Annotated in this window: 44 protein-coding genes (1 of these 44 running past the window's edge); 11 read left to right on the forward strand and 33 right to left on the reverse strand. The window is 58.7% G+C overall.

Annotated features, from left to right (window positions below; translation table 11 throughout):
* Together dnaA and P4G45_RS00010 are read left to right on the forward strand one after the other, a co-directional pair.
* Positions 1 to 1,449 carry a chromosomal replication initiator protein DnaA gene (gene dnaA, locus P4G45_RS00005; RefSeq protein ID WP_348267644.1) on the forward strand — a complete coding sequence of 483 codons (1,449 nt, stop codon included), beginning with the start codon at positions 1 to 3 and terminating at the stop codon, positions 1,447 to 1,449.
* A 201-nt stretch (positions 1,450 to 1,650) separates the two neighbouring features.
* Entirely contained in the window at positions 1,651 to 2,667 is a 1,017-nt protein-coding gene (locus P4G45_RS00010) for a methyltransferase (protein ID WP_348267645.1), read from the forward strand.
* Positions 2,668 to 2,684: 17 nt separating this feature from the next.
* On the opposite strand, the gene P4G45_RS00015 is transcribed toward P4G45_RS00010, so the two are convergent.
* Positions 2,685 to 3,323: an SDR family oxidoreductase gene (locus P4G45_RS00015; RefSeq protein ID WP_348267646.1), complete on the reverse strand. Its 639-nt coding sequence runs from the start codon at positions 3,321 to 3,323 to the stop codon at positions 2,685 to 2,687.
* 618 nt (positions 3,324 to 3,941) lie between these two features.
* On the opposite strand from P4G45_RS00015, the gene dnaN reads away from it, so the two are divergent.
* Complete coding sequence (gene dnaN, locus P4G45_RS00020) at positions 3,942 to 5,102, forward strand: DNA polymerase III subunit beta (protein ID WP_348269281.1); 1,161 nt, start codon at positions 3,942 to 3,944, stop codon at positions 5,100 to 5,102.
* Between the two features lie 51 nt (positions 5,103 to 5,153).
* Here the strand turns inward: dnaN and P4G45_RS00025 are convergent, their stop codons facing one another.
* Together P4G45_RS00025 and P4G45_RS00030 are read right to left on the reverse strand one after the other, a co-directional pair.
* Positions 5,154 to 6,593: a ThuA domain-containing protein gene (locus tag P4G45_RS00025; protein WP_348267647.1), complete on the reverse strand. Its 1,440-nt coding sequence runs from the start codon at positions 6,591 to 6,593 to the stop codon at positions 5,154 to 5,156.
* A gap of 294 nt (positions 6,594 to 6,887) precedes the next feature.
* Complete coding sequence (locus P4G45_RS00030; RefSeq protein WP_348267648.1) at positions 6,888 to 8,087, reverse strand: SGNH/GDSL hydrolase family protein; 1,200 nt, start codon at positions 8,085 to 8,087, stop codon at positions 6,888 to 6,890.
* A gap of 188 nt (positions 8,088 to 8,275) precedes the next feature.
* Between P4G45_RS00030 and P4G45_RS00035 the strand changes: the two genes are divergently transcribed.
* A complete protein-coding gene (locus tag P4G45_RS00035) occupies positions 8,276 to 9,757 on the forward strand; it encodes an acetylxylan esterase (RefSeq protein WP_348267649.1) in 1,482 nt (493 codons plus the stop codon).
* Positions 9,758 to 9,844: 87 nt separating this feature from the next.
* Here the strand turns inward: P4G45_RS00035 and P4G45_RS00040 are convergent, their stop codons facing one another.
* Positions 9,845 to 10,258 (reverse strand): metalloregulator ArsR/SmtB family transcription factor, encoded by a 414-nt coding sequence (locus P4G45_RS00040; RefSeq protein WP_348267650.1) that lies wholly within the window; start codon positions 10,256 to 10,258, stop codon positions 9,845 to 9,847.
* 75 nt (positions 10,259 to 10,333) lie between these two features.
* Between P4G45_RS00040 and arsM the strand changes: the two genes are divergently transcribed.
* From arsM to P4G45_RS00055, 3 genes are all read left to right on the forward strand, one after another.
* Positions 10,334 to 11,218, forward strand: coding sequence for an arsenite methyltransferase (gene arsM / locus P4G45_RS00045; RefSeq protein ID WP_348267651.1), 885 nt, complete (start codon positions 10,334 to 10,336; stop codon positions 11,216 to 11,218).
* Positions 11,219 to 11,226: 8 nt separating this feature from the next.
* Positions 11,227 to 11,631 carry an arsenate reductase ArsC gene (locus P4G45_RS00050; protein ID WP_348267652.1) on the forward strand — a complete coding sequence of 135 codons (405 nt, stop codon included), beginning with the start codon at positions 11,227 to 11,229 and terminating at the stop codon, positions 11,629 to 11,631.
* 168 nt (positions 11,632 to 11,799) lie between these two features.
* Entirely contained in the window at positions 11,800 to 12,876 is a 1,077-nt protein-coding gene (locus P4G45_RS00055) for a type III polyketide synthase (RefSeq protein WP_348267653.1), read from the forward strand.
* Positions 12,877 to 12,990: 114 nt separating this feature from the next.
* Here P4G45_RS00055 and P4G45_RS00060 read toward each other — a convergent pair whose 3' ends face one another.
* The 6 genes from P4G45_RS00060 to P4G45_RS00085 all read right to left on the reverse strand — a co-directional run bounded on the left by P4G45_RS00060 (position 12,991) and on the right by P4G45_RS00085 (position 21,782).
* Positions 12,991 to 13,266 carry a DUF5985 family protein gene (locus P4G45_RS00060; RefSeq protein WP_348267654.1) on the reverse strand — a complete coding sequence of 92 codons (276 nt, stop codon included), beginning with the start codon at positions 13,264 to 13,266 and terminating at the stop codon, positions 12,991 to 12,993.
* The gene (locus tag P4G45_RS00065) at positions 13,259 to 13,516 is read right to left on the reverse strand and encodes a DUF5985 family protein (protein ID WP_348267655.1); all 258 of its coding nucleotides are present in this window, start codon (positions 13,514 to 13,516) and stop codon (positions 13,259 to 13,261) included. Before P4G45_RS00065 ends, P4G45_RS00060 begins: the two co-directional genes overlap by 8 nt.
* 1 nt (position 13,517) lies before the next feature.
* The gene (locus tag P4G45_RS00070; protein ID WP_348267656.1) at positions 13,518 to 13,904 is read right to left on the reverse strand and encodes a hypothetical protein; all 387 of its coding nucleotides are present in this window, start codon (positions 13,902 to 13,904) and stop codon (positions 13,518 to 13,520) included.
* A gap of 83 nt (positions 13,905 to 13,987) precedes the next feature.
* Positions 13,988 to 14,362 carry a response regulator gene (locus P4G45_RS00075; RefSeq protein ID WP_348267657.1) on the reverse strand — a complete coding sequence of 125 codons (375 nt, stop codon included), beginning with the start codon at positions 14,360 to 14,362 and terminating at the stop codon, positions 13,988 to 13,990.
* Positions 14,352 to 15,941, reverse strand: coding sequence for an ATP-binding protein (locus tag P4G45_RS00080; RefSeq protein WP_348267658.1), 1,590 nt, complete (start codon positions 15,939 to 15,941; stop codon positions 14,352 to 14,354). Before P4G45_RS00080 ends, P4G45_RS00075 begins: the two co-directional genes overlap by 11 nt.
* 72 nt (positions 15,942 to 16,013) lie before the next feature.
* Positions 16,014 to 21,782, reverse strand: a complete 5,769-nt coding sequence (locus tag P4G45_RS00085; RefSeq protein ID WP_348267659.1) for a HAMP domain-containing protein — start codon at positions 21,780 to 21,782, stop codon at positions 16,014 to 16,016.
* Between the two features lie 490 nt (positions 21,783 to 22,272).
* Between P4G45_RS00085 and P4G45_RS00090 the strand changes: the two genes are divergently transcribed.
* The gene (locus tag P4G45_RS00090; RefSeq protein ID WP_348267660.1) at positions 22,273 to 23,181 is read left to right on the forward strand and encodes a DUF1080 domain-containing protein; all 909 of its coding nucleotides are present in this window, start codon (positions 22,273 to 22,275) and stop codon (positions 23,179 to 23,181) included.
* A gap of 66 nt (positions 23,182 to 23,247) precedes the next feature.
* On the opposite strand, the gene P4G45_RS00095 is transcribed toward P4G45_RS00090, so the two are convergent.
* From P4G45_RS00095 to P4G45_RS00110, 4 genes are read right to left on the reverse strand one after another with little or no spacing between them, the layout of a single operon-like run.
* Positions 23,248 to 26,337, reverse strand: a complete 3,090-nt coding sequence (locus tag P4G45_RS00095) for a CusA/CzcA family heavy metal efflux RND transporter (RefSeq protein WP_348267661.1) — start codon at positions 26,335 to 26,337, stop codon at positions 23,248 to 23,250.
* Positions 26,338 to 26,339: 2 nt separating this feature from the next.
* Positions 26,340 to 27,431 carry an efflux RND transporter periplasmic adaptor subunit gene (locus P4G45_RS00100; protein ID WP_348267662.1) on the reverse strand — a complete coding sequence of 364 codons (1,092 nt, stop codon included), beginning with the start codon at positions 27,429 to 27,431 and terminating at the stop codon, positions 26,340 to 26,342.
* Positions 27,428 to 28,711, reverse strand: a complete 1,284-nt coding sequence (locus P4G45_RS00105; protein ID WP_348267663.1) for a TolC family protein — start codon at positions 28,709 to 28,711, stop codon at positions 27,428 to 27,430. The genes P4G45_RS00100 and P4G45_RS00105 overlap by 4 nt, the downstream gene beginning before the upstream one ends.
* A 51-nt stretch (positions 28,712 to 28,762) precedes the next feature.
* On the reverse strand, positions 28,763 to 29,176 hold the full coding sequence (locus P4G45_RS00110; RefSeq protein ID WP_348267664.1) for a hypothetical protein: 414 nt from the start codon (positions 29,174 to 29,176) through the stop codon (positions 28,763 to 28,765).
* A gap of 236 nt (positions 29,177 to 29,412) precedes the next feature.
* Between P4G45_RS00110 and P4G45_RS00115 the strand changes: the two genes are divergently transcribed.
* Positions 29,413 to 29,610, forward strand: coding sequence for a hypothetical protein (locus tag P4G45_RS00115; protein ID WP_348267665.1), 198 nt, complete (start codon positions 29,413 to 29,415; stop codon positions 29,608 to 29,610).
* Between the two features lie 180 nt (positions 29,611 to 29,790).
* Here P4G45_RS00115 and P4G45_RS00120 read toward each other — a convergent pair whose 3' ends face one another.
* The 3 genes from P4G45_RS00120 to P4G45_RS00130 all read right to left on the reverse strand — a co-directional run bounded on the left by P4G45_RS00120 (position 29,791) and on the right by P4G45_RS00130 (position 35,001).
* Positions 29,791 to 32,283: a hypothetical protein gene (locus P4G45_RS00120; protein ID WP_348267666.1), complete on the reverse strand. Its 2,493-nt coding sequence runs from the start codon at positions 32,281 to 32,283 to the stop codon at positions 29,791 to 29,793.
* Between the two features lie 80 nt (positions 32,284 to 32,363).
* A complete protein-coding gene (locus P4G45_RS00125) occupies positions 32,364 to 33,893 on the reverse strand; it encodes a diguanylate cyclase (RefSeq protein ID WP_348267667.1) in 1,530 nt (509 codons plus the stop codon).
* 331 nt (positions 33,894 to 34,224) lie between these two features.
* Positions 34,225 to 35,001, reverse strand: coding sequence for a hypothetical protein (locus tag P4G45_RS00130; protein ID WP_348267668.1), 777 nt, complete (start codon positions 34,999 to 35,001; stop codon positions 34,225 to 34,227).
* 19 nt (positions 35,002 to 35,020) lie between these two features.
* Between P4G45_RS00130 and P4G45_RS00135 the strand changes: the two genes are divergently transcribed.
* Positions 35,021 to 35,338: a hypothetical protein gene (locus tag P4G45_RS00135; protein ID WP_348267669.1), complete on the forward strand. Its 318-nt coding sequence runs from the start codon at positions 35,021 to 35,023 to the stop codon at positions 35,336 to 35,338.
* Between the two features lie 15 nt (positions 35,339 to 35,353).
* On the opposite strand, the gene P4G45_RS00140 is transcribed toward P4G45_RS00135, so the two are convergent.
* The 3 genes from P4G45_RS00140 to P4G45_RS00150 all read right to left on the reverse strand — a co-directional run bounded on the left by P4G45_RS00140 (position 35,354) and on the right by P4G45_RS00150 (position 37,682).
* On the reverse strand, positions 35,354 to 36,199 hold the full coding sequence (locus P4G45_RS00140) for a class I SAM-dependent methyltransferase (protein WP_348267670.1): 846 nt from the start codon (positions 36,197 to 36,199) through the stop codon (positions 35,354 to 35,356).
* 10 nt (positions 36,200 to 36,209) lie between these two features.
* Complete coding sequence (gene accD, locus P4G45_RS00145) at positions 36,210 to 37,067, reverse strand: acetyl-CoA carboxylase, carboxyltransferase subunit beta (protein WP_348267671.1); 858 nt, start codon at positions 37,065 to 37,067, stop codon at positions 36,210 to 36,212.
* A gap of 159 nt (positions 37,068 to 37,226) precedes the next feature.
* A complete protein-coding gene (locus P4G45_RS00150; protein ID WP_348267672.1) occupies positions 37,227 to 37,682 on the reverse strand; it encodes a 23S rRNA (pseudouridine(1915)-N(3))-methyltransferase RlmH in 456 nt (151 codons plus the stop codon).
* Between the two features lie 284 nt (positions 37,683 to 37,966).
* On the opposite strand from P4G45_RS00150, the gene P4G45_RS00155 reads away from it, so the two are divergent.
* Positions 37,967 to 41,440, forward strand: coding sequence for a carboxypeptidase regulatory-like domain-containing protein (locus P4G45_RS00155; RefSeq protein WP_348267673.1), 3,474 nt, complete (start codon positions 37,967 to 37,969; stop codon positions 41,438 to 41,440).
* A gap of 90 nt (positions 41,441 to 41,530) precedes the next feature.
* Here P4G45_RS00155 and rsfS read toward each other — a convergent pair whose 3' ends face one another.
* The 13 genes from rsfS to P4G45_RS00220 all read right to left on the reverse strand — a co-directional run.
* On the reverse strand, positions 41,531 to 42,100 hold the full coding sequence (gene rsfS, locus P4G45_RS00160; protein ID WP_348267674.1) for a ribosome silencing factor: 570 nt from the start codon (positions 42,098 to 42,100) through the stop codon (positions 41,531 to 41,533).
* A 55-nt stretch (positions 42,101 to 42,155) separates the two neighbouring features.
* Positions 42,156 to 43,745 (reverse strand): sulfatase-like hydrolase/transferase, encoded by a 1,590-nt coding sequence (locus tag P4G45_RS00165; protein ID WP_348267675.1) that lies wholly within the window; start codon positions 43,743 to 43,745, stop codon positions 42,156 to 42,158.
* A gap of 2 nt (positions 43,746 to 43,747) precedes the next feature.
* On the reverse strand, positions 43,748 to 45,076 hold the full coding sequence (locus P4G45_RS00170) for a class I SAM-dependent methyltransferase (RefSeq protein ID WP_348267676.1): 1,329 nt from the start codon (positions 45,074 to 45,076) through the stop codon (positions 43,748 to 43,750).
* 79 nt (positions 45,077 to 45,155) lie between these two features.
* Complete coding sequence (locus P4G45_RS00175; protein ID WP_348267677.1) at positions 45,156 to 45,386, reverse strand: hypothetical protein; 231 nt, start codon at positions 45,384 to 45,386, stop codon at positions 45,156 to 45,158.
* Positions 45,387 to 45,559: 173 nt separating this feature from the next.
* A complete protein-coding gene (nadD, locus tag P4G45_RS00180; protein ID WP_348267678.1) occupies positions 45,560 to 46,174 on the reverse strand; it encodes a nicotinate-nucleotide adenylyltransferase in 615 nt (204 codons plus the stop codon).
* A 21-nt stretch (positions 46,175 to 46,195) separates the two neighbouring features.
* Positions 46,196 to 46,810, reverse strand: coding sequence for a hypothetical protein (locus tag P4G45_RS00185; protein WP_348267679.1), 615 nt, complete (start codon positions 46,808 to 46,810; stop codon positions 46,196 to 46,198).
* A 194-nt stretch (positions 46,811 to 47,004) separates the two neighbouring features.
* Positions 47,005 to 49,848: a TonB-dependent receptor gene (locus tag P4G45_RS00190; RefSeq protein WP_348267680.1), complete on the reverse strand. Its 2,844-nt coding sequence runs from the start codon at positions 49,846 to 49,848 to the stop codon at positions 47,005 to 47,007.
* A 309-nt stretch (positions 49,849 to 50,157) separates the two neighbouring features.
* Positions 50,158 to 51,615 (reverse strand): amidohydrolase family protein, encoded by a 1,458-nt coding sequence (locus tag P4G45_RS00195; protein WP_348267681.1) that lies wholly within the window; start codon positions 51,613 to 51,615, stop codon positions 50,158 to 50,160.
* Positions 51,616 to 51,638: 23 nt separating this feature from the next.
* Positions 51,639 to 53,195, reverse strand: coding sequence for a DUF6798 domain-containing protein (locus tag P4G45_RS00200; protein WP_348267682.1), 1,557 nt, complete (start codon positions 53,193 to 53,195; stop codon positions 51,639 to 51,641).
* On the reverse strand, positions 53,189 to 54,190 hold the full coding sequence (locus P4G45_RS00205) for a UbiA family prenyltransferase (protein WP_348267683.1): 1,002 nt from the start codon (positions 54,188 to 54,190) through the stop codon (positions 53,189 to 53,191). Before P4G45_RS00205 ends, P4G45_RS00200 begins: the two co-directional genes overlap by 7 nt.
* Before the next feature lie 251 nt (positions 54,191 to 54,441).
* Positions 54,442 to 55,707 carry a serine hydroxymethyltransferase gene (gene glyA, locus P4G45_RS00210; RefSeq protein WP_348267684.1) on the reverse strand — a complete coding sequence of 422 codons (1,266 nt, stop codon included), beginning with the start codon at positions 55,705 to 55,707 and terminating at the stop codon, positions 54,442 to 54,444.
* A gap of 58 nt (positions 55,708 to 55,765) precedes the next feature.
* Complete coding sequence (locus P4G45_RS00215; RefSeq protein WP_348267685.1) at positions 55,766 to 56,962, reverse strand: alpha/beta hydrolase family protein; 1,197 nt, start codon at positions 56,960 to 56,962, stop codon at positions 55,766 to 55,768.
* Positions 56,963 to 57,012: 50 nt separating this feature from the next.
* Positions 57,013 to 57,671 carry the 3' portion of a hypothetical protein gene (locus P4G45_RS00220; protein ID WP_348267686.1) on the reverse strand. 61 nt of this gene lie beyond the right edge of the window, so only the last 659 of its 720 coding nucleotides appear in the window; its start codon lies beyond the right edge, outside the window — the gene reads right to left on this strand; it ends in the stop codon at positions 57,013 to 57,015.

A 57,671-nucleotide genomic window follows, 5' to 3' on the forward strand; every position in this document is an offset into this window, starting at 1 on the left:
ATGTCATTCGTTCCGACGGCTACCGCCGTATTGAATTATTGGGTTCGCATACTCGCTGCGCTCGAGAAGAAGATCAATCGCCAATCGTATGAGACGTGGCTAAAGCCGACGCGATTTTCGCATCTCGAGGGCAAGACGCTGTTCGTGCGCATTCCCTCAGCCGACTTTCAACATGTTGGTGACCGTTACGCCGACCTGATCCAGGAGGCGATCGATAATCTTGGCCTGGATGTTGAGACGGTGACGTTTACTACTCCCGAGCAGGACCCGCGTGCGCCCAAGCTGCGCGAGGATGGCGGCTTTGCGCCGGTGCCGAGCCATAGCCCGAATGCACCGAATTCCAATTCGAGAATGGGCGGACCGCAAAATTCAACCGGCTCGGGGGCGCGGCAGGGAGCCGGGCCGGAGCAGTCGCGGTTCGACTGGAACACAGCCTCGCAACTGAACCCGCGATACCAGTTCGACGCGTTCGTGATCGGCAGCGGCAACCAGTTCGCCATGGCGGCGGCGCAGGCTGTGGCCGAGCGGCCATCGAAGGCGTACAACCCGCTGTTTCTGTATGGCGGCGTGGGCATGGGCAAGACGCATCTGATGCACGCGATCGGCCACGACGTGAAGCGTCGGCAGCCGCATGCGTCGATCTGCTATGTGAGCGCGGAGAAGTTTACCAACGAGATGATCGACTCGGTGCGCTACGACAAGATGACCAGCTTCCGCGACAAGTTCCGCAGCGTGGACGTTCTCTTGATCGACGACATTCAGTTTCTGGCGGGCAAGGAGCGGACGCAGGAGCAGTTCTTCCACACCTTCAACACGCTGCACGAGAGCATGAAGCAGATTGTGATTGCCAGCGACCGGCCGCCGAAAGAGCTTTCGGACTTTGAAGACAGGCTGCGCTCGCGTTTCGAGTGGGGTTTGATCGCCGACATTCAGCCGCCTGATCTTGAGACCAAGGTTGCGATCCTGCAGAAGAAAGCTGAGAGTGAGCAGACGCAACTGCCGACCGATGTCGCTTTGTTCATCGCGTCGAACGTGCGGACCAATGTGCGCGAGCTTGAGGGCGCGCTGGTGCGGCTGATCGCGTGGTGCTCCATGCATGGCGTGGAGATTACGCTGGCGGTGACGCAGCAGTGCCTGAAGCAGTTCATCGACACGCAGGTCAGGAAGATCACGATTGAGGCGATTCAGCGCAGCGTCGCTGAGCAGTTTGGAATGCGCGTCGCGGAGTTGAAGCAGAAGAACAACTCGCGCCAGATTGTGGTGCCGCGGCAGATTGCGATGTATCTGGCGAAGCAGTTGACCGAGGCTTCGTTGCCTGAGATCGGGCGGCAGTTCGGGGGCAAGCACCATACGACGGTGATGCACTCGATTGCGAAGATCGACGAGCAGCGACGGACGGACAAGGCTCTGAACCAGACGGTGAACAAGCTGATGGAGACGTTGAGCTAGGTGGATTGCTTAACGGCTTAGCGCCGAGCGGATTGCAGGACGAGTAACGGATAAAAAGAGCGGCCCTCGCTTCGAGCAGGGCCGCTCTTTTGCGTCTCGATTGCTCGCCGCTGCTGCGAACCGGACAAATCCGGGGAGGTGGACTAGAATTTCGCCTCGGGTTCCCTAGCCATCAAACTTCACATTCAAAAGGAGAAGAGAATGAGTACGAGCGCCTCCGCAGTTACGCCGGAACGGATCATGCAGTTTGCGTGGGGGTATGTTCCCCCCTTGGTGCTGGAGTCGGCGATACACCATCGCGTCTTCGACGTGCTGGACAGCGGCCCGATGACGGTGAAGGAGGTGTCGGTGGCGACGGGAGCTTCGGAGCGCGGCCTGCGGGCCATCATGAATGTACTGGTGGGGCTGAATTTCCTCTCGAGAGGGGAGGAGGGGCGGTACGCTCTGACGCCGGAGAGCGAAGCGTTTCTGGTCAGCACGAAGCCCGGCTTTCAAGGGGGAGTGCTCAGGCATGGCAGTGGGCAGCTCATTCCAAAGTGGCTGCACTTGAATGAAATCGTACGCACTGGTAAACCGGTGCAGGCGGTCAATCAGGAGGAAGACGGCAGCGATTTCTTTCAGCAGTTCGTCGTCGATATCTTCCCCATGAGTTATCCCTCGGCAAGGACGCTGGCGAAGGAGCTGGCGTTGGATGAGACGGGAGCGGAGGTGCGTGTGCTGGATCTGGCGGCGGGCTCAGGAGTGTGGGGCATTGCGCTGGCCGAGAGTTCAGAGCGCGTGGCGGTGACAGCGGTGGATTGGGGCGACGTGCTGCCGGTGACGCAGAAGATGGTGGAGCGCTTCGGGCTGACGGACCGGTTCAGCTTCGTCGCCGGAGACCTCATGGAGGCGGACTTCGGGCACGGCCATAACGTTGCAACGCTAGGTCACATTCTGCATAGCGAGGGCGAGGCCAGGAGTCGAGCCTTGCTGCGGAAGACGTTCGACGCGCTGGCGCCGGGCGGAACGATTGTGATCGCCGAGTTCCTTGTGAACGAGGAGCGGACTGCGCCGCTGGGCAGCCTGTTCTTCGCGGCGAACATGCTGGTGAATACGGAAAATGGCGATACGTACTCGTTCGAAGAGATTGCAGGCTGGTTGAAGGATGCGGGATTTACCAATCCGCGTCTGCTGGACGCTCCGGGACCTTCGCCGCTGGTTCTAGCGACGAAGCCGTAGGTCGGATTTCAAAGCGATTACCAGGCGATGTAGACGGCTTTCTTGATCCACTGCGGGTTGTTGATCTGCTGCATCATGAAGTCGGCCACGTCTTCGCGGGAGATGCGGCTGGCGTTGGGCGGCAGAGCGTCGGGGTCGATACGCCACTTGCCGCGGCCGCGGCTGTTGGTGAGCATCGGCGGCATCGCCATGGTCCAGTCGAGGTCGCTGGCTGAGAGCGCAGCGTACTGGGCGCGCTGCGAGGCCACGGGCCACTTCAGGAAGGTGTTGTAGACGAGGTGCTCGACGATCCAGCGGCGCCAGGCCGGCTGCTTATCGAGCGCGTCGGGCTTTGCCCCGGCGGAGCCGAGGACGATGATACGGCGAACGCCCTTCTGCTGCATGGCTGCGACGATCACTGGGACGGCGCGCTCAAGAACATCCTCTTTTTTCAGCGACTTTGCGCCGAGCGCGGAGAGGACCACGTCTGCGCCTTCGATGGTCTGGGCGACGGCTGCGGGGTCGAAGACGCTGCCGTTTACCGCGTGGACCGCTATGCGCAGAGGAAAGGTCTCGGGATGGCGCAGCAGCGCGGTGACCTCATAACCGGCATCGAAACAGCGCTTGGTGAGCAGGCGTCCGGTCGCTCCGCTGGCTCCGAAGATGGCGATCTTCATAGAAGGCTCCTTTCAGATTTTGAACGACTTATCCTCAGCGTTATTGGATGTGTGTGAAAAACATGTGTATGGCAACTACCTCATTCCGTGTTGCTTTGACGGTATTCCCACGCTGGGGACCAGTCTTCTCAGAATTGCCGGATGTTGCCTGTGGAGAAAACGGATAACGAGGCCGACTTTGTGCAACGGGTGTCCAGTCTTCCTTGAGATGCGTTTTTCGGCGGCGGGTTTTCTAAAACCGGGACCAGAGTTAAGTCGATGACCTATCGATAGATAGGAGAGATATCCACTTTTCCAGCGACAATGATTATGAGTATGAGTATTTGTACTGTTTAAGTCTTGTTTCATAACAACACTCGCGCCTTGGCAGCAGGTTTGTGCGCTGGGGGAGAGTGCACGGCGGCTCACACAACGACCCTGCTTTCCACAAAGAATCCTGTCGCCTTCGAGAGCCGTTCGCCCCTAGAATCAGGGAATCAGGAAACGGGCCGAAGCCGGGGCGCGGAAAACACGCAGGCTGCGATTCGGTGTAAAGTTTTTGCAAGCGTTCCAGACGAAATTTGACGACTGAGATTCAGGGAGAACCCGACCGTGACGATCGCTACCCAGGAGCACCCGATGGACGAGACGACCGCAGCAGCAGCCCCCACCGGCAACCTCGAAATCACCGTGTCGCGCGCCGAGTTGCTGCGCGAGCTGACGGCGGCGCAGTCGGTGGTGGAGCGCAAGACGACGATCCCGATCCTGTCGAATTTTCTGTTCGAAGCGGCTGACGACAAGCTGACGATCACGGCGACCGATCTGGACCAGAGCCTGCGGACGAGCTGCGTGGCCAAGGTGAAGAAGCCGGGCGCCTGCACGATTCCGGCGCGCAAGCTGTACGACTACATCAAGCTGCTGCCCGAGGGAGAAATCTCTCTCAAACTGATGGACAACCATTGGGTACAGATTCGCGCTGGCCGCTCGAACACGAAGATGGTGGGCATGGCGCGGGCGAACTTCCCTCAGGTGCCGGAGTTTCCGGCTTCATCGGCGGTGAAGATTTCCGTGCCTGCTTTGAAGAACATGGTTTCGAAGACGATCTTCGCGATCTCGAACGAGGAGTCGCGCTACACGCTGAACGGTGCGCTGCTGGTGCTGAAGGCAGAGTCGATGGCGATGGTGGCGACGGATGGTCATCGGCTGGCGCACATCGAAAAGCTGGGGGAGACGCTGGAGGGAATCTCGGGCGAGAAGAAGACGCTGATTCCGCGCAAGGCGCTGGCTGAGATTGCCGGATTGCTGGGAAGCACCGATGCGGAGACGCTGGAGTTCGCGGACGACGACCAGACGCTGTTCTTCAAGATCGGCGGGCGCGTGCTGACCAGCCGCAAGCTGACCGGACAGTTCCCGAACTACGAGGCTGTGCTGCCGCGCGACAACACTAAGTTTGTGATCGTGCGCTCGGAAGACCTGATGAGTTCGATCCAGCGCGTGGCGCAGTTCGCGGATGAGCGGTCGGGCGCGATCAAGATTCGGCTGGAGCAGAATGAGCTGAAGTTGTCGTCGTCTTCGACGGATGCGGGCGAGTCGGAGGACACCATTGAGACACCGTACAACTACGATCCTCTGGTGGTTGGATTCAACAGCCAGTATCTGATCGACTTCCTCAAGGCGATTGGAAATACCGGCGAGGTGCGGCTGGAGTTCAAGGACGCGCAGAGCGCTGGGCAGATGCGGCCCGAGGACGCGAATGAGGATGTGAAGTACCGGTATATTTTGATGCCGATGCGGATCTGACGATTTGCCAAGTCGCGTTTCCAGGCCGGTTGCTCCTGGAAACGTGACTGCTTATTTCACTGAGGGGCTGTCGTCCGCTTTCAGGTCGCCAAGCGCGTATTGAATCCCAGCTCGAATGTGCTCCAGCATCGGCGTCATGGCATACACCCGATCACTGTGGCCGTGCCCTTCGTAGAAAACTCGCCCCTTGCCCTCGCGGCGAATATAACTCAAGGCATAATCGGCATCGGTTCGCGGATTCACTTCTTTTGCTTTATCTGCAGCGCTCATCTTGCCGTAGTCAATACTCGTCAGTACATGCACGTTTTTCCGCGAGAACGATTCCTGCTCGAATGTGTATGTCTCATCATGGATCTCGAACTCCTTACCATGGAACATAGCCGTCAAAGGACTGTTCGGGTCATCAATCTTGACAGTAATCAGTTGCGGATCGGGCCAGTGAAATTTGAAGTAACCGCCAATGAGCTTATTGAACTCCGGCCATTGCAGTACAGGTTTCGATTCCAGATGCAGACGACGCATGTCCGGTGGGGGTAACAATGAATTGAAATGCGCCACGAAATCGGCGCGGGTGACCTTACCCGTATTGCCGGTATCCAACTTCTGGAACCAATCATCGGCAAGTGCGGCCCACTCCTGCCGACTGACGGTTTCGTCGTTATCCTTGTCGGCTGCTGTGACGAGCCGGGAAGCTAAAACCAACGCTCCTAGGTTCCGTCCGGTACTGCCGTTCTTTGCAGCAGCCTCACTTGCCAGGCAATCGGTGTGGTACGAGTCTGTCGCCGCGTGTATTGCGGCAACGCCCTTTCCACCTCTCACGAAATCCAGAAATGCCGCTCGCCGCGCGGCCGTAACGGCGGGATTCGGATCGTCAAGAAAACACGCAGTTGTGCTGTCCAGGAAAATGGCGTCGTATTTCTTGAGATTATCGGTGTTGATATCCGCGGCGTCGTAACTGACAGTAGTGGTCCATAAACCGCCTCGGTTCCCCAGTGCTTCTACCGCCTTCGCAGCCAACGGGATGGAGGCATGCACGAACCCTCCAGCGCCCGTATGGGCCAGCACCAGCACTCTGCGTTCGTGTATCGGTTTGCTACCCGGGGTAGTCGGTAAGGCTGCCATCATGGCGTCCACAGCAGCTTGCGATACCGGGATCGGCGTCGAGTTACCGGCCGGATTGAAAGTGTTGGCTTGCCCGGGCTTCACGGCGGGCGGCGCCGGCAGCAACTTGCTGATTCCGGCCAAAATCTGAGACTGGGTAAGAGTCCGGCTATTTGTGTCGTCCCAGGCTGTAAACCAGGAGTTGAAGCCAGACTCCAGTTCGGGCCGAGTCAGCGTTCCATCCTTATGGGTGTCGAGGGCAGCAAATAGCGCCTGAGCTGTTTGGCCACCGCGCGGTGCCTGCGCTCGTAGATCCGCGATACCGAATGCGAGCAGTACAGCAGCGCCAGTCGAGATACAAGTCGTTGCGATAAATCTGGTTTGTCTCATAAATTCCGTCGGAGTGAGTGTATATCGAATGGGATCTTCGAGTCGCGGCAAAAAAATTGACGGTTTTGGCGATTTGGAGAAGACGCGGGACATCAAGCAGAATTTGTTTTGAGCGATGATGCTGGATGAGTGACTCGGCCTGATATCGCCATTTCAATCGCGGTCGCTAGTCCGATATGGCGACAACTCGCAAAAGTGGATGGCAGGACCCTGCGCCCTTTTCCCTGGATCTCAATCGCATGAGCTCGCTCTGTGAGGGCTACGCCTGTTGGTAGCAAGGATGGAGCACAGGCATCATCGAGCGAAGAGATTGAGTGGAACAGCTTCGCCCATTGCTTTATATCCAGCGGGTGATGGATGCAGGTGATCTCCGGAATCGAAGGCGGGAAGCAGATGGTCGGGGTGGTGCGGATCGCGCACCACGCTGTCGAAGTCGATGACTGCGTCGAAGTGGCCCGCTGCACGAATCCACGCGTTGACCGCTTGGCGATCGGCCTCACTGAGCGGACCGGGATGGTAGTAGTCTGACCCCACATATGGTGTTATGGTCGCGCCAAATACACGCAGCCCATGGGCGTGGGCGCGGAGAACAATCTGCTCGTCGGCGGACAGGACGCGCTTCACCAGCGCGGCGTGTTCATCGGGCGTTACCTCGCCGTTGCGCGCTAGACCTCCGAGATCGTTCACGCCTTCGAACAGGATGACCCAGCGCACGCCCGCAGGTGCCAGCACGTCGCGATCGAAGCGGGCCAACGCATTGGGGCCCAGCCCATTGATTAGCAGATGATTCCCGCCGATGCCCTGGTTCGAAACGCCAACGCTTCGCGTATCCGGCGATGCCTGCAGCCGTTGCGCGAGAACGTCGGTCCAGCGATCGTTTCCATTGGTGGTCGCGGCGTGCCCGTCGGTGATGGAGTCTCCCAGCGCCACGATGGAAGCCGCACCGGAAGTCGCCAGCACGTCGATCCCGGAGACCTGGCACCAGTGGTCTGCGTGCTTTGCGCCCAGCAGATTTGGCTCGCCCACGGAATCTCCATGAACGAAGTAGGAGGTGGCGCGCGAGCCGGGATGGCCGGTCTCTGTTGCTGGAGGCGCGTCGAGATGGAAGGTCACGGAGAGGTCGGAGAGAGCGGCTACGGGGTAGTTCAATGCATCGGATACGAACTCCGCACCCGGGGGCACGGTCACTTCATTGCTCCCGGCAAAGGTCAGAGGCCGGTCGGTTGCTGGATCGATTGTGGAGGAAGAGGGCGAGATTGGCCGCGCGATGTGCACCGAGGTAAAGTGCAGCGCCTCGGTTCCGAACGCATTCGATAGATGAACGCGCAGCGCCGCTCCGCCGACAGAGAGATGGAAGATTTGACGCACCGTGGCATCGCGCAGATCGTCGGTCGGCATGGCATTCTGCGGCTCGGGAATCTGTTGCGAGGCGCCCCAAGTTGCGACCCACGTTTGCTGCCCCTGCGCGTTCGAGTGCGTCGCAGGAAACGTCATCGCCATCAGGATGGTAAAAATTGCGCGGATTTTCAGTGCGTTCTCCTCAGGTCACGATTTACCATTGTTTGCCATAACTAAATCGTTTTTTCAAAGCGCAGCAAGAATATCATTCGTGGAGGTTGGGCGTGGGTTTGTTGCTGAAGTCTGTTGCTGTTTCCCTTTCGTGTCTATGCGCAGTTGCGGCAATGGGCCAGAGCATCGAGGCTGCTTCCAGTTCACCGCGCCCGGTCCCTTTTACGTCGGAGCAAGATCATCAGAACATGATGGACCAGCTCGGCATCAAGGCGCTGCGTCCGGGGCCGAGCGGCGATGAGAAGGCACCGAACCACGCTAACTATGATGAGTCGAAGGCCAATCCATATCCTGATCTTCCCGATTCTCTGACATTGAACGATGGCGGGAAGGTCACGACTCCGCAGATGTGGTGGGAGAAGCGCCGTCCTGAGATCGTGGCGATGTATGAGAGGTATGTCTACGGCCGCATCCCTAAAGAGGTGCCCACGGTGAAGTGGAGCGTCACTGCGGTCGATCACGAGAGGATCGGCTTTACTCCCGTCATCGCCAAGGATCTGGTTGGGCAGGTCGACAACTCTTCTTATCCTGCTATCAGCGTCAAGATCCACATGACGTTGGTTACGCCGGCAAACGCGAAGGGACCTGTTCCCGTTCTCGTGATGTTTGGTCGCGCCGGTTTTCCCGCACCGCATGAGCCTTCGGGCGACGACTTTGACCGCATCAACGCGGCATGGAAGGCGCTTCTTGTGCAGCAGGACCCTTCCTTGAAAGAGGTCTTTGCAAATCATCCCGCCTGGCAGCCGGTTAAGGCTACGCCCTTTCAATTTCCGGCACTGAATGCGGACGGTGGTCTGCCCAACACCTGGCAGTTGGCCGCAGCGGGCTGGGGTTTCGCGCTGCTCGACCCGGCCAGCGTGCAGGCTGACGACGGCGCTGGAATGACGCGCGGCATCATCGGTCTGGTCAACAAGGGGCAGCCGCGCAAGCCGGAAGACTGGGGCGCGCTGCGGGCGTGGGGCTGGGGTGCGGGGCGTGCTCTCGACTACCTCGTGACCGATCCCTCGGTCGACGCAAAACATGTCGGCATCGAAGGCGTCTCGCGCTACGGCAAAGCTGCTTTGGTAACTATGGCGTTCGATCAGCGCTTCGCTATGGTTCTTGTCGGCTCCTCCGGCAAGGGTGGGGCTACGCCGCTGCGCCGTAATTATGGTGAAGCGGTCGAAAGCCTCACCGGCGGCGAGTACTACTGGATGGCTGGAGACTTCATGAAGTACGGCGCATCCGAGGCCAGCTTTGGCAGCAAGACGCCGGGAGATATTCCTGTCGATTCGAATGAACTCATCGCGTTGTGTGCGCCCCGGCTGACGTTTATCAGCTATGGGATTCCCGAGAAGGGCGACGCCCACTGGCTCGACCATGAGGGCAGCTTTATGGCGACGGTGGATGCGAGCCGGGTGTTTACGCTGCTTGGCGCCAAAGGCCTCGATGTGGAAGGGGACTATCATACGGCGAAGATGCCGCCGGTGAATCAGGGGTTCCTCTCTGGAAAGCTCGCGTGGCGACAGCATGACGGCGGGCACACCGATGCGCCGAACATGAAGTATTTCATCGAGTGGACGGACAAGTTTATCGGTCACACTCCGCCGCAATAGGAAGGCAGATGCCGAATGCTTAACCCTGAAATGACAGCTTTTTTCGGGCGGCAGGGGCACAGACACGGCCTTGAGCAACCGGAGCCATCAGCAGGTCTCGCAGGGTGCTTGAGGAATGACTGTGGGCAACGGTGCGCCTTCGAGGAGGGCGTACTTCGCCGGAGAGCAACATGCCTTCGCGAGTCGCGCCCTGTCTGCCTGCATGCCCTTGTCTTCCTGAAGCCAGTCCAGTGTCTGCCGAAGAATCTGAGATGCGCCGAGATGCGGTGGCATGACGATGCGATAGTGCATCCATCGTCCTTCCCGCCGCGCCGAGATGATTCCAGCGCTGCGCAGGTAAGCGAGGTGGCGGGAGATCTTGGGTTGGGGGCCGCCGAGAATCTCGACGAAGTAGCACACACAAATCTCCTGATCGCCCATAAGGTTCAGGAGCCGGAGGCGGGTGTTGTCCCCGAGAGCCTGGAAGAGCCGTTCTATGTTAAAAGTCCGCTTCGCTGCCATGAATCCAATATATACGCATTGACGTATTAGTTGTCCGAGAATATAGTCGCCTAAGCGAATATTTTGGAGGCGGGCATGTCGGAGCAGCTATTGGATTCGGTGAAGTCGAAGTACGGCGCGGTCGCAGAGAGCACGCTATCGAACGATCACGCAGGCGTGAAGGCGGTCGCGGAGGCCTTTGGCTACAGTGCAGAGGAACTGACTTCGATTCCCGCCGGGGCGAATATGGGACTCTCCTGCGGGAATCCCACGGCGACGGCGCACTTGAAGCCGGGTGAGGTTGTGGTCGATCTCGGCTCCGGTGGAGGTCTCGATGTGTTTCTTGCATCTCGGATGGTGGGCCCGGAGGGACGCGCTATCGGCATTGATATGACGACGGCGATGATCGAGCGTGCGCGTGAGAATGCACAGAAGGGCGGTTATACCAATGTGGAGTTCTACCAATCCACCATTGACCAGATCCCGCTCGAGGATGCTTCTGTCGATTGCATCATCTCGAATTGCGTCATCAATCTCGCACCGGATAAGCCAGCCGTCTTCCGCGAGATTGCGCGAGTCTTGAAGCCGGGTGGCCGCGTCGCCTTGAGCGACATTGCGCTGAAGCACGATCTGCCTGAAGCGGTCGCGCAGAGCATGGCGGCTTATGTCGGCTGCATTGCCGGGGCGATTTTGATTGACGACTATCGTGCCGGGCTGCTCGCAGCCGGATTTCAGCATGTGGAAATTGTGGATAGCGAAGCCGATTTGAACGCATATGCCAAGGTCGAGAATCAGGCAGGTTGTTGCTCGCCGAGCATGGAAGTTGGCAGCCCCTTCCAGGTGATCGGAGATGCTTGTTGCACACCGGCAACGAGCGAGCCTTCGTTGCACGAGGAGCTGACGACGCTTCTCTCGCAGTATGACGTGAACGAAGCGGCGGCCAGCGTGAAGGTTTACGCTATCAAACCTCGGGTCGTATAGGAGACGCGATGTACAAGGTAATCTTTGCGTGCGTCCACAACGCGGGGCGCTCACAGATGGCGGCAGCTTTCTTCAATCACCTCGCCGACCCGCAAAAAGCGGAAGCAATATCTGCCGGTACTGAGCCCGGGCTGCGGGTGCATCCCGAAGTGCTGACAGTTATGCAGGAAGTTGGCATCGACCTAAGCGGTGCCAGGCCTCAAAGGCTGACCGAGGCCTTGGCGCGGGAAGCGCAACTGCTCATTACGATGGGCTGCGGGGATCAATGCCCCTATGTTGAAGGGCTGCGCCGCGATGATTGGCCGCTGCCCGATCCTAAAGGACGGCCCCTCGATGAAGTCCGCGCTGTGCGCGACGACATTCGAAGCCGGGTTTCAGCACTGCTGAATACAGAGGGTTTAGGTAAAGCTTAGCTGTCAGATTAGCCGCACGCTTTCCAGCGTCTTCGTCGACCTCCTTTTTCCCGTCTCCCCCATATTGTTCGTGCATAGCACAAAAGTGCAGTCTCGATCACGGAAGTGGAAGTGCCAATCACTAAAGATTCCGGCACTCTATTTACAAGTAAACGAGGTCTTCGAGCCATGCGAATCGCATCTGTAGGAACTGCATTTCCGGAACATCGCTATCCCCAGGCCGTTATCACGGAAGCCCTGAAAGAACGTATGCAGGACAAACTGGTGATCCCCGCCATCATGAACCGTCTTCACAATAATTGTGGAGTCGACTTCCGCCACATTATGTTTCCCCTGGACACTTTGGGAACGCGTTCTGGATTCGGTCCGAACAACGACCTGTGGATCAAGGGCGCCCTGGATCTTGGCCAGAAGGCAATTCAGAAGGCGCTCGATCACGTCGGTCTCGCTCCGTCGGATATCTCCGCCATCTTCTTTACCTCCGTTACGGGAATAGCCTGTCCGAGCATCGACGCTCGCCTGGTCAACCTGATGGGCTTTCCCAAGGACATCAAACGTACCCCGATCTTCGGACTCGGTTGCGTCGCCGGAGCCGCGGGGATTTCCCGCGCGACGGACTACGTGCGCGCGTTTCCGAAGCAGTACGCGCTTCTGCTCTCGGTCGAGTTGTGCTCGCTCACGTGGCAGGAAAATGACCATTCCATGGCCAATCTTGTTGCCTGCGGACTCTTCGGAGACGGTGCGGCCGCGGTTGTCCTCGCAGGAGAAGAGACGCCGATTGCCCAAAAGCCGACGAGCGTTGAAGATCCGTGCCCCCGCGTCGTTGCTACTCGTTCTACGTTCTACCCCGACACGGAACACCTGATGGGATGGAACATCGATGAGAGCGGTTTCAACATTGTCCTCTCCGCGGACGTGCCGGAACTTGTCAGTACGAAACTTCGGAGCACGGTGGAAGACTTCCTCTCCGACAATGAGATGAGCCAGGGACAGATTTGCAGCTACATCATGCACAGCGGAGGACCCAAGGTGCTGAAAGCGATGGAGAGCAGCCTTAACCTGCCGCCCAATGCTTTGGCGGCTTCCTGGAACAGCCTGCGTCAGCGCGGGAATCTCTCCTCCGCCTCTGTCCTTACGGTGTTGCAGGATTCTTTGCTGAACCGCCCCGGAAGCCCAGGTTGTTACAGCATGATGGGCGCGATGGGACCGGCGTTCTGCTCGGAACTGCTTCTGCTTCAGTGGTAAGGTTGACGAATCGCAAATAATAAAAAGGGAGCCGATTGCGGCTCCCTTTTTAGCGCGAAGGGAAAGAACTCGCTACGAATTTCGAAGGTAGTCTTCTCCTGAATATTGGCGGGCCTAACGGGCAGCACCATAATTCTTTTTTAAAATTGCGATCAGGATAAGAAGAGAAGCAAGCAGACGCACAAGGTATATCCACGGGCTGCCTTCATTCGGTTTTTCGAGAAATAGCACGGAGGCGCGGCTGAGCGCCTCGATGATGAAAGCAATGGCGAATGCGAGAAATAAGAAGTCTCTTGTACGCTTCCAGAATTTCAGGAAGAAGATGCCTGCCATCAATGAACAGGTGGCGATAATACCTAACAGAAATCCTTGAATCATCGGGTCACTCACCTTCCCATATCAGTCCATAGAGCAAAAGCAGGGTGGCGACGGCAGCGGTGGCCAGCCGCCAGACGTAGAGGTCCACCTGCGGCAAGACCACTAAATCGAGAAATAAAAGTAAATTGGATATGGCGAGTCCAAAAAAACAAAGGCTGCTCCATAACAAGAGCCTCTGCTTCATACGCCAATATCCGCGCAAAAGCAGGATGGCGCAGGTCGCAAACGTCATAGAACTTAAAATGTAAACTGCTGGTCCCATATCACTCCCGGTCCTTCGTAAAGCGGAAGGCCTGGGCGAACTCCCGTATGCCAGGAGCCGCCTTTGAATGAATCATTCTGGATATCCGAATGAGATTTCTACGATAAGCGGCGTCGACAGCCTGAACCAGGCCATCCCGTTTGCCGGACTCATAACGGTACAACTCTGGAACGCCGTGCCTGGCGAGAAGCCCACGCCTCGTTAACCCTTGCAGAATATTGCGGGCGACTCCGGACGACACGTACAACGCATTTGCCATCTCTTCCACCGTCCATTGCTTCGGACGGTTGTTCCATAGCAGCAGCAAAGCCTCAAGATGAGGAACGGTATCGATTTGATCCAGAATGAACGCATCGACTTCTTTGGTATGTAGAGTCTCTTCATTCATGAAACAAGCTCGATCCTCAGTATCACGACGCAGAAATTGGTATCTCCACCCTAACTCTGCATTTTTTCATTCCGCAGGGGTGGTCAAAGGGTATGACCATAGGCCGCCAATATTTCGGCAACTGTTTTGAAGAGAAGCTCGGGGCCTCCCACTTTGCTTATAAATCGATCGGCATAGCTTGCATCCGCGGGTAGCTCGTTGACTCCCGAGATGAGGATGACGGGCATCGTGGGGCGGCTGGATTTGATGGTTTTGGTGAGTTCGGTACCGGTCATGCCTGGCATCATCTGATCGGAGAGAACAAGATCGATGCCGCCGGCGGCGAGCAGTTCCAGGGCTTCCTTGCCCGATTCTGCGGTTAAAATCCTGTAGCCCTGTCTTTGCAGGATGAGGCTGCGGAGCGTTCGGGGAATCCTTTCGTCGTCGACGATCAGGATTGTGATGTCGTCAGCGGCCATGGGAATTTTCGGTTACCTCTTCTGCGGGAGCAAAGTGAATTGTCTCGTCAATTTTCTGAAGATCCGCGTTAGGCAGTGTCACTTGGAAGCAGGTAACCTTGCGATCTGTAAGCGCGAGGGTGCGGAAGCGGATTGTTCCGCCATATTTCTGGATAATCCCTTTGCTGATCCAAAGGCCCAGCCCGGTGCCCTTGGTGGATTTCGTGGTGAAGAAGGGTTCGAAGAGGTGCTTTGCGTGTTCGGGCTCGATGCCGGCGCCCGTATCGCAGATGGAGATGCAAACAGAGGGATGCCGGTTCTTTCCGGAGGTGGTTTCGAAGACATGGAGGCGCATCGTGCCGCCCTCGGGCATCGCCTGGGCTGCGTTTCCAATCAGATTGAGAAATACCTGTTTGAGCTCAACAGGAAAGCCCTGGATTGTGCCGCCGCTACGGTACTCCTTTCGTAGAGTGATATTGCTGAACTCCATGCGACGAGTTTGCAATTCAAGGATTTCATCGAGAAGGCCGGAGATGGAGACCTGCACCGGGTGTTTGGATTCGCGATAGAAGCCAAGGGTCTGCCGTGTGATATGAGCGACGCGACGAAGCTCCTCCTCGCCGAGCTTTGCATAGTAGCGTGCTTCTTCGTCGAGCGAGGGGTGGTCGCGAAGCAGATAAAAAGTATTGGTGATGGCTTCGAGCGGGTTGTTGATCTCGTGCGCGATAATGCCGGCGACCCTTCCCATAGCAGCCAGCCGTTCGGTCTTGCGCAGCGCATCCTCCGTCTTTAGTTGGGCGGTGATATCGCGGTTGATCTCAAGGATCGCATTGCCGTCCGCCTTGAGAGCCTTTCGACAGGCGACGACCACTTCATGACCGTCGCGGGTGGTCTGGGTAAGGTTTCCCTCCCACTTACCGTTCTGGGCCAGAGTAGCCTGCACGCTGCTGTATTCCGTCGGGAACCTGGTTTGCAGGACCTGGTGAACCGGTTTGCCGAGCACCTCTTCACGCTGCCAGCCATAGAGCGCCTCGGCTCCGGAATTCCAGAAGAGGACGGTGCCGTTCATGTCTCGCACGATGATTGCTTCGGTGGCCAATTCGAGCAGATCTGCGCGCTCGCGAAGCAGATCTTCGTTCTCCCGTATCTGTGCTGTCCGGTCTTCTACGCGCTTTTCCAGTTCGCTGTTCAGGCGTTCCAGTTGGCGGTTCTTGCGATGCAGTTCGGCAAAGACGCTGACCTTGGCACGAAGCAGCTCAGGAATTACAGGGACTGAGATGTAATCGACAGCGCCGCTCCGGTAGCCCTTAATGCGGTCCAGATCAGTGAGATGGACCGCGGAGATAAAGATGATGGCAGTCTTCTGAAAGCGGGGATGCTGGCGCATCATCTCCGCGAGTTCGAAGCCGTCTATCTCAGGCATGCTGACGTCCATCAGGACGACCGCAATGTCGTTGCGCAATAGCTGGTCGAGTGCTTCCCTGGCCGACCTTGCCTTGATCAGGTTTTCTCCCAGTGTTCCAAGAATGGCCTCATAGCTCATCAGCTTGCCAGGCTGATCGTCCACCATGAGTATGTTCGCCCGATCGTTATCTTTCATCTTCTCCCTTTGCTGCTGAGGCCCGCATTCGAGTCGGCGGCTGCCTTTGCGCCCTGCTTGACCATGGGTAATTTATCTGTGAAGCCACATGCGAAGTGCCGACAACAACTGTTCTGTATTGACGGGCTTTGCCAAATACTCGGAGGCGCCGGCTTCAAGACACTTTTCGCGGTCGCCCTTCATTGCCTTTGCCGTCAATGCGATGATGGGTAGCCGGCGGAACTGTGGATTTCGCCGTATCACCTGCATGGTTTCATATCCATCCATCTCGGGCATCATGATATCCATCAGAACGATCCCGAGATCGGATGTGGATTCGACCGTAGCAATTGCCTCGCGGCCGGTTCCGGCGGTTAGCACCACCATGCCGCGGCGTTCCAGAACGCTGCTGAGCGCGAAGATATTCCGCACGTCATCATCGACGATGAGCACCTTTCGGCCAACCAGCGCCTCATCGGACTGGTGCAGACGGTCGAGCATCTTTTGCTTTTCAATTGGAAGCTCGGATACAACCCTGTGGAGAAAGAGGGCTGTTTCGTCGAGCAGGCGTTCGGGCGATTCGACATCCTTCACAATGACGCTGCGCGCCAGCATGTGCAATCGCGCGTCTTCTTCCGGCGACAGGTCCTTTCCAGTGAAGACGACCACGGGCAGATCTCTTCCGTTCTGAATCTTGCTCAACTGCTCCAGCAACTCAAAACCTGTCATGTCCGGGAGCCGAAGATCGAGGACGGCACAGTCAAACGGTTGGGTACTGATAGCGGTCAGCGCATCCGAACCGGTCGAGACAACAGAAACGTCGATATCATCATGCCCCAGCAGAGCTTCGATGCTGAGCTGCTGTGCGGGTTCGTCTTCGACAACCAGAAGCCGCTTGCGCCGCGGGGCGGAGTATTCGCGGATGTGTGCGATGGCAGCGTCGAGCCCTTCGGGCGTCGTCGGCTTGGTTACAAACGCAAACGCTCCATGAGAGAGGCCGTGATGCCAATCCTCGTCCATGGTTAACATCTGGACGGGAATGTGGCGGGTTGAAGGGTCCTGCTTCAAGTGGTTCAGCACCGTCCAGCCGAGCATATCGGGCAATGCGACATCCAGCGAAACCGCTGTCGGGTGGAACTCCCGCGCCAGCGCAAGCGCTTCAGAGCCTCGCAATGCCACAAGAACCTTGAAGCCTTTCTCTCTCGACAGATCGCACAAAATTCGTGCGTAATGGATGTCATCTTCAACGATGAGCAGGACAGCATCGCCCGACTGTATGTCGTTGCGGTCGTCCTGAAGCTGCTCCATCGGCTCCTCCATCGCGGTGATGGCGGAGGCTGGCAGCTCGAAGCGTGACCCATGTTGAGGGTCCTTCGGCGGGTTGACGTTTGAGGCAGATGGCCCCACATAGGTCTGCGGGAGGTAAAGGGTAAAGGTGCTTCCCTTGCCCGGCGTGCTTTTTAGTTGGATCTCACCGCCGAGCAGGCTGGCCAGTTCGCGGCTGATGGCGAGGCCAAGGCCTGTTCCACCATATTTGCGACTGGTGCCCGCATCGGCCTGCTGGAAGGCTTCGAAGATGATTCTCTGCTTCTCGGGCGGGATGCCGATGCCGGTGTCGCAGACCTCAAAGGCGATGACGGAAGCTGCATTCGTTAGTATCTGATGGCGTTCTGTCCAACCACTCGTAACGGCCGAGACGGACAATCGCACGCCGCCCTGCTCCGTGAATTTGAAGGCATTGGAGAGGAGGTTTTTGAGCACCTGCTGGACGCGCTTTGAGTCGGTGACCAGACTGCGCGTGAGATGAGCGTCGCTGTTCACCTCGAAGACGAGCTTGCGGTTGTCCGCCTCGTGCCGGAAGGGGCGCGCCACCATCTCGATGAGGCTGCCGAAGAAGACCTCTTCGGCCTCGACGGAGACGGTGCCGGACTCGATCTTGGACAGGTCCAGGATGTCGCTGATGAGGTTGAGAAGGTCGGTTCCGGCGCCGTGAATCGTGCGAGCAAACTCGACCTGCTTGCCGGTGAGGTTGCTGTCCGGATTATCCGCAAGCTGCTGGCCGAGGACGAGAATGCTGTTGAGCGGCGTGCGCAGTTCGTGCGACATGTTGGCCAAGAACTCGGACTTGTACTTGGAGGTGAGGGCGAGCTCTTTGGCTTTCTCTTCCAACGCTCCGCGGGCCTGTTCGATCTCCTGATTCTTGCGCTCGACTTCAGCATTCTGCTCGGCTAGCTGTTTCGCCTTCTGTGCAAGCTGCTCGTTCGTCTGCTGCAACTCTTTCTGCTGGGTTTGCAGTTCGACCGCCAGTTGTTGCGACTGCTTGAGCAGGCCTTCCGTCTGCATGGTGGCTTCAATACTGTTGAGCACGATGCCGATGCTGGAGGTCAACTGTTCGAGGAAGGCGAGATGAGAGGGGGTAAAGTTGTTCAGGCTGGCCAGTTCGATGACGGCTTTGACGCGATCTTCGAAGAGGACCGGTAGGACTATGACGTTCCGGGGAACTGACTCGAACAGGCCGGAACGGATTGGAACAGTATGGCTTGGCAGATTGGAGATCAACATGCGCCGCTTTTCCAGGGCACATTGGCCAACCAAACCCTCACCGACCTTCACTATCTCCTGGTGGCCTTCCGTTGAGTCCGCGAAAGCAGATAGAAGCACCATGTTGCGCGGCTCCTCTGCCTCCATCTGATAAAGAACGCCTTGCTGCGCGTTGACCAGAGGCGCCAGCTCCGACAGCAGCATTCGGCCTACGGTCGTCAGTTCACGCTGGCCCTGCAACATGCCGGTGAAGCGGGCGAGATTGGTCTTCAGCCAGTCCTGTTCGGTATTGCGGTCGGTGGTCAGCCGCAAGTTGTCGATCATGGTGTTGATGTTGTCTTTGAGTTCGGCAACTTCTCCGCTGGCGTCCACCTGAATGGAACGGGTCAGGTCGCCCTTGGTGACGGCGGTTGCCACTTCGGCGATAGCGCGGACCTGGTTGGTAAGGTTATCGGCGAGAAGATTGACGTTGCCGGTAAGGTCTTTCCAGGTTCCGGAAGCACCCGGCACGTTCGCCTGTCCGCCGAGGCGGCCTTCTACACCGACTTCGCGGGCGACGGTCGTGACCTGATCGGCGAAGGTGGCGAGCGTGTTCGTCATGTTGTTGATGGTCTCTGCCAATGCAGCCACTTCGCCCTTGGCATTCACCGTGAGCTTCTGGGTCAGCTCTCCGTTAGCAACGGCGGTCACGACCTTGACGATGCCGCGTACCTGCTCGGTCAGGTTCACGGCCATGACGTTGACGTTGTCAGTAAGGTCCTTCCAGGTTCCGGCGACGTCGGGAACCTGCGCCTGGCCTCCCAGCTTGCCTTCGGTGCCGACTTCGCGGGCGACGCGCGTTACTTCGGCGGCGAAGGCGTTCAACTGGTCCACCATGGTGTTGATGGTGTTCTTCAACTCCAGAATTTCGCCCTTCACGTCGACAGTGATCTTGCGAGAGAGGTCGCCGCGAGCGACCGCCGTTGTCACTTCAGCAATGTTGCGGACCTGGCCGGTCAGATTTCCAGCCATTGAGTTGACCGAGTCTGTAAGGTCTTTCCAGGTGCCTGCGACTCCCGGCACGTTGGCTTGTCCACCCAGCCTTCCTTCGGTTCCAACTTCGCGAGCCACGCGGGTTACTTCACCGGCGAAGGCGTTGAGCTGGTCCACCATGGTGTTGATGGTTTCTTTGAGCAGCAGAATTTCGCCGCTCACATTCACGGTGATCTTCTTGGAAAGGTCTCCGCTGGCAATGGCGGTCGCCACCTCGGCAATATTTCGCACTTGCGCCGTGAGATTGCCCGCCATGAAGTTGACGTTGTCGGTAAGGTCCTTCCACGTACCGGCGACACCCGGCACCCGGGCCTGGCCGCCCAGTTTTCCATCGGTACCGACCTCGCGAGCGACACGCGTCACTTCACCGGCGAACGACCGGAGCTGATCCACCATGGTATTGATGGTGTCTTTGAGTTCGAGAATCTCTCCGCGGACGTCGACGGTAATCTTGCGGGAGAGGTCGCCGCGAGCAACGGCGGTCGCCACTTCAGCGATATTACGTACCTGGGCCGTGAGATTTCCGGCCATAAAGTTGACCGAGTCGGTAAGGTCTTTCCACGTACCGGCGACACCCGATACCCGCGCTTGACCGCCGAGCTTGCCTTCGGTTCCTACTTCGCGAGCCACGCGCGTTACTTCACCGGCGAAGGCGTTGAGCTGGTCGACCATGGTGTTGATGGTGTTCTTCAACTCCAGAATTTCGCCCTTCACGTCGACGGTGATCTTGCGGGAGAGGTCGCCGCCTGCCACGGCCGTGGTGACCTCGGCGATATTGCGGACCTGACCGGTAAGATTTCCGGCCATCGAGTTGACCGAGTCCGTTAAGTCCTTCCAGGTACCGGCGACGCCCGGCACGTTCGCCTGTCCGCCGAGCCTGCCTTCGGTTCCAACCTCGCGGGCCACACGCGTTACTTCGCCAGCGAAGCGGTTGAGCTGGTCAACCATGGTGTTCAAAGTTTCTTTAAGCTGGAGAATCTCTCCACGCACATCGACCGTGATCTTGCGGGAGAGGTCGCCATTCGCAATCGCGGTCGCCACCTCGGCGATATTGCGGACCTGGCCGGTGAGATTGCTGGCCATGAAGTTGACGTTGTCGGTAAGGTCCTTCCAGGTTCCACCGACGCCCAGCACCTGTGCCTGACCGCCGAGCTTGCCTTCGGTTCCGACCTCTCGGGCTACACGCGTAACTTCACCAGCAAAGGCATTGAGCTGGTCGACCATCGTGTTGATGGTGTCCTTCAGTTCGAGAATCTCGCCTTTGACGTCGACGGTAATCTTGCGGGAGAGGTCGCCGCGGGCGACGGCCGTAGTAACTTCCGCAATGTTGCGGACCTGTGCGGTCAGGTTTCCAGCCATGGCGTTCACCGAGTCGGTGAGGTCTTTCCATGTGCCGGCGACACCAGGCACTACCGCCTGGCCGCCGAGCTTGCCGTCCGTGCCCACTTCGCGAGCCACGCGGGTGACTTCGGAGGCAAAGGAGCGCAATTGATCGACCATCGTATTGATGGCTTCTTTGAGCTGGAGGATCTCGCCGCGAACGTCCACGGTAATCTTGCGCGAGAGGTCGCCGCTGGCCACGGCAGTCGCGACCTCGGCGATATTACGCACCTGCCCGGTCAGGTTGCTCGCCATGGAGTTGACCGAATCGGTGAGGTCCTTCCAGGTACCGGCGACCCCAGGCACTACCGCCTGGCCGCCGAGCTTGCCGTCCGTGCCGACTTCGCGAGCTACTCGCGTGACCTCGGCAGTGAAGATGCCAAGCTGTTGAATCATGGTGTTGACGATGTTGGCGGAACGCAGGAACTCACCCTCGAGAGGTCTTCCGCCCACATCCAACCGTACGGTTTGCGCGAGATTGCCTTGAGCGACGGCGGCGATGGCGCGAGTCACTTCTGTCGTCGGTCTCAGCAGGTCCTCGACCAGAGTATTGACGGAACCTTCCATCCTGCCCCAGGACCCGCGGGACTGCTGAAAACGGGTGCGCTCCCGTGTCTTACCCTCTTTACCGACGGCCTGGCCGACTCGATTGAGTTCATCGGCCATCTGTTCGTTTGCCGCAACAATGTCATTAAAGGTGTCGGCGATCTTACCTTCGAGACCAACCCACGCCACGGGGAGCCTCACGGAGAAATTACCGTCCCGCATGGTCTGTAGACTTGCGAGAATGAGCGCCAGACTATCTGCCTGAGGGATCGATTGGTCGCTTGATCCCTTGCCATTCTTTCCATTTCCGGTGGGCTTGTTTTTTTTGTCTTCCTTGGCTGTAACTGTGGCGGTTGTCGCCATAAAATCAGGATCTCCCGTTCAAGTGCAGATCAAAAACCGCGTCTCAGGTATCTAACTAACGTAAGGGCACCGCAATTTCAAAAACTTTATAAGCCCTTCATGGAAGCAAATGGATCTTCATCGTTACAGATTAGCCTGCATCAGAAAACATAGAAAAACATAGAACGAGACGCATTATCAGATGCAGACTAACAGGCTCAGGATGGCCGCTTGTGGTTTTGTAACCCTGCCCCAATTCTCCTTATTATCCAACTTTGTACCTCTGTCCCGCATCAGGAGCGTCGACGGTGATGAGAAGTCCTGCTGCACATCGTGCCGGGATCTGACTGATAGGTGCGTATCGTAAAACGGTACTGATCCTGGATCGATTATCGTGCTACGGCGCGGTCCTCTTGAATTCCACTAAATATGTAGCTGTCGCTAAAGACTCCCCGCTCCCGCTAAAATCCTATCGTTCCTGAATCGTCTCAATCGGAAGGCACAAAACTCCATGTCCCCATCGTATTGCTGCTATGCGCGCTTCGTTCGTCAGTCACTTTTGCCGATAGCTGCGTTGGGTGTCTTATGCCTGACGCTCCCGGCGGCGCTCAGCGCCCAGACGGTGCCGCCCGCGCTGGAGTCTCCTGCCGCGCAGCCGCCGCAAACGGGTTCGCATGGCGAGAAGCTGATTGGTATGCCGAAGTTTCACGACCCCGCGCCCTACGACATTGACGAGCACACGGGATACAAGCAGATCTTCGATGGTAAGAGTTTCGCCGGATGGGACGCCGACCCGAGCATCTGGCGCGTCGAAGACGGCGTTATGGTGGGCGAAACGTTTGAGGGCAAGCCGAAGGGCAACAACTACGTCGTCTATCGCGGTGACAAGACCCGCGACTTCGACCTGAAGCTGCAGATGAAGATCGAAAAAGGCGGTGGGGGTGGAATTCAGTACCGCAGCGTCACCGGTGTACCGTGGACCCGACCGCAGCCCGCGGGCCAACCGCCGTATGACCTCAAGTTTATGATGACCGGGCCACAGGCCGACTTCTGGTTCCCGGTCACGGCACGGGCTGCGTCGTACACAGGTCAGTGGTACTCCGAAAACACCATGCAGGGCATCCTCGCGTACCGCGGTCAGGTAACGCAGGCGTTGCCCGGCCAGACCAATCGCCTGGTCGCCACTATCGGCGACAAGCAGGCGCTGGGTGGCTATGTGAAGGTAAACGAATGGAACGACTACGAGATCATCGCGCGCGGCGGAGTGATGATGCACATCATGAACGGCCAGCTGATGGCTGTCTTCATCGATGACAATAAAGACTCAGTCAATAACCAACCGGGACTTATCGGCTTCGAGATCGAAAGCCAGCCGTGCAAAATCTCTGTGCGCAATATCTGGCTTCGGAAGTTCGATTAGTCGGTCAGCTTCGCCTCGACAGTGTAAGCTCGACGGTTGGCTGTCAATTGTCACGCGCAGAACTCCTTATGGGGTGGGGGTTTCGTTGGATGGTGGTGCAGGACGTTGGCGGAGGAGCAGGGGGAGAATGAAGAGAATGGAGATGATCGTGGTGATCATTCCTCCTACGACGACGCGGGCGAGGGGTTGCTGAGCCTGGGCTCCGATGCCGTTTGAGAGCGAAGCGGGCAACAGACCGAGGCCAGCGGCGAGGCAGGCCATGACGACGGGACGCATCTCGTCGATGCAGCCTTCTTCGAGGCCCTTGTCTGTGACTCCATCCTCGGTGATGCTTTCCCGCTGGGCGCGGCGCACTCCCGACATGAAGACAACGGCGCCCAGCGTAGCTACGCCTATTAGCGAGGTGAAACCTACAGCGGCGGAGATGCTGAACGGCGTTCGCGTGACGAAGAGAGACGCTGCACCGCCTACGGCAGCGAAGGGTAGGGTGGCGATGATGATGAATGCGTCCTTCCAGGTGTTGAACTGGATGTAGAGAAGGACCACGATAATCGCGAGCGAGATGGGGATGATGACGGCGAGGCGGCGCTGCTCTTTTCTGAGCGAATCAAACTCGCCGGCCCAGGTGTAGTCGTAGCCGGTGGGGAGTTTCACGGTCTGCTTGAGCTTGCTTTGCAGTTCGTTGATTGTGGTCGAGAGGTCGCGACCGCGAACGCTGAATTTGATGGGGATGTAGCGGCGTCCGCCCTCACGATAGATCATGAAGCTGCCTTCGCGGATGGCGATATCGGCGACCTGGCCAAGCGGGATGCGGCCGCCGTCGGCGGTGGGGATGAGGATAGCGCGTATGGCGTCGGGGCTGCTGCGGTCGGCCTCGGGGTAACGGATGGTGAGGTCGAAGCGGCGGTCTCCCTGGATGACCTGCGAGACGGGCGCTCCGCCGATGGCGGCCTGGACGGCGGCGTTGATGTCGGCGGAGAGGATGCCGTAGCGCGCGGCCTTGGCGCGGTCGATCTGGATGACGAGCGAGGGCTGCCCGCCGACCTTGAAGACGCCGACGTCGGCGACTCCGGGAACGGACTTCATGACCTGCTCGATCTTGTCGGCGAGGCTGGTGAGGGTGTCGAAGTCGTCGCCGAAGAGCTTGAGCGAGTTCTCGCCTTTGACTCCGGACATGGCCTCTTCGACGTTGTCCTGGATGTTCTGGGAGAAGTTGAGCTCGATGCCGGGAAAGCGCGAGAGGCGGTTGTTGATCTCTTCGATGAGCTGGGGTTTGGTGAGGCCGTGACGCCACTTGGCGGCGGGCTTGAGGGCGACGGAGACCTCGATGTTGTTGAAGGTGCTGACGTCGGTGCCGTCGTCGGGTCGGCCCATCTGGGAGACGGTCTGCGTGACTTCGGGTGATTGCGCGATGACAGCGCGAATCTGGTTGGCCATGGCAGCGGCGGTGTCGAAGGAGATGTCCTGCGGTAGCGTGGCGCGGATCCAGAGATTGCCCTCTTCGAGCGGCGGCATGAATTCCCCGCCGACCAGAACGAAGCAGAGGACTCCCGCGGTGAGCATGGCGCCTGCGCCGATCCAGACTCCGGAGGGGTGGCGGAGAACGCGATGGAGAATGCGCTCGTAGCCTCTGCGCAGTCCGCGGCTGAGCCAGGTGTAGCCATCGCCTACTTTTTGCACCGCGGGGGCGGTGAGGTAGCCGAGCACGGGAGCGAAGACAAGAGCGAAGATGAGCGCGCCGAGGAGAGCGAATCCGTAGGTGACGGACATGGGAGAGAAGATCTGTCCGGCGACGCCCTGCATGGTGAAGAGCGGAATGAAGGCGATGCAGATGATTGCCGTTGAGAAGAGGACGGGCGTTGCAGCGTCGGTGACGCCTTCGACGATGAGCGCGCCGGTCTCTTCGCCTTCGATACGGCGGGATAGCTTTCGATAGATGCTTTCGAGGACGATGATGGAGGCATCGACGAGGATTCCGAAGTCGATGGCGCCGATGGAGATGAGATTGGCGGAGCGGCCCGTAAGAACCATCATCCCGAAGGCGAACAGCACGGCAAACGGAATGGTGACTGCCGCGATGAAGGTGATGCGCAGGTCGCCCAGCATCGACAGCAGGACGAGCGTCACCAAAACCAGACCGGTGATGATGATGTCGCGGACGGTGTGGGTGGTCTCGCCGATGAGGTCAGTGCGGTCGTAGATCGTGCTGATCTTCATGCCGGGAGGAAGAAGGCTGCCGGCGTTGAGACTGGCGATCTTTTCCTTGAGGGCCTTGAGGGTGGGCAACGATTTTTCGTCTTTCTGAAGAAGGACGATGCCGAGGACGATGTCGTTCTGCTTGTCGCGGCCGACCTGGCCGAGGCGAGGCTGGAAGCCTTCGGTGACCTTGCCGATGTCGCGCACGGTGATGGGAGCGCCGTTCTTCTCCGCCACCACAATCGCACCGATGTCCTCGATGGAGTGAACCTGGCCGACGGCGCGGACGTTGACGTTCTGGTTGCCTAGCTGGAGATAGTTGCCGCCCGCATTGGCGTTCGACGCCTGGACTGCGTTGATGACCTGCGGAAGCGTAACGCCGAAGCTGAGCAGTTTGTTGGGGTCGGCCTCGATCTGATACTGGCGCGTGGTGCCGCCGAAGGTGGTGATGTCGATGATACCGGGAACCTGTTTGAGCTCGCGGCGAACGAGCCAGTCCTGCGTGGCCTTGATCTCGTTGAGGGTGTAGCCGGGGCCGGTGAGCTGGTAGCGATAGATTTCGCCGATGGGCGACCACGGGGAGAGTTGCGGCTGGAGATTGTTGGGCAGCGTGAGGGTCTGCAGGCGGTTGAGGACTTCCTGGCGATCGCGGAAGCTGTCGCTGCCGAACTCGAAGTAGAGCTTGACGTCGGAGAGGCCGAAGATGCTGATGGAGCGCACCTGATCGAGGTGGGGCGTGCCGTTGATGGTGGTCTCGATGGGAACGGTGACCTGCTGCTCCATCTCTTCGGCGGACCATGAGGGGTTCTGGGTGATGATCTCAACCAGCGGTGGCGAGGGGTCGGGGTAGGCCTCGATATCGAGACGCGAGACCAGGAATCCGCCGAGCGCGAGCATGACGAAGAAGAGGATGAGGATGATGGCGCGATAGCGGATGAAGAGACGAATGAGTGGCTGCACAGTTAGTCTCCGCTCGTTGGGCGCAGCAACGCGCCGCCGGTTGTGACCACCTTGTCGCCGTCGTGGAGGCCGTCGACGACTTCGATATTTTTTATCGTTCCGGAGTCGAGTGTGCGGCCCACAGTGACTACGCGCTGATCGTATTTTCCAGAGGAGTCGGCGATGAAGACGAAGGTCTTGTCGGCTTCATGCAGGACGGCGGTAGCAGGAAGAACAAAGGTTGCGCGGGTTGCGCCTGCGATGCGAATCGTGGCGAACATGTCCGACTTCAGCAGATGCTTCGGATTCGGCAGCACGACGCGCAGCTTGAGGGTGTGAGTAGTGGGGTCGAGAGCATCGGAGACGTTGTCGATGCGGCCCGTGAGCTTGAGGTCGGGGTATGCAGGCACGACGATGTCGACGGCGCGGCCAGGGCGAAGCGTGGCCAAATCCTTCTCGAAGACGTCGCCGACGACCCATACGGTGTCAAGATTTGCGATGGTGGCGATGACGGTTGCGTTGTCGAGCGAGCGCTGCATCTCGCCGGTGGCGGTGCCGATGTCGAGGACGACGCCGGAGATGGGAGCGCGCAGGGGCACGGTGTCGGATACGCTGTTCTCGTCGAAGCCAAGCTCGTGGATGTGCTGGCGTGCGCGGTCGAGTTCGGAGTGGGCGACCTGGTCGGTGGCCTGGAGTTCGGCGAAGTCCGCCTGTGAGAGAACTTCGTGTGCGAGGAGAAGCTTGCCGCGATTGAGAGCACTGTCAGCACGGATGACTTCGATCTTCGCTTTTTCGAAGTCAGAGCGGGCGACGGCGATGTCGTTGCTCTGGAGCTGAGCGATGACCTGACCCTTGGCTACATTCTGGCCGGGAAGAATGTTGAGGCCGAGGATGCGTCCGCTGAGCGGCGGATAGATGTGGACGACGTGCGCGGGGTCGGCGGTGACGTGCGCGGGGACTTCGAGGTAGTCGGTGTTTTGGGTCGAATGAACGACTGTGGTTTCGACGCCGACGTTGCTGGGTTGCTGTTCAACCGGTGGCGGAGCGTGTTTGCATGCCGTGAGGGGAACGACGGAGAGCGCAAGGGCTGACAGAATTTCGATACTTTTTTTCATGGGATGATGTCCGTCGCGGTCGCGTAGCTGAGTTGGTGAATGGCAAGCCACACCTGAACGTTGGCGTTGAGGCTGCTGAGATGGATGGAGCGGTAGTCGCGCAGGGCGTCGAGGTAATCGAGCAGCGTGGAGTTGCCGTTGCGATAGCTGAATTGCAGGTTGTCGCGGACGCGGCCGGCCTCGGCGAGGTAGTGGGTGTTGTAGCGAACAGCCTGCCGCTGAGCGGTGTTGAGCGCGAGCCACGCCTGATCTACATCGGAGACGACCTGATTGCGGGCGGCGGTGACGGCGAAGCGGCTGGAATCGACTTCGTAGCGGGTGCGTTCTTTCTCGCCCTGGTTGCGGTCGAAGATGCGCAGCGGGATCTGAACGCTGACTCCGAAGGTGTTGTCGGCGCCGCTGCGTTCGTACTCGCTGGCGACGGTAGGATCAGCTGTGCCGCTGGCGATGGCAAAGCGGGCGTTGGCCTGCGAGAGCAGAAGCGATTGCTTCGCCGCTTGATAGTCGGGTCGTGCAGCAAGGGCGCGATTTTCGGCGTCGGCCATGGTCAGGGTGAGCGGTGGCGGTTCGAGCGTGCCGGTGACATCGAAGGTGGGCGAGGGGTGATCGACGCCGAAGAGCTGCTGAAGCTGGGCGCTGGTCTGCTGCATGTTCAGCCGGGCTGCGTCGTCGTCGGCTTCGAACTGCGCGAGTTGTAGATCGATGCGCTCGTAGTCGGTGCGGGTAATGGCTCCGGCATCGAGCTGTGCTTTGCTGAGGTCGAGTGTTTTGCGGTAGTCGGCGAGATTTTCTTCCGCGATGCCCAGCGCGGCCTTGGCGGCGAGCATGTTGGTGAAGGCCTGGCGCACGTTGAGAACGAGTTGGCGCTCCTGATCGTGAAGCTGGCTCTCGGTGACGTCGGCGGTGTCGGCTGCGCCGTCCATCCGCCAGCGGCGCTTTTGTCCGCGCTCGAAGAGCCGCGAGACATTTGCCGAGTAGTAGTAGGGGTTGCCGCCGTTATTGTTGATCTCGGGCAACGTGACGCCCTGGCCCAGCAGGGTCAGGCTGGGGTTCTGACGCGCCTTGGCGGTAAGCATGGTGGCATGTACGGCGGAGAGATGTTCGCGTGCCGCAGCCAGCGATGGGTTGCCGGTGAGGGCGCGATCGACCGCCTGCTGGATCGTGATGGGAGCGGTCTGGACGTTTTGGACCGGCGGAACGGCTGGCGACGATGATTGCGCCACAAGAGGTGGACACGCCATCAAGGTAGCGCATAACAGGTAAAGACATTTCTGCGTCATACTGCCTTCGAAGTTCAAAAAATGTAGGGAGAGCTGGGGGGATACGATCTGCTAGCGAACGACGTATGCCAGGGCAGGAGGCGGACGAACGCCAATGGCCCGGATGAATCCAGCCAGAAGCTTCTCCGCAAATAAGGGAGTGCGCATGGGAGAGTAGAACCGCGGCGCAGTCATGTCCAGGACGACTAATACGACTGCTGCCAGCAAGCCGAACAGCCCAAGGACAGCGACCGGTCCGAGGGGGGCTTCGCTCGCTCGCATCATGTGTTCCAGCTCGGCCGGTGTGCTCATGGCGACGCGGTCATCGGTCATCGAGATGGCGGGGAAGAGAAGCACGAGCAGCAGAGCGAGGGCCACTAAAGTCGTCCACTGAAACTCAGTGTGCCCTTTACGGATCGACCATACCCAGCCCCCGATGAGAAGAATGGAGAGTGCTGCCCAGGCGAGATTGAGGAAAAGCTCCACGCTGGGCCGAGAATAGCACAAATTGTCAGAGGGTTAGGTAACGAGCTGGTGGCGGGGGCGGGAAAAATCGTTCTCGCGCAGTGTCCAAATCGGCTTTGTTGGGGCGTCATAAGGGTAGAGCATTTCGGTTGGTATGAGTCGTATTCTGGGGCACCCGGGTCTTTTAAACGCTGGATTTGAAGATGCTCCAGCGGGCCGCCATTATGGCCTCTTGAAAATCCAGGACGGAGATACAGATGGATACATTTCTTGCTGCTATCGAAAACCCACAAGGCTTGATGATGAAGCTGGTCTATGCGATGACGCGGCGGCAGTTTGGCAAAGTGCTTACGCCGGTTAAAGTGGTTTCTGCACGGATGCCGCTTGCATTCGGCATGTTCTCCGACAAGATTGGCAAGCTGGATAAGAAGCTCCTGCTGCGCGGGAGATGGTGACGCTGGTCCGCGAACAGGTGGCGCGTCTTAATGTTTGTCTCTTCTGCATCGATATCGGCAGATCGTTGACGATCAAATCGTCGACGAATGAAGACAACTTGATTGAAGCCCCGACCGCACCATCACCGCTCACCATCACCAAAGGAACAGACACTTCCGAATCCTGAGATCTGTGGTCTCCTACCAGCGCAGGGTTACTGTCTTTCGCTGATAGCCGTCTCCTGTGGGAAACTTCACCAGCAACTGTCCGGTGTTGCTGTTGGTGGGCGGAACGATGGTGGCTCCGTCGGCGAGGAGGTGCTTTACCTCCACATTTCTGCGTAGCTTGAATTCGACTGTCGAGCTGCCTTGCGCTTCGAGCTCGAGCTTCATGGAGTGTGCGTCGATATTCTCGGCGAGGACCTTTGGTTGTGCCGTGCGGGCGCCGGGAAGCGGCAGGCCGTGCGGCAAGGAAACTTCGATCGCCGGCAGCTTGAACGCAGCAGTCTGCCCATTAGCAGCGACCTCCTTTCCACTCGCCGCCAGTCGAACTGGCTCACCTGAAACCAGCGTGAGCCGCACAATCATCTGCTGCTTTTCACGCCGGTAATTCAGATCGACGACAGAGCTGCCAACGTGGAGCCGCCGAACATTGGCTTCGTTCCAGTCTGCGGGCAGATGGGGATTGAGCCGCACCGTCTTCGTCAGGGCATCGACTTTAATGCCGAAGAGGCCGCGGAGAGCGGGCATGATGACCATGGAGGAAGACCAGAGCTGATGGGTGGTGCTTCTGCCGAAGGGCTGAAAGTAGGCGCCGGAGAGAAGCTCGGTGACCGCGCCCAGATCCTGAGTGGTGGTCTGGTCAGCGGTCTGCATGAGGTGAGCGTAGCCCGAGAGAGGACGGTCCGTCCGATATTCCGCCAACGACAGCCAACCGGTAAAGAGCGGCCACACGGAGCCCTGATGATAGCTGATGGGATCGTAGAGGGGGTCGCTTTCGGCTACGTCGCGCAGGCCCCAGTCGGTGGAGAAGTCGTGCGATGCCCAGCGCTCGAAGCTGGGCTCGGGATGGGCGAGACCAGCTCCGCCATTCCACCATGCGACGGAGGGGAAGATGGTCGGGGTGTGGTCGAGTGCATTGGCGTTGTGACTGAAGGCATACGTTTGCGAAGCGGGCATGTAGTACTCGGCTTCGATCTTCTTTGTCAGCTCGGTCGCGCGTGCAGATGCTGCCGCAGAGGTTGCATTGTCGCCGAGCAGCGTGGAGAGCTCCGCCATGGCAGACGATGCCTGCTGGTCGAGCAGGGCGAGATAGATCTCCTGATGTGGCATTCCCGGGGGCCAGCTCTCGACCCAGCCGGTGCCCTGGGCGTTGTCGTAGATACCGTCGCCGTCGGAGTCGTGCGTGGTCTCGAAGTGCCACGCATCTTCGATAGCTTTGCGATGGGTGCGGAGAAATTCGACATCGCCGCTGGCGTGCACATAGTCGAGCATCTGCGTGAGGAAGAGCGGCGTTGCGTCGGCTGCGGCGTACATATACGGCAGCGACTTCCAATCGGTGTAGGCTGCGGTCTGGCTGTACTCATGCATCATCTTGCCGTCGTCACGCTGGCGCTTGATCAGAAATTCGAGCGCCTCGCGGCTCAGCGTGAAGTCGCCGAAGCTATTGACCGCGTAGAGAGTGTAGAGCGTGTCCCGGCCAAAGAACCAGCCGAAGCCAGGCCTCGCTGAATCACCCGAGGAGTAGTATCCGGCGACTAGTCCAATCTCGTCGCCGGTGCGCGCCCGGAGCTGTTCGATCGACATCTCCGCCCATTGAAAGTCGTCATTCAATCCAGCGTCGGGAGTCTGGATGGAAGTCAGATCGCCGAGCATCTGGGCGTAGCGTGCGGTGTGTTCTTCATAGGTCTGGGGCAGGTTTGCGTTGAGCGCGGAGATCTTCGCCAGCAGAGCAGCGGTGTTCGCCGTGGCAGTGGTGGTTCCCTCGGCCATCAGCAGAGGGAAGAAGCGCGAGCCATCACGCTTGGGCTCGTAGTGAAGCTTGAGCTCGAGCGGATAGACGCGCGGCTTCTCCTGATAAGGAGCCATGATGCCGGGCTGCGCGGTGGGCATGGCTACAGCGCCCGCAAGGTCGGGATAGTCCGTATGCAGCACGTAGAATCCGCTGTTGCCCTGCTTGACCCACTCGGCTGAGGGAATGCCTTCGCCTCGCTCGGGCCACATGGTGCGCATCTCGGGAGTAAAGCGAAAGGTGAAGTCGACCGGGCGAATGGAATCGATCTGGAAGAGAACGACCGCGCCGGTGCCATCCTTTGCCTCATCGGGAGCGAAGATCGTCTGTCGCAGGGTAAACGCGATGTGCGAGTAGGTGATGGTGGTGTGGTCGGGAAAGACTTCGATCTCGCTGGCGTCCTGGTTGACGTCGATAGGGACGGTGTAGCCCTGGACGTTGGCCTCGATGGAAAAATGGCTGAGAAGTTTTACCGGAAGCACCCAGGCTTCGAACTGACCGTCCTGCTGGCCGACGACGATGCCGCGCGTGCCTGCGACGGTGAACGGTTTCTGCGACTCGACATGGCGGCGAATCACGAGACCATGGTCCTGAAGCGGAAAATTGTTGATGGGACGAAGCTCTGTGGTCTGCGCCGCGGCCACGCCGCAGAGGGTGATCAGACTCCAATGAAAAAAACGCATGCAGGATTCTCCAGTTAGCTAGAGTAGTCTATCGCTGGTTGCGGGCAGGATATTTGGCAGACAGCGACACTGGAACCCGGTTAGCCGATCTGCGCGGGAACATCGCTCGAAGCATACTCAATTCTGTCGCGCCCATTCCTTTTGGCGAGATAGAGCGCTTCGTCCGCGGCCCGAAGGAAGGTAGCCGATGTGCCCTCGGTGGGAAACATGTAGGTCACAACGCCGATGCTGATGGTGACGAACTCGCCGATTGGGCTCTCGTTCTTCAGATTCAGGGCTTGAATGACTTCGCGCATTCTTCGCGCGACAATGTCGGCGCCGTGCGCGTCGGTTGCCGAGAGAATGACCGCAAACTCCTCGCCGCCGTAGCGCGCCAGCAGGTCCGCAGTACGCGGCAACGCGGATTGCAGCGCCTGGGCGATCTGGATGAGGCAGTCGTCGCCATATGGATGGCCATACCTGTCATTCAGCTTCTTGAAAAAGTCCACATCGATCATTAGCAGCGACAGTGGACTGCGTCGCCGCACCGCCCGCCGCCATTCGACTTCAAGCGAGTGATCGAAGCTGCGGCGATTGGCGATCTCGGTGAGGCTGTCGGTCAGCGACATCGCCTCCATCTTGTCGCGGGCGTCCTGCAGCTCCTGCTGGGCCTGCATGTAGCGGCTTTGCAGAAGCGTCGCCCGGATGCCATACACTACCAGCGCAACGACGATGCCGCTCATCCCGATATAGAAATGTTGCCGGACCAGCGCAGCGCCAAGGGCAAGCAAGGCCACCGTGAAGAAGATCGGACTGGCATTATCGATGAACAGGGTAAGGGGCTTTCGCCGAAAGGACTGCACTCTTTCCTCGCCGCGTGCGGGGCGCCCGAAGAGATAGACTGCACCGAGTGTCAGAAAAACAAAAGGAAGAATGGTCAACAGATCGTACTGGCCGGTCTGCTCATTCGTGGCAACGGTTACATGGTTGTAGAGCGCGGTGAGCAGCCCATAAATCCACAGATAACCGCATAAAATCTGGTAGAAGCGACGCTCTTCGCCATCGTTGGTATAGGCCAGCAGGCGCAGGGTCGCGGCACCGGCGAGCGCGAAACTCTCCACGTTGTAGGTCACCAGAAGACGTGACTCGGACAGCGAATGACCGGCTCGGTGAGCGAACGGAAGCACGGAAAAGATTGCTACATAGGCCAGAAATGCCGTCATCAGTACCGAAATAGCATCGAGCCACACAAACAGGGAGTCCCGTTCTCCTTCGGTTGGAGAGGAGATGGCCAGCAGGACCGGCATCCCGTAGACGAAGAACAGGAAGTCTGAAAAATCCGCGCCGATCAGCGCGCTATGCTGCAGGAGATCTTCCCACGCGGCGAAGAGGATCCCCACGCCCCAGATCGCGAGCGCAGCGCAAAGCAGCGTCCACAAGAGACGCGTCCGCACCGCACCGGCACGACCGACCCGCCAGCACACGGCCAGCGCAAGCCACGGCGCCAGAATCATGAAGGGGTACGAGACGCCCATGGCATGGGTGGGAAACAGCGCAATACATATTGATTGCAGGCCGAGATAGAGAGCCGCGAACAGAACGAAATGTATTGGCTTCAGCGTACGGTTCAACAGAGGCCCCAAGGTGCTGTGACTCACAAAACGTGCAAATCGTTAGTTAAGGCTGATAAAGAAACAAACGGTAACCTGCCGCTCTTTGAAATCGCAGAGGCAGCTAAATTCCACATAATATAGGCTGCTGCTGAAGTTACAGGGTTCTGGAGCTAATGCTATTCCCCGTTGGTGTAATCCTGTCGGAGGGATGGGGTACAGCAGGCAAGCGCGAGATGCGGCGGCGGATATGCCGCCTTCGGTCGAGATGAGGTGGGTTTGGGTGGGGCAAGGAAATCAGGCTACGGCAGACTTTATCTCTGACGATTTATTGCAGCAAAGAGACTTCTTTCTAAGCACGCCGGCGATAGCGGATGGAGAACTCGTATCCCGAATTTGGCGGGAAGAGTCTGGCCACGAGGCGTAAGCGTTCCGCCAGCGCCTGAGGAGCCAGCAGCGGATACTCGCGCTCGCGCAGTTCCGAGTAGTCGAAGTCGACCGAAAGCGATAGTTGATAGATGGCCACCGCGTCCGAGAAGGCCGATTCAAGGAAGCTCGATTTTGCCTTCTCGTCGATGACCGGCTTGCTGTCGATCTTTCCCGAATTGGCACCGCCGCCCACTGCGAGGTTGCGACTCTCCCACGCGTCCTGGCTGGTCTCGCCGCGCACGTCGGCAAGCGCCTGCGCCCATACAAGTGTGTTGAACTCCTCGGGGACGCCCGCAACATCTACAAAAGCATGGCCGACATTGATGAAGAACTCGAACGCCAGGGCGAAGCGGTCGCCCAGCAGACGGGTGGAGATAAAGACGGCCTCAGTGCCATCCAGCGTCAGATTGCGATGGCAGGTGGCCTGGTCGCCCAGTTCGGGGGTATAGGCGGCGGCGATCAGTGTGGCTTCACTGCCGCGGCTCTCGCTGAGGGCGAGCGGGACAAAGTAATACGTTTTGCGGTTAAGCGCGTGGGCAATGGCGAGGGGAACCGCCTGTACCATGTGGTCGAGGTCCTTGCCCTCCAGGCTGTTTTCGCCGAACGCGGCATAGTTGACGCCATTCGCGGCCTTCCGCACTTCCGTCTCGCGGGCAACCTGCGCCGCCTGAATCAGCCCATCTTGAACGTTCTCTGCCATAAAGCAGTATTCTACTGGTATGGCGCACACATCACAGAATGGGACGTTGACGGCTCCCCGTGCATTCGGCTCAGGCTACCTGTTTGGCGTTCCCCTCGGCGACCTCGGACTCTTCACCACGCTGCTGATGAGCGCAGCGGTTGGCTTCGCCGCATTCTTTGCATCAACCTTCTGCGCCATCATCACTCTTCTCTTCTACAAAGTGGCCACCAGCCATATGCCCGACTTCACCATCACGTACAAGTGGGTCGGACTTCCTGTGGGTGTAGTTGTTCTGCTGCTGACGCTGGCCTATCTAGGCACGCTTTGGGTGAAGCGCAAGCTGCGCAAGGGCTGAATGCTGGTCAAGATTTTATAGCCACGCACTGAGCAACCGCCCCGCTGTGCCGCGGAGCATTAGTGAGTCGCTGCGTCCTGCAAAGTAGCGCGAGTTGATCTCGTCGGTCCCAAGGTCCTCGATTGCCCGAAATGCAGCAAGCTCGGCGGCCATCTCTTCCGGCGTGAAGAAGAGCTGAAAGGGCTCTCCTGCCAGCGCCACGCGCGACGCGAGTGAGTCGTGCGCCAGCTGTTCGAGCATCGGCAGCACGCGTCGCGGCTGGCCATAGTCGAGCACCACGCCACTTCCCTGGGGCTGGCTGGAGATGAAATCCAGCGTCGTCCGAAATGCCGCAGCGGTGAGATAAGGCACCACTCCGAGCCAGGCAAAGAAGCTTGGAGCCTGCGGGTTGAACCCAGCCGCCAGCAACTGACCGGGCAAGGACTCCCGCTCGAAGTCCACTGGCGCATAGGTCAAACGATCCGGCGCGGCGATGCCGCCGGCCTCCAGCAGTTGGCGTTTCCAAAGCTGAGTCGCCGGGTGGTCTACCTCGAACACCCGCAGTCCGGGATACGAGTTCCTGTGCGCGAACGTATCGAGTCCCGCGCCGAGCAGTACATACTGCGAGACGCCCCGGGCCACGGCACGGGCCAAATTGTCCTCGGCGTAGCGGCTGCGAGCTACCAGAAACGCCCGCAGCGAAACCGAAAAAGGCCGGTCGGGCCGTGTCGGCGTCCGCCGGATCTCTTCGGCATAGGTATCACCCAGGATCGACACGGCAAACGGGTCGTCAAATATCAGCGGCCTGGCATCATAAATCTGGTGAGCGGCGCGCCGCATGGCGACGCGGAGTGCAGTACGGGATGGCCTGGCCTGTTCCATTCAAATCGTCTCAGGCGGTCTTGCTGTCCACGGCGGTCATCCATGTCAGGGCCTGTGCGAGGTACTGCTTCATCTGTTTGCGTGGAACGATGGCGTCGAGAAAACCATGCTGCATCAGAAACTCCGACCGCTGAAATCCCTCAGGCAGCTTCTGCCGAATCGTCTGCTCGATGACGCGCGGCCCGGCAAAGCCGATCAGCGCCTCTGGTTCAGCGATATTCAGGTCGCCGAGCATGGCAAAGCTCGCCGTCACGCCGCCTGTGGTCGGGTCGGTCATCAAGGAGATGTAGGGAATCTTCTCGTCATCCATCCGCGCGAGTCCGGCGGAGATTTTGGCGAGCTGCATCAACGAAGCGATGCCCTCCATCATGCGCGCGCCGCCTGAGGCCGAGACGATAATCAGCGGGTGCCGCGTTGCGAGTGACCTGTCCACGGCGCGGGCGATCGTTTCGCCCACGACCGCGCCCATGCTGCCGCCGATGAAGCTGTACTCCATCACGCTGAGCACGACCGCATGCGGGCCGAGCATCCCGGTCGCATTGATGATCGCGTCGTTCAGACCGGTCTTGGCCTGCGCCTCTGCAAGCCTTCGCTTATAGGGTTTCAGGTCGGTAAATTCGAGCGGATCGGTCGAGCGCAGCTCCAGGTCCACCAGCTCATAGCCGGGCTCCAGCAGATTGTTGATGCGGGTGCGCGCATCGATGCGGAAGTGCTTGCCGCACTTCGGGCAAACCTGCAGATTGGCTTCGAGGTCTGCCTTGAAGATGATCTCGCGGCAGCCATCGCAGCGCATCCAGAGACCTTCTGTGCGCACCGTCTTCTGCGGATCGTTGACGATCTCATTGTCTTCGCGTTTGAACCAGGTCATTTGTTTTCAGCGCCCTCTGAGTTCGTGCCTGTCCATTGTACCGAGGTCTGTTCGATATTGGCTGGGAAGGTCTCTCCACTTCGCTTCTCTCCGGTCGAGATGACGTGGTTTGGTGGGGCCAGATCCCGTGTTCCCCGAGCGCAATTCCTGTTCTTGCCTCTAATGGCTGGAGTGGTAAGGGTGCCCGGCCAGAATTGTCAGTGCTCGATACACCTGCTCTGCTGCCACTACGCGAGCCAGCTGGTGGGGCAGAGTGATGCGTCCGAACGAGAGCAGCAGATTTGCCCGCTGCAACGCGGGAGCCGACCACCCATCCGCCGGTCCCACCGCCAGCACCAGCCGCTGGCTCCCGCCGTCGCGCAGGTTGCCGAAGCGGGCGGCAAACTCCTCCGACGAGAACTGCTGCCCTCGGCTGTCGAGCAGGATTGCGTATGCAGGACCGCGCCCCGCCTGCTTGGTCAGCCAGTCCAGAAAGCCGGTCTCGTCGTCGAAGGTCTGGGACTCGCATGGGAGATACCGGCCACAGCGCTCTATATAGTCAGCTAACAGGCGATCGGTCGCTTCGGACTTGGTTCGGGTGCGTCGCGGTGCGATTGCAGTCAAGAAAATTTTCATGAAATCGTCATCCGGCGCATAGCAACCTCCTAAAAATTTCGCGATAGATCCATTTTCACAGATTATGTTCGCTCATTCTCTAATATTTCATATTCCGTATCGCCGTTCTTCACCAAATGGTTCATTAGTTGCTGTTTGTTGCAAAAATCTGACTATGGCCTCCAACGTGCATGACCATTCGTAACCGTTGACGTGTTGGTTGGCAACGGCAGCTGAGGAAATGAGTAAGTTCCGATTTGCCACTCATCAGTTTCATACACAGCCTTGGGTCAGGAGTTCTATTCATGCGTATACGGTCTTTCGCGGTAATCTCCGCAATCTTGTTTGTTTTTATGGTGATGGCCGGGGTCGGTTTCTCTCAGACTGCCAGCGGTAATCTCGCAGGAACCGTTAAGGATGCAACTGGGGCAGTCATCCCCAATGCCACGGTCACCGCAGTCAATGAAGATACGAACATCTCATACAGCGGCAAAGGAAACTCCAGCGGCGACGTTCTCATCCCCAATCTTCCCTACGGAAACTATGATGTCACCGCTTCTTCCCCTGGCTTTACGAACTACACCCTCAAGGGCCTCCACATCGAAGTCGGCAAATCGTCTACTGCCAACCTGACGCTCTCCGTCTCCAGTGCCACCAGCGTCGAGGTTTCAGCAGTTGCGGCGGTTTCACTCGATACCACCAGCGCCAACCTCACGCAGACCTTCGAGCCTGCGGAACTCAAGATTCTGCCCAGCGCCACCGTCGGGCTCGGCGTGCTCAACGTCTCCCTTTTGAGCCCGGGCGTCGCCTCTAACGGCGGCATCGGCGCCGGCACCGGACCTTCGGTCGGCGGCCAGCGTCCCCGCAACAATAACTACACCATCGAAGGTATCGATAATAACGACAAGGGCGTAACCGGTCCCCTCGTATATATCCCTAACGACGCGGTAGGCGAATTCTCTCTCATTACCAATCAATTTTCGCCTGAGTTCGGCCACTCCTCCGGCGGCCAGTTCAGCACCAGCGTTATCAGCGGAACCAATAAGTTCCACGGCGCGGCCTACGAATACTTCCAGAACCGCAATCTGAATGCCGAGAACGTTCCTGCCGGTCAACACCAGCCCAACCCGCGCTTCGATTACAACCGTTATGGCGGTCAGGTTGGCGGTCCGATTCTCAAGGACAAGCTCTTCTTCTTCGGCAACTACGAGCGGCAGACCACCGGACAGAGCCTGCAATCGTACGTTTGCACGCCGACGGCGGCTGGCCTCACCCAGATTCAGGCGATCCCTGGCCTCAATGCCACCAATGTGGGCCAGTATGTGAAGTACACTCCGGCTTCCCCCTCGCAGGTTGACGCTTCGGCAGATGTGGCGTGCTTCAATCAGGCGACCGGGCCGCAGACGATCTCAATCTTCAGCGGTACGGGCAACAGCGGCGACGGGAGCGGTACCGGAAATGGACCCGTACTTTCCGCCAACGTCGGCAGCCCGAGCTATGCTTCCGGCACCCAGTACAACATCCCTGTCGGCAACTACCTTGTCTCCTCGCCCACCTTTATCAACTTCGGCGCCCTCACGACCAGCGGCGACTGGACGATCTCACCGACCGATAACCTTCGCGTCCGCTACCTCTATAACAGCAATACGCAGCAGGACACCGCGGCTGCGCTTCCGGTCTTCTATCAACCCCTGCCGCTGCGATACCACCTCGTTTCCATCAGCGAATTCCACACGTTTACGCCTAACCTTACCAACGAGTTTCGCGTTGGCTTTACCCGCTTTACCCAGACTTATTCCGCCGGTAATTACAAATACCCCGGTTTGGACTCCTTCCCCAACATCTATATCTATGACCAGAACGGCCTGGATTACGGTCCAGATGACAACGCTCCCCAGACCACGGTACAGAACCTGTACCAGGCTGTGGACAATATCTCCTGGATCAAGGGCAAGCATAACTTCAAGGTCGGTTTCGACGGACGCAAGTTCATTGCACCCCAGACCTTCACCCAGCGGGTTCGCGGCGACTATGAGTACAACTACCTCACTGAGTATCTCCACGACCTCGCCCCCACCTCCTTCGGCGAGCGTTCCACCGGCAACTTCGTCTACTACGGCGACCAGACTGCACTCTATGGCTATGTCAACGACACATGGCGTGTAGCCCCCACGCTGACCCTCAACTACGGCTTGCGCTACGAGTTCACCTCGGTTCCCGTCGGTGAGCGCGCACAAAGCCTCAATAGCGCGGCCAGCGTTCCCGGCCTTATCAAATTCTCGTCACCCCAGCCTCAGTACACCAACTTCGCTCCCCGCGTAGGCATCAACTATGCGCCGGACGGCAAGACCTCGATTCGCGCCGCCTTCGGGATCGCCCAGGACGTGCTGTTCGACAACCTTGGCCTGCTCTCCTTCCCGCCACAGTATTCATCTACCAATGACGTGGGAACCACGCCAGGACAACCGATCCCCGGCGACCCCAACTTCCTTACCAACGGCGGCCTGCCTGCGGGCAACGGCGCTCTCGCCACGTTCTGCCAGGATGGAACAGGCCCCGGCACTGGCGTTCCCTGCGCGCAGGATCTGTCCAAACAGCGTGCTGCCACTGCAGCCTACATGCCGGATCAGATCATTCCCTATGCGGAGACATGGTCACTCGGCGTCCAGCGTGTGTTCGCCTCTAACTACACCGCCGAAGTCCGTTACGTCGGCACTCGCGGCATTCACCTTCCGACCCAGATCCAGCTCAACGTACAGCCGAAGGTGAACGCGGGGAACCAGCTGTTTACCTCGCTCAATTCACCCGCCCTCATCGAAACAAACGCAAACGCCAGTAATCTTGCCCAGATCGTAGCGGGTTCGAACATTCTTCCGAAGTACGCGGCGGCGGGATTCACCGGCAAGATCACCTCCTACCAGCCCTACTCTGGTTCCAGCTACAACGGTCTGCAGACCAACCTGACCCGGCGCTTCCAGCATGGCTTCCTGCTCAATGCTTCCTACACCTGGAGCAAGACTATGGATGATGCGACTGCAGAGGTCTTTTCTACGGTCCTTACGCCACGCCGTCCGCAGGACTCACAGAACGTCAACGCCGATTACAGCCGTTCGGCGCTGGATCGCACTCACCGCCTGACGGTTGCGGCTGTCTACGATCTGCCCTACTTCAAGCACTCCAACTGGCTCAAGAAGAACATCATCGGCAACTGGGAGTTCTCACCCATCTACACCTACGAATCGCCTGAGTATGCCACTGCACTCTCTGGGGTGAACTCGAATCTGAATGGTGATTCGGCGGGGATCGACCGTCCGATTATCAATCCGAATGGCAAGAAGGGGACCGGATCCGGTGTAACACCTGTCTACAGCATCAACCTTGCGAGCAATTGCGGGGCGGGTGTCGCCACTTGCAATGGCAATCTAGTTGGTTATACCGCAATCAACCCCAACGCCTATTACATCCAGGCGGGCAAAGGTACTCTGCCTACTGCCGGTCGTAATACCCTGCCGATTCGCCCCATCGACAACTTTGACCTGTCGGCGAGCAAGCGGATTAACATCACCGAGGGGCTGGCTATCGAGTTCCAGGCCCAGGCGTTCAACGTTCTCAATCACCCGCAGTACACCGCCGGGAAGATCGATCAGATCGACCTGACCTCAACTCAAGGCACTTCCACGCAGTTTCAGACGGTGAGCAACCCGGCGTTCAATCACCCAGAGCTGCTCTTCAACCCCAATGCCCGGCAGATGCAGCTGGCGGCCAAGCTTAGCTTCTAGCTATCGGCGGCATTCAACGAAAGGGGCGCTCCGTGATCCACGGAGCGCCCCTTTCTCTTGTCCTGAAACGATACTGTGGTCAATACTGCGTTATTTTTTGCTGCTCTTTTTTGCTGCTACCTTTTTCGCTGCGGTCTTCTTGACGGCTACCTTTTTGGTTGCGGACTTCTTCGCAGGAGTCTTCTTTACTGCTGCCTTCTTCGCCGGAGCTTTCTTCACTGCGGCCTTCTTGGGCGGGATCGCCTTTGCCGGAGCCTTTTTCGCACGAACCGTTGCGATTCGTGCCTTCAGCTCGGCATTTAGATCGGCCACGCTCAGCGAAGTGGCAGTTTTGCGTAGCCGCTCCAGACCATAGAAGGCTCGTTTCTCTGCTGAAAATACATGGACGATAAAGTCCACATAGTCCATTAGGATCCACTCCGCTTGCCGTCGTCCTTCGACCGAGTTCGGATACACCCCAAACTCTCGTTTCAAACGAATCTCGATCTCGTCGGTGATGGCGACGTTCTGGCGTTCGTTGGTGCCATTGCAGATCAGAAAGTAGTCGGTAAGCCCGCTCTCCGCCGGGTCGAGCGCGAGAATTCGAATATCTTCAGCCTTTTTGTCTTCGCAAGCCGCGGCGGCGGCGAGCAGTAGCTGGTTGCTTTCCGTAGATGGCATGAGGCTCCTTAACGTCAATGGTAGCGGGTTGTGGCCGCAGAAGCCAGTGTTCATGCTATTTCTGCTGCTTCACCCAGGCGTCAAGATCGCCGGAGGTGTGCAATTGGCCGGCAATCAGGGCGTCCAGCAGCGATCGGGTGTGGACTGCCTTGAACGGCGTGTCGATTCGTGACCCTAGTTGCTGCCCTGGAAGCTTCACGATGTAAGCCGGCCGGTCATCGAACTGGGCGCCGTGGCTGGCCGCTTCCTCTTCGGGCATCCAGCCTCTCATCTTCGACCACAGGAAGCTGGTCCGCCAGGAGTGGTCCCCCATAATCACGATCGCGGACGAATCCCACTCGTTCCGCTGCTGCAGCAGGCTGCGAACATGAGCAACATAGCTATCCGCGAGCGCAAGGTTATCGATATAAGAAGACGGTCCAGTTGTGAGAATTTTATTGCGACGATCGTAGATGCCTTCCGGGTGCGGTATGGGCATATGCAGAAAGACGAAGTCTGCGTCTGAGTCTGCGAGCATAGAATCTCCTGCACTGCGAAGCTCGCGATAGTCGGCAATGTGAAGCCTGGTTTCCAGTTGAGGTTTGGCCGAAGCGGGGTGCTGGCCGGGAAGACGCACCGATATGGCCTTAATGCGATGAGCCATCTGCCGCAGCAGGTTATCGGAGAGACTCTGACCAGCAACGATGCCCCCGGGATAGGGAAGCTGAAAGGTCCAGAAGCAGTGATCGAGTACCTCGGGAAGAATGCGGCAATAGGGGTTATACCAGCCAGCTACCGCCGTGCTGTAACCGGCGTTCAATGCATCCTGAAATACGGTCTGGTGAGGATCAAAGGGCTGCCACGTTTTTGTGTCCGGGCGATGCAGAGAGAGTTGCGCCCCACTGGAAGACACACGGATGTCATCTACCGGAAGGCCTGTCATCAGAGAAGGAATAGCTCTTTCGGTGAAATTGGCGGCGGGAACGACATGGGTGAAGACTACCGATTCGCGTGCGATGGCGTCGAAAGCGGGAAGCTCCAGGCCAGGAAATCGCCGTTCATAGACCTGCTGGTAAGAGAGTTCATCGAGCACAATCCAAATAATTCGCGGAGCCGAAGCCCGACGATGTGAGCTGACAGAATGTTGATGCAGCACGATGGGCGTGCTAAGTTCACGGGCCTGCCATCCATACCAGAGCAGTTGGCCCACGATGAAAATGCCATAGAGAGCGACAAAGCCGAGTACAACGCTCAGAAGCCCCTCAAGCCTTTGGAACGGTGGAAGGAATGCTGGTCTCCAGAAAACTGAAAGTGTGACAAAAGCCGTCAAGCACAAGGCGAGTAGAGATACGGTGACCGTATGAGGAATGACGAACCCGGCCAGCATCGATATGTTTTTCAGCAAAATCCATGGCAGAGAGAAGAGGATCGCAGACCAAATCTCGAATTGACGGCGGCCAGGCTTCTCCGCTAAAAGAAGCGCGAAGGAAAGAAGCGCCCAAAGCAAAAATAAGTCAAACAGTACCATTACAAAAAGGGTCAACGCCGGGCCGCTGGTGTGATAAAGGGCGGTATGCGCTGGGGCGATGAGGGGTCCAACAATGGCAAGCAGGCATAATGTCGCTATGCCAAAGGCGACAAGGACCGGATGGAAGGGACGCTTCATGATTATCTTTTGAGCAGATGGAACAGTATGCGTCCATTCTGCAAAGTGCTCTCATTGAGGACACTGAAGTGCTCTGCGAAGGCATCGCGGAATGCGGTTTCGCTAATGTGAGCGTAGATGCTGTCCCGCCCGCGTACTAACTCCTGAAACTTCGGGTCGGTCGGCGGTACCCATTCGATAATCAGATTCCGTGTCGTGAGATTGCCGCACAAGGCGGCGATGCTGTTCATGGGAATCTGGCTGCGGAGCAGCAGATGATGCAGCACTGCGAGGATCATCACCGTATCGAAATGCCCGGAGCAGCGACTGAGGAAGGAAGCGTTCTCGCGATTTTCCCAGCCGACAGAGGGTGTGGGATGGGCAAGATCGACGCACAGCGGCAGGATATTTTTGTCGCTTCCCTTCAGCATTGCGCATAGGCGATCGACCGTCTGGAGATCGGTGTCGATCGAAACGACCTTGGCGCCTGCATCGGCGGCCAGCATGGAATAGACACCTGTGTTGCAGCCGACATCGAGAACGCGTGAAGGTGCAGCCGCAGCGAGTGCGTCGGCAACGAAGCGGCGCTTGCCGGCATGGTCTTCCTCGCTATAGTGGGTTGCCGTCTCCGCGTAGTCCGACCATGTGGATGTTTTATGCGCCGGAGTGACCTGACGCATGTGCGCGAGCAGACCTTTCAGGGTCTTCAGCAGGATATGTTTCGTGACTTCCGGATCTTTGACAGTGCGGGACGCAATGCCGGCAGTTGCGAGCTTTTTACTATTTGCCAGCAGCGAGGGGAGGGTAACGGCAGAGAGGGCAGGTTGTCGGATACGCGAAGACCACGGCAGAGCAGTGTAAATTTCCTCAGGCTCATAACCGTCTCGTCGGGTCAGAACTCCTTGCAGAGGCCAGCCGAGTTGCGAGTAGGCGAGCATTGGCAGCAGAAAAGTGCGGACAAATTGTCCATAGGGATACCAGATGGGCTGGTCAGGAACCGCACGCTCGATAGAGAGCACATCGACAAAGACCGGCTTCATACCTTGAAACAGTACGTTGAGCGGAGTCGCGTCTTTCAGGAGCCAGCCCTGCTTGACGAGGTCGCTGCAGAGATTCAGCGTCAGTTCGGCGGCGGCGAGCCAAAGGGAAGGCGGCCACTCCCACGGATAAGAGGGAAATGCGATGCGCGGATGGCGGAGGGTGAGCGTCTCGGAGTCAGTGCCGGGATAAGAGCCGCGGGGCAATACTTCGCTGGCAACAAGGCGGTTATTGGCGACGAGTTCGGAAGCGAGAGGCAGAGCGAGAAACTTGAGTATTTCGGCGTCGAATGGAGAGCGGATCGTGCGATACACTGCGTCCGATTTGATCTCTACATATCCTGCGGGGTCACGAAATGTCGGGAGAAAGGGGAAAGAAGACAATTCCGCCATGTCAGCGCGATTTGCCCGATACGTCAGTCGCATCAGCGGAGGATCGCGTGAAGAGCGCTTTTATTTTGCGGCGAAAGTAGAAGATGGCCCCGGTAACAATGGCACTAAGGCTTTGAAAGAGAAGAAGGCTTGAACCTGGATCGACATATGCGTAAGCGCGCCGTTCGAAGCAGAAGCTGAGTGCGACAAAGAGAGCCGCCGTTACCGCGAAATATTTTAATTTCAATGCCATTGCTGCTCCTCGGGCGGATTGAGAAAAAGGGATGCCTAATCACCTGAAACACTGCGCAAACGAAATAGTCTTGCGCCCGGCCAACTTTTATTTCATCGTTTGTTTACGATTTAGCGGGCAAGATAGTTTCGCTCTCGCTACTAGATGGTTATCGGCTATTTGCTGAAAAAGTTTCAGTGGTAGAGATGGTGGGTATGGATGTAGGTTGAAACGGCTGACGGAAGCGCGTCAGTGCATGATTCTCCGGCTTGCAGACGTTGCCGCAGGACGGTTGCGGAGATGTCTTCGTGCACCGTAGTCAGAAGGTGTACACGACTCTGCTGGTGCGGTGTGAGGTGGAGGGAGGAGAGATCTTCACGCGAAAAATCTGCGAGCGAAAAACCAGGGCGGCTGACGACGATCCATTCGGCCAGTTCGAGCAAACGGTTCGGCTCGTGCCAGCGGGGAAGGTCGAGAAAGCTGTCTGCGCCAACAAGGTTGAAGAGCGTGTCCTCGGGCAGGGCCCGTCGCAATGAGGCGAGCGTGTCCGCGGTGTAGTTGGGGAGGCCGTCGGAGCGGGGGGCATCGATGGCGGAGGCTCGAAAACGCTTGTCCTGCTTGCACGCCAGAGTCGTCATGGCGAGGCGGTCGGTGAAGGAGGAGGGGCTTCCGTCGAGCTTCAGGGGCTGGCGGCCTGCCGGGGCGAAGAGGACAGTATCGAGTTGAAACGCCTCGGCAGCGGCCCTGGCGATCGCGAGATGACCGAGGTGAGGTGGATCGAAGGTGCCGCCGAAGAGAGCGATGCGCAAAGGCTTAACCTCTGGCCTGGCTTAGAAGGGCAGGTGGAAGACGACGCCGGAGCTAACGGATTGCAGCGGATAGTTGTGGCTGTTGGTCCCAAACGGATTGAGGCCGCCCGCGCCGATCTCGACGAGGCGGAAGTCCATATAAGGCAGCAGCGGAATGTCCACGCCGGCAAAGCCCATGTATTCGAAGTTACTGTGCAGGGTGACACCGTTGTCGTAAAGGAGGCCGTAATTGGTACTGCCGAGGCCGACCGACCCTTGAATATAAGGCCGGAGCGCGTGGTGGAGGAGGGGCGCGTTGAAGACGGCGCGAACGCCGATGAGGCCGGAGTTGATGCGAGCCCCGCCGCCATTGGCGTTGATATAGTCTCCCCGCTTGGTGGTGGTGATGGTGCCGCGCAGATCGGCGCCGAGCTTGACGACGCGGCCGAGCTTGAGGAAGTCGTAGTAGACGCCGCCAGTGCCGCCGAGGGGGGAGACATCGTTGTTGACAGCGCTTGGGGTCGTGACCAGCGGGGAAGACTTAATGTTGCTCAGGCGATTGGCGGTGAAGGTGCCATAAGCGCCGAACTGGGCCTGGGCAGTGGCTGTAACGAAAATTGCGACGGCCAGAAGGAGAAGTGCTTTGCGGAGATTCATGTAGCGTCTAGTTTACCTGCTGGGGTGTTTTGAGGGGATTGTTGACGCACTTTTTTGCCGCCTTCGAGCCGTCGGCTTTTCAAAGAATTCTGTTGACTCTTGTGGGAAAGAAGATTCGGGTGCCACATCCTTTGCGCGAAAGATACGCAAGGATGAGGCACCCGAGGTTTTGTTGCAGTTGATTTCCAGGTGCACTAGCGCTCGTGGCCAGGCGACCAGCGTAGGCTTCCGCCGACGGTGGCCTTGTAGAACTCGCGCTGGATGGGGTTGCTGGTGCTGCCCTGGTAGAAGCCAAAGACCTCGTTATTCAGATTCAGGCCGTAGACGACGGCGGTGAACCCTCTGCCCAGGTTGTAGCTTCCCTGCAGGTCGGTTTGCAGGTGGCTGTAGAGATACAGGTCGCCGTTGGGGCCCTTGATGCCGCCGCCAGTGGCAGTGTTACCGGTGCCGTCGGGGTTGCCATTGTTGAAGACTACCGGGCCTGCGTTACTGTCGTTGTAGTTGTAGGCGAAGATGTTCGCCGCGTTGTAGCTGAGGCCGAGACGGACCGAGAGATTGCGCTTGTCGTACGTCGGGCTGATGTTCCAGGTGTTGGGAGCCTGGCGCAGCAGGTCCGGTTTATCTGAGCGTCCAAAGGCATTGCCGGTACCGTCCGGGTTGAGCCCGGGGAAGCTGACCTGCGAAGCGGAATAGCCGTAGTTTGCCGACAGGCCGAGGCCGCCGAACAGACCGGGCAGGTAATTGAAGTGCTGTTGATAAGCGATCTCGAAACCATAGACGAAGGCGCTTCCGGCATTCTGCGGCTGCGTCTGAATAATGGTTTTGCCGGGATTGGCCGGGTCGGGAACGATAGTGTTCAACGGAATGATGGGATCGGAGAGGTGTTTGTAGAAGACACCCGCCTGCAGCAGACCGGAGGAGCGAAGGTTGTTTTCATAGAGCAGGTCGACGTTGTCGGCATGTTCGGCCTTCAGGTTTGGATTGCCGACGCTCGAAAGAGTACGCACACCGCCTGGCGAGATTGAAGCGAAGGAGACCAGGTCGGAGAAGTTCGGCCGCGATAACCCGCGTCCATACACAGCACGCAGGCCGCTGGTGGGGGTCACGGCATAACGCACCGAGGCGCTGGGCAGCACGTCCAGGTAGGAGCCCTTGGTCGTAGGCGCGCTGGGGGTGTTGGCCGCGGTGTTGCCAGCGTCGTCTTCGCTGGTGTTTTCAAAGCGCAGACCGGCGACGACACGGAACCGGTTCAGCTCGATGGTGTTCATCACGTATCCAGCCGAGACCTTCTCGATGAAGTTGAAGTTGTTTCCCAGTTGGGCCTTGCTGATGTCCTCGACGGTTGCCGTGAAAGCGGTCACTTTGTTGTAGTCCACGGCCGGTCCAAAGACATATTTCTTGCTGTAGTAGTCCGGATCGCTGAAGTTGTTGAGAAAGCGGGTCATCGAGAGCGACTGGTCTCCTGCCGCAGCGGTCGGGACGTAGTAGCGCGTGTCCTGATTGGCAAACTTGTGCACGTTGCGGAAGCGGCCACCAAACTCGAAGATGCTGGCGTGGCTTCCGGCGTTATAGCTGGTGGCGAGCGATGCTCCGAAGCCAAGATCGACCTCGGGGTTGTAGTAGTTGTTGATGCGCTGGCCGGTGTAGAAATACTGCGCCGGGTCAAAGACATTGACGCCGGAGGGCGTGGTCAGCTTCGGCGTCAACGGCTGAGAGACGTCGAGTCCATACTGGATCGCCTGCAGGTTCGAATTCGGTCCCGGCGCGAAGCTCGCGTCGGAGTAACCCTGGTCCCGCGTTCGTCCGACCGAGGTCTCAGTGTCCCACGAGAGCAGCGACCGGGAGATGGTGTGCCGTCCGCCCAATTGCAGACTGCCCAAATCCTGAATGGGACGGCGAATCTCCGCTCCGAAAGAGCTTGTGCCGGTTCCATCCGGCTGGCCGTCGGTCGTAAAGGTCGTGGAGAGGTTATAGTCCCAGCGATTGCCGTAGTTATGGAAGAGAGAGTAGAGGCCCTTGAGGTAGATGTTGGAGGTGTCGCTGAACTTGTAGTCGACGGTCCCGGCGAATCCCAATCGTTGGCGGTAGTACTGATAGTCGCGCTCGTCGTAACCTCCCAGAACAATGGGACCGGGTTCAACGTCGTTGATGCCACGTCCATTCCAGTCATAGGAGCCGGAGAAGATCACGCCGAGCTTCTTGTCGGCGAGGAAGCGCTTGCCCAGCGTTCCATCGAACTGATAGACCGGCCGTCCGCCGATGATGTTGGTATAGCCGCCGCCACCTTCGAGCGAGATGGTGGGGGTATCGGTCGCACTCTTGGTGCGCAGATCGACCGAGCCGCCGATGCCGTCTCCGGGCATGTTGGCCTGCAGAGTCTTATTGATCTGGACGGATTCGACCAGGTCGGCTGGGATGATGTCGAGTTTGATCTGGCGGACGGTTTCGGCGGAGGCGATATTGACGCCGTCGATAGTGGTGTTGGTCAGGCGGGGTTCGGTGCCGCGAATCTGAACATACTTGCCCTCGCCCTCATCGCGCTCCAGCGTCACGCTGGGCAGGCGGCCCAGGGCATCTGCGATATTCGCATTGGGGAGGCTGGTGATGACGTCGGCGGGCAGGACGTTGATGATATTGTCGGCGTTGATGGTGCGGTTGATCGCCTCTAACTCGCCACCCTGACGGGGAGCATAGACCTGAACGTCCTGCTTATTCGAGGCAATCTGGAGCGCCGCATCGACGCGGACGGACTTCCCATCGGCAACGGTGGCAACTTTGACATAGGGCGTGAAGCCCGCATAGGAGGCCGTAACCGTGTATTGGCCCGCGGCGACTCCGATCAAGGTAAATTGACCGGTCGCATCGGTCACTGCGGTTGCGCCGCCGGGGTTGAGGGTCACCTTGACACCCTGCAAGGCGGCACCCTGCACGTCGGTGATGGCGCCGATCAGCGTGCCGCGGCCGCTCTGGCCTCTTGCAGAACCTGCAAGCGTGAGAAGGATGAGGACAAGGAAGGTGCAGACACGACGGAACGGCATAACGACTCCTGAAACGCTCAAATTTTGGCTTGCATAAGCCTGCCTCGGGGGCCGGTGCACATGAGATTGGCGGCGCAAAAGGGGGCAATGTCGACGCTATGCAGCGGACATTACGAACCAGCCAATAGAGTGTGAGGATTGGGTGAACTCATGAAACAGCGCGTGCCATATCAATAACTTGAGAGGCAACCGCGAGCGTTAAATCAAGAAACGTTAACAGAACATGCAGCGTAAATTAAGGTTCGCTCCCGAGCTGCGCTACGGGCCAACATGGAGAGGCCTCCGTAGCGCCCGCAGCGCAGGCTGCAACTAGTCGTTCGCTGCCGCACGCTTTCCCGGCCCTACAAGTGCATGGCCTGGGAAAACGTTCGGCACAATCTTGCCGTCGTCGACGAGTACAGTTCCACCCACCACTAAATAGTGCACGCCTGTACTTGGCTCCATGGGCTTCTCGAAGGTCGACCGGTCGCGGATCGTTGCCGCATCGAACACAACGATGTCTGCGTCGGCGCCCTCCTGCAATCTGCCTTTTTGATGTCCTGCGGGAGTCGAGCGCTCCAGCATCTCTGCGGGCATCAGGCTCATCTTTCGCAGCGCATCCATCAGCGTAATTGTTCCCTTTTCGCGAACATATTGGGCCAGCACGCGCGAATAGGTTCCGGCGTTACGGGGATGTCCTTCGAGGCCATCGCTGGCAATCATCACCAGAGGGTTCGGGATCACTTTGTCGATTACTTCCTGCTTATTGTCGAAGATCACCACCCAGCGCGCCGTGCTGGAATTATGCAGCACATCGAAACGTTCCTTGGTGAGGCGCTCTCCGGTATCGGGAAGCATGAGGTCGCCATAGCTGATGCCCAATCTTTCCTGCCAGCCTGGGCTGAAGACGGCCGAGTTGATGGTGGTCATGCCGGCGATGTAGGGATAGGCCTCGGTGGTGACGTCGAGACCACGGGCGCGCGCTCCTGCGACCATGGAGAGGCACTCCAGCGCGTCGCGCGAGCAGGAGCTGTTGATATGCACGATGTGCAGCGAAGCGCCCGTAATGGCGGCGGCTCCGATCACTTCGCTGACCGCCGCAATGGCGGAGTTGGGCTCGACGCGGCCGGCGCTGCGCACATGCGTGTAGACCGGCAACCTCCGCTCGGCGGCGAGACGAAACATGTCGATCACCTCGAGCCGGGTTGCTCCCGGCGTGTACTGGATGCCCATACCGACAGCGAGTCCGCCGGCGTCCAGTTCCTCGCGCAGGCGCTCCTTTATCCTCTCTATCTGCTCGGGCGTCGCGTGCTCATCGGTCGCAGGCCCGATCTTAGGCAGGATGGTTCCCACCGGCAGCGGAGCGCCGAAGACCAAAGATCGCGCCGCTACCTGGCTGGCCGAGCTGCCGTAGTTAATCAGCGTGTGGCCTTCCTTCGCCTTAAGAAACTGAGCGACATCGGGCACGCCAATCTCCATCTCCAGTGCGGTGGTGACGCCATCAAGCGCCTTGACGCGCTGGCTTGCGAGGTCCTGGCTGTGCTGATGCAGATCAATGAATCCTGGAGCGACCACCAGCCCGTTGGCATCGATGACACGGTGGCCGCTCAGCGTCTCGGCCGCGATGCGGGCAATCTTTCCATCGCGGATGCCGACGTTGCGTACGGCATCCAGCCCGGTTTCGGGGTCCATGACGCGTCCGCCCGCGAGCACGAGATCGTACTGCTGTGCTGACACAATGGTGGTTGATAACGTCAGGAGAAAGAGGAAGAAAATCAGCTTGCGCATGTTGCCCCGATTAAACCAGAAACCTACGGTCTCGGTGAAATGTGGCACACGGCGACGTCAGCATTGTTGTACGGGCAATCGAGGCCGTCTTGCTGCGGGTGCTGCACAATGACCCATGTTGCCGGAGAGATCTGCGCCAGCCGTTGAAAGTCCGCCGGTCCGAAGTTGTGCCAGCCTTCGAGCATCTGTTGCTGCTGCTGCCAGTCGTCGAGCAGCCGGGGAAACATGGTGACGGCGCCGCTGTCCTTGTAGGCATCGGCAATCATGCTGCGATCGGCGAGCGCGCGAAAGCCGTGCGTATCTTCGCCGCGAATGGCCATATAGTTGGGGTCGAGCGCAAAGACTGCGTCTGTCGGCGTGTTGGTGCGGGCCCAGGCAAATGCTTCGAGCCAGGGATTGGAGGACGCCTGCCAAGGCCACTCGATATGCGGGCTGAAGGAATACTGGATGCGGTCGACCGCAAACATGCCGATGGCAAGAGGAAGAAACAGAACGATCCAGCGCCACGCCTTTGCGCGAAGGACATACTCTCCCAGCAGGCCACCGAGCATAAGAAACATCAGCAGATAGACGATGTGGAACGATCGCATCGGCTGCAGGCGGGTGAAGTTGTCGAAGCGGTGGCTCGCCGAGAAGAGCAGGAAGACAGCAATGGAGAACGCTCCCAGAACGATGAGAGCGCGGCTGGCCTTCGCGACGGAGGGGGCGGCTGCTTTCGGGGGCCAGCGGGCAACCGCTGCCAGCATAAGTAACGGTGCAATCGCTCCAATCCATTCAAACCAGTGCCAGCGGTAAGCGAAGAAATAGTTGCGGCTGTAAAGTACCTCGCGATAAGCGCCCGTGGCAGGCGCGAAGCTGAAGCTGTGCAGCAGTCCGGCTGACGGAACAACGGCCAGAAGCCATGCCGACCGCTGGGTAACGCCGGCAACAGAGGAGGTGTTTCCCGCAAACTCTGGGGTTTGGTCAGAGGTGCGGTCGAAGTACCAGTAAAGAGCGAGAAATGCAGCGCAGTAGACCGCCATCTGCGGATGAACGAGCGCCGTGATCACGAGCCAGAGGAAGGCTAGCCGCGTCCGTCCGCGCAACAGAAAGCCGATGGAGAGCAGCGCAAAAGGCGCGGAGAACGACCGCGCGGAGAGGTAGTTGTCGGAGAGCACAAGCGCGGTTCCGGCGACCGGCACCGGAAGGACGCTGGCCAGAAGCGCGACCGCACCCCAATGCGCGTGGGCGCTGCTGAAGAACGTTCGTGCCAGTTGCCAGCCCGCGATCAGGATGAGAAAAATGCAGCCGACGTGCCACAGCAGAACGGCCGTCTCAACGGAGAGATGCAGCAGCCGGGCCGAGTCTCCCACCAGCGGAGCAAACAGCGACATATGAGCATGGCTGAGAAAAAACTCCGAACCGAAGGGATAGAGGCGCGGATTGAAGACCTTCTTGATGGCGGGAATGTAGATCTCGCCGTCATCGACGCCGAGATGATAGCCCTGCACCAGAACTGCCGCGCAGGCCAGCAGAAATAGCCGCAGCAGGGGATAGCGAATGGATGGCGTGCCAGCTTCTTTCAAATGACGCTTCACCATGTCGATGGAGTAAAGATCCGCCCAACCATCGGGACATGAACGTTGAGCAGCACAATCATCACGATGGTCGTAAAGATCGCGGTCAGCATCAGCGAAGGCTCGCGGTACAGCTTCTCGGGATGCTGCACGGCGCTGTTGTCTTTGAAGGAGAGGTCGAAGTACATGGCCATCAGCAATGCGATGAACGGGAACGAAAGAATCAGCTCGATGCGATAGCGCACGACAAAGATGCCGAACATCAGCATGGCCATCGCGGCGTAGAAGACGACGGAGCCGAGCAGGCTGCGTTCGTTGTAATGCTCGAAGGACTTACGGTAGGCGCACGCGCCCTGCTGCGAACCAATCTCGCGGAACTCGCTGAAGCGCTTGAGGCCCATGAAGTAACAGCCCAGCATCCAGTAAGCGCAGAGCATCGATGTTGGCGGAACGATGACCTGGGTGACCATATACCAGCCCAGCAGCATGCGCAGCGGATTGTTGACTGACTCCGTCAGCACATCGAGGTAGGTGATGTCTTTGGTGCGCAGCGGCCGGATGTTGTAGATGCAGCCCATTACCCAGAGCGCGAAGGCGGCGACGGCGAAGTGAAGGCCAATCCACGCGGCCAGAGTCATGCCCACGCCCATCATCAGCAGCCATTGAGCATAAGCGGCATCGGAATCGACCAGGCCAAGCGCGGCGGGGCGGTTGCACTTATGCGGATGCAGGCGGTCAAAAGGCGCATCCAGCAACTCATTGAGCACATAATTGCTGCACGCGATCAGGGTCACAGACAACACGCCGACGCCGATTGGCAGCAAACGCACGTCCCTGAGGCGCGGATGAAGCAGACTTAGGGCCACGGCAATGCCGGGCAGAAGAAAGATGTTCTTGATCGAGTGGTCCAATCGCATGATCGCGATGTGGGCGCGCAGGCGAACCCGGAGTGGCACGGGCAGCGCGGTATCGGTATGCGGTGCAGTGAGGACTGCGCTTTCCGGGCCTTGACTCGGCATAAAGTATTCGAATCCTAACAAAAAACGGCCAAAGCAGTCTTCATGTGCAGCAATATCTATTATCGCACTCTGATACGTAGATGCGTGGATTCGGGCGAACCCAGAGCGGCAAAGCTCTAAATGCATCTTGAGCTTAGATAAAAAATAAGATGGGCCAGCCCATCCTCTGCGCGCCGTTTTGCGCAAAGGATGGGATGCCCTGGTTCTTTCCAGCCCGTCGATATCTTGAGCCAAAGTGCCCGGAAACCGACTCAGGCGTTACGCAGCCAGCCATACAGCGGGAATTTATTGGCCAGCTCGCCTACCTGTCCGCGTATCTTCGCCAGCTTCGCCTCATCGCTACGATGCTCCAGCGCCTCGGCAATCCAACCGGCAATGACACGCATATCGGCTTCCTTCATGCCCCGCGTGGTCAATGCAGGCGTGCCGATGCGTATGCCGCTCGGCTTCATCGGCGGATTCGTATCGTAAGGGATCGCGTTCTTGTTCACGGTAATGCCAGCCGCGCCCAGTGCATTCTCCGCCTCCGAACCCAGAATCCCCTTCTGGAAGACATCGACGAGCATCAAGTGCGTGTCCGTTCCGCCGGAGATAATTCTGTAGCCTTCGCCCGCGAGAGCCTCAGCTAGCACCTTCGCATTGGCTACCACCTGCTTCGCATAGACAGCGAACTCCGGTTGCAGCGCCTCCTTGAAGGCCACCGCCTTTGCCGCGACGATATGCATCAACGGTCCACCCTGCTGCCCTGGAAATACGCTGCGGTCCACATTTGCGGCAAACTCCTGGCGGCACAGAACCATTCCGGCGCGAGGCCCGCGCAGCGTTTTGTGGGTCGTCGTTGTGACGATGTGCGCGTGCGGTACCGGCGAAGGATGAACTCCGCCTGCCACCAGCCCGGCAAAGTGCGCCATGTCGACAACAAAGAAGGCGCCCACTTTGTCCGCAATCGCTCGCATCCGCGCAAAATCGAACTGCCGCGGATAGGCGCTGCCGCCACCGATGATCATCTTAGGCTTCTCGCGCACCGCGACGGCCTCAAGCTCGTCATAGTCGACCGTCTCCGTGTCCTTGCGCACCTGGTAGCCGACGACGCGATAGAGCTTGCCCGAAAAATTCAGCTTGTGCCCATGCGTAAGGTGGCCGCCATGAGCAAGATCCAGCCCAAGAATGCAGTCGCCGGGTGTCAGGATCGACATATAAGCTGCCGCGTTTGCCTGTGAGCCGGAGTGCGGCTGCACGTTCGCGTGCTCGGCGCCGAAGAGCTGCTTGGCCCGGTCTCGCGCAATGTTTTCTACAACGTCGGCGTACTCGCAGCCGCCGTAGTAGCGCTTGCCGGGATAACCCTCGGCGTACTTGTTCGTGAAAACTGTGCCTGCCGCCTCCAGTACCGCGCGGCTCACAAAATTTTCCGAAGCGATCATCTCCAGCCCTTCGTGCTGGCGGACGACCTCGTGCTCAATCTGCGCGGAGATATCGGGGTCCGCGGCGGCAAGGGATGCATTGAAATCAATGGGCATTCCCTTATTTTATGTCAACGCCTTTATGTCACGCCGCGAATCACGTATCAGAGCAACTTCAGCGGCCCTGTTGAGCCAGCCGCTTGAACGAGTTATAGATAAAGGACCCCAGATACCAGCCATCGATATATTTATAGGGCGTCTCGCCCGTGGTGTAGTGGCCGCAGGGTAGCACCTTCGAGACGTAATCCACGCCGTGGCGTTCGAAGTTCGCCAGCACATCGAGGGAAAACTCCCGCAGAAACGTCAGGTCATACGTCGCGTGGACAACCAGAACACGCTTCGGGTTGGCCGCGAAGCGCTCCATGTATGACATGGGGCTGATGCCGGTAAAAATCTGCCGCGTCTGGTCCTGCGTCAACCCTGCCTGCTCAAAGGCTTCGCGAATGTGCCTTGTACTTTGCCCGGTCCAAACCACATCGCCGAACCAGGTGGAGGCGTGATTGAACGCGCACACCTTCAGCCGGGCATCGTGCGCTGCCGCGATAAACGCATAGCAACTCCCAAGACTTGTGCCAAGCACGCCAAACTGCTCATAACCCTGTGATTCCAGCCAATCGAGACAGCTTCGAATATCCACCACCGCCTGTCGGCAGGCCTCAATCGTTCTTCCGATATTCGAGCTGACAGCGTAGTCCGATCGCTCCAGTTCGGCTGGGCGGCGGACGTCATGATAGGGCTTGGAGAGTCGCAGCGCCGAGATGCCGAAGCGGTTGAAGAGCGTGCAAAGTGCATTGTGGCTGAAGGCGTCCGCATTCCACTGCGGCATGACGATGATGGCCTGCTTCGGCTTGCCCACCTGTTTTTCCGCCGCCGCCGGATACCAGCGCGCATTGACTACATCGTTCTCTGGATAGCGTGTGCGAACCGCTGAGGTGAAGCGCAAAAAATCAGCTGCTGGCAACTCTCCGGCATCAGCTTTGCGCTTCAGCTCCGCGTCCTGCGCCAGCGTCTCCGGTCGCACGTTCGTGGGAAATAGCTGGGGATGGCGCGCCTCAAGACGAAAATCGTTTGGCGTTTCGTAGCCGAAGAACTCATCGGCGCGAGCAACGATGTCCTGGTTGACCGCGATCATCTGCGCGAGGGCGTCCGTACTGGCGGCCTGCTCTGTCGCGGCGGCGGTCGCGGCGATCTGGCTGAAGTCCCCCAGCCAGTCGAAGCCCCATTCCACCGGCCTGACGATACGGTTCGTGTCGCGAGTGGTGAGCGCGTATTCCCAGTCGTACATCCACTTCGCGTAGAGACTTTGCGGCATCCCTCAAGTTTAGCAACCGCTCGGAAGCTGATCCCATCGGCGTTTCGATCTCAGAGTTCGGAGAAGATCAAACAGACGCGCCCAACGATGTAATCGGCTGGCGATTCGTGCGACGCCAGTGGTATAAGCTGCACCGGAAAATCGCGCGAATAAGGCCGCAGAATAAGATGTCCTTCGTCGAAATCCACATAGCGAAGCAGCAGCGCCGTGCCACAGCGCACCGCATACAGCGTTGGTTGGTGCGCCCGATACGGTGCCAGCGAGTTGTAATGGCGGTCCAGCACGACAATCGCTCCCGGAGCCAGCAGCGGCTCCATCGCCGCCGACTGCTGCGCGTCCGCGCGAATGGCGACGAAACGCTGCCAGTGCGAGTGGCCGGTCGATGGGCGGGCGCGGTTGTCGTGAAGCCGCGAGCCTGACACCTGGACGTTCTCGATGATCGAGGCCTCGGCCACGCGAGGTTCGTCCATCGCCACCGAGGAGGAGACAACCGGAACGATGTCTGTCGGCTCCTGTGTCTGGGCAGAAGCATGAGATGCGGCGGCAGCGGCCAAATCGAGAGGAAGAATCTGGTCAATGGTGAGGTTCTGCGACGCCAGCACGCGGTCAAGTCCTTCGAGCGAGAGCGCGCGCTTGCGGTTGAGGAAATTCGAGATGTGGGCCTGTTGAAAGCCGGCCTGCTGCGCGAGACGGCTTCCGGTCAGCGAGC

Origin of the sequence: Edaphobacter paludis (genome assembly GCF_039993895.1) — a bacterium.
Taxonomy (GTDB): Bacteria; Acidobacteriota; Terriglobia; order Terriglobales; family Acidobacteriaceae; genus Edaphobacter; species Edaphobacter paludis.

Bases quoted from the DNA above. Each gene is read 5' to 3' on its own strand.
- P4G45_RS00055 (WP_348267653.1), top strand. From the start codon at position 11,800: ATGCGAATCGCATCTGTAGGAACTGCATTTCCGGAACATCGCTATCCC.
- P4G45_RS00015 (WP_348267646.1), bottom strand. From the start codon at position 3,323: ATGAAGATCGCCATCTTCGGAGCCAGCGGAGCGACCGGACGCCTGCTC.
- P4G45_RS00135 (WP_348267669.1), top strand. From the start codon at position 35,021: ATGGCGCACACATCACAGAATGGGACGTTGACGGCTCCCCGTGCATTC.
- P4G45_RS00165 (WP_348267675.1), bottom strand. From the start codon at position 43,745: ATGAAGCGTCCCTTCCATCCGGTCCTTGTCGCCTTTGGCATAGCGACA.
- P4G45_RS00010 (WP_348267645.1), top strand. From the start codon at position 1,651: ATGAGTACGAGCGCCTCCGCAGTTACGCCGGAACGGATCATGCAGTTT.
- P4G45_RS00040 (WP_348267650.1), bottom strand. From the start codon at position 10,258: ATGGCAGCGAAGCGGACTTTTAACATAGAACGGCTCTTCCAGGCTCTC.
- rsfS (WP_348267674.1), bottom strand. From the start codon at position 42,100: ATGCCATCTACGGAAAGCAACCAGCTACTGCTCGCCGCCGCCGCGGCT.
- P4G45_RS00215 (WP_348267685.1), bottom strand. From the start codon at position 56,962: ATGCCGCAAAGTCTCTACGCGAAGTGGATGTACGACTGGGAATACGCG.
- P4G45_RS00025 (WP_348267647.1), bottom strand. From the start codon at position 6,593: ATGAGACAAACCAGATTTATCGCAACGACTTGTATCTCGACTGGCGCT.
- P4G45_RS00100 (WP_348267662.1), bottom strand. From the start codon at position 27,431: ATGAAAAAAAGTATCGAAATTCTGTCAGCCCTTGCGCTCTCCGTCGTT.
- P4G45_RS00030 (WP_348267648.1), bottom strand. From the start codon at position 8,087: ATGACGTTTCCTGCGACGCACTCGAACGCGCAGGGGCAGCAAACGTGG.
- P4G45_RS00070 (WP_348267656.1), bottom strand. From the start codon at position 13,904: ATGAATGAAGAGACTCTACATACCAAAGAAGTCGATGCGTTCATTCTG.
- P4G45_RS00090 (WP_348267660.1), top strand. From the start codon at position 22,273: ATGTCCCCATCGTATTGCTGCTATGCGCGCTTCGTTCGTCAGTCACTT.
- P4G45_RS00115 (WP_348267665.1), top strand. From the start codon at position 29,413: ATGGATACATTTCTTGCTGCTATCGAAAACCCACAAGGCTTGATGATG.
- P4G45_RS00150 (WP_348267672.1), bottom strand. From the start codon at position 37,682: ATGAAAATTTTCTTGACTGCAATCGCACCGCGACGCACCCGAACCAAG.
- P4G45_RS00140 (WP_348267670.1), bottom strand. From the start codon at position 36,199: ATGGAACAGGCCAGGCCATCCCGTACTGCACTCCGCGTCGCCATGCGG.
- P4G45_RS00120 (WP_348267666.1), bottom strand. From the start codon at position 32,283: ATGCGTTTTTTTCATTGGAGTCTGATCACCCTCTGCGGCGTGGCCGCG.
- P4G45_RS00190 (WP_348267680.1), bottom strand. From the start codon at position 49,848: ATGCCGTTCCGTCGTGTCTGCACCTTCCTTGTCCTCATCCTTCTCACG.
- P4G45_RS00075 (WP_348267657.1), bottom strand. From the start codon at position 14,362: ATGGCCGCTGACGACATCACAATCCTGATCGTCGACGACGAAAGGATT.
- P4G45_RS00080 (WP_348267658.1), bottom strand. From the start codon at position 15,941: ATGAAAGATAACGATCGGGCGAACATACTCATGGTGGACGATCAGCCT.
- P4G45_RS00195 (WP_348267681.1), bottom strand. From the start codon at position 51,615: ATGCGCAAGCTGATTTTCTTCCTCTTTCTCCTGACGTTATCAACCACC.
- P4G45_RS00155 (WP_348267673.1), top strand. From the start codon at position 37,967: ATGCGTATACGGTCTTTCGCGGTAATCTCCGCAATCTTGTTTGTTTTT.
- P4G45_RS00035 (WP_348267649.1), top strand. From the start codon at position 8,276: ATGGGCCAGAGCATCGAGGCTGCTTCCAGTTCACCGCGCCCGGTCCCT.
- dnaA (WP_348267644.1), top strand. From the start codon at position 1: ATGTCATTCGTTCCGACGGCTACCGCCGTATTGAATTATTGGGTTCGC.
- P4G45_RS00185 (WP_348267679.1), bottom strand. From the start codon at position 46,810: ATGAATCTCCGCAAAGCACTTCTCCTTCTGGCCGTCGCAATTTTCGTT.
- P4G45_RS00205 (WP_348267683.1), bottom strand. From the start codon at position 54,190: ATGCCGAGTCAAGGCCCGGAAAGCGCAGTCCTCACTGCACCGCATACC.
- accD (WP_348267671.1), bottom strand. From the start codon at position 37,067: ATGACCTGGTTCAAACGCGAAGACAATGAGATCGTCAACGATCCGCAG.
- P4G45_RS00105 (WP_348267663.1), bottom strand. From the start codon at position 28,711: ATGACGCAGAAATGTCTTTACCTGTTATGCGCTACCTTGATGGCGTGT.
- P4G45_RS00085 (WP_348267659.1), bottom strand. From the start codon at position 21,782: ATGGCGACAACCGCCACAGTTACAGCCAAGGAAGACAAAAAAAACAAG.
- dnaN (WP_348269281.1), top strand. From the start codon at position 3,942: ATGGACGAGACGACCGCAGCAGCAGCCCCCACCGGCAACCTCGAAATC.
- glyA (WP_348267684.1), bottom strand. From the start codon at position 55,707: ATGCCCATTGATTTCAATGCATCCCTTGCCGCCGCGGACCCCGATATC.
- P4G45_RS00200 (WP_348267682.1), bottom strand. From the start codon at position 53,195: ATGGTGAAGCGTCATTTGAAAGAAGCTGGCACGCCATCCATTCGCTAT.
- P4G45_RS00065 (WP_348267655.1), bottom strand. From the start codon at position 13,516: ATGGGACCAGCAGTTTACATTTTAAGTTCTATGACGTTTGCGACCTGC.
- P4G45_RS00130 (WP_348267668.1), bottom strand. From the start codon at position 35,001: ATGGCAGAGAACGTTCAAGATGGGCTGATTCAGGCGGCGCAGGTTGCC.
- P4G45_RS00050 (WP_348267652.1), top strand. From the start codon at position 11,227: ATGTACAAGGTAATCTTTGCGTGCGTCCACAACGCGGGGCGCTCACAG.
- arsM (WP_348267651.1), top strand. From the start codon at position 10,334: ATGTCGGAGCAGCTATTGGATTCGGTGAAGTCGAAGTACGGCGCGGTC.
- P4G45_RS00175 (WP_348267677.1), bottom strand. From the start codon at position 45,386: ATGGCATTGAAATTAAAATATTTCGCGGTAACGGCGGCTCTCTTTGTC.